The sequence below is a fragment of the Burkholderia sp. 9777_1386 genome (genome assembly GCF_015712265.1).
Lineage (GTDB): Bacteria > Pseudomonadota > Gammaproteobacteria > Burkholderiales > Burkholderiaceae > Burkholderia > Burkholderia cenocepacia.
This window is the reverse complement of sequence record NZ_JACCQB010000058.1, coordinates 1-40,519: the sequence shown is the minus strand read 5'-3', so window position 1 is coordinate 40,519 and position 40,519 is coordinate 1. Positions and strand designations below refer to the sequence as shown.

The 40,519-nt window shown below is 67.9% G+C and carries 32 protein-coding genes and 1 pseudogene; 14 read left to right on the top strand and 19 right to left on the bottom strand.

Annotated features, from left to right (window positions below; all coding sequences use genetic code 11):
* The first annotated feature begins 271 nt into the window (after positions 1 to 271).
* A complete protein-coding gene (locus H0X91_RS29505) occupies positions 272 to 586 on the top strand; it encodes a helicase (protein WP_069352310.1) in 315 nt (104 codons plus the stop codon).
* 180 nt (positions 587 to 766) lie between these two features.
* Here H0X91_RS29505 and H0X91_RS29500 read toward each other — a convergent pair whose 3' ends face one another.
* From H0X91_RS29500 to H0X91_RS29490, 3 genes are all read right to left on the bottom strand, one after another.
* Positions 767 to 1,780: a hypothetical protein gene (locus H0X91_RS29500; protein ID WP_196433580.1), complete on the bottom strand. Its 1,014-nt coding sequence runs from the start codon at positions 1,778 to 1,780 to the stop codon at positions 767 to 769.
* 106 nt (positions 1,781 to 1,886) lie between these two features.
* Complete coding sequence (locus H0X91_RS29495) at positions 1,887 to 3,122, bottom strand: S53 family peptidase (protein ID WP_077057002.1); 1,236 nt, start codon at positions 3,120 to 3,122, stop codon at positions 1,887 to 1,889.
* 33 nt (positions 3,123 to 3,155) lie between these two features.
* A complete protein-coding gene (locus tag H0X91_RS29490) occupies positions 3,156 to 5,294 on the bottom strand; it encodes a polysaccharide deacetylase family protein (RefSeq protein WP_006493282.1) in 2,139 nt (712 codons plus the stop codon).
* Between the two features lie 559 nt (positions 5,295 to 5,853).
* Between H0X91_RS29490 and H0X91_RS29485 the strand changes: the two genes are divergently transcribed.
* From H0X91_RS29485 to dctA, 3 genes are all read left to right on the top strand, one after another.
* A complete protein-coding gene (locus H0X91_RS29485) occupies positions 5,854 to 6,045 on the top strand; it encodes a hypothetical protein (RefSeq protein ID WP_006481878.1) in 192 nt (63 codons plus the stop codon).
* Between the two features lie 155 nt (positions 6,046 to 6,200).
* Positions 6,201 to 7,124, top strand: a complete 924-nt coding sequence (locus H0X91_RS29480; protein WP_059722994.1) for a LysR family transcriptional regulator — start codon at positions 6,201 to 6,203, stop codon at positions 7,122 to 7,124.
* A 34-nt stretch (positions 7,125 to 7,158) separates the two neighbouring features.
* A complete protein-coding gene (dctA, locus tag H0X91_RS29475) occupies positions 7,159 to 8,487 on the top strand; it encodes a C4-dicarboxylate transporter DctA (RefSeq protein WP_196433579.1) in 1,329 nt (442 codons plus the stop codon).
* A 24-nt stretch (positions 8,488 to 8,511) separates the two neighbouring features.
* Here the strand turns inward: dctA and H0X91_RS29470 are convergent, their stop codons facing one another.
* Positions 8,512 to 9,294 carry a substrate-binding domain-containing protein gene (locus H0X91_RS29470; protein ID WP_006481888.1) on the bottom strand — a complete coding sequence of 261 codons (783 nt, stop codon included), beginning with the start codon at positions 9,292 to 9,294 and terminating at the stop codon, positions 8,512 to 8,514.
* A gap of 58 nt (positions 9,295 to 9,352) precedes the next feature.
* On the bottom strand, positions 9,353 to 10,648 hold the full coding sequence (locus H0X91_RS29465; protein WP_006481900.1) for an MFS transporter: 1,296 nt from the start codon (positions 10,646 to 10,648) through the stop codon (positions 9,353 to 9,355).
* 326 nt (positions 10,649 to 10,974) lie between these two features.
* Between H0X91_RS29465 and H0X91_RS29460 the strand changes: the two genes are divergently transcribed.
* Positions 10,975 to 12,495, top strand: a complete 1,521-nt coding sequence (locus tag H0X91_RS29460; RefSeq protein ID WP_196433578.1) for a GGDEF domain-containing protein — start codon at positions 10,975 to 10,977, stop codon at positions 12,493 to 12,495.
* A gap of 105 nt (positions 12,496 to 12,600) precedes the next feature.
* Here H0X91_RS29460 and H0X91_RS29455 read toward each other — a convergent pair whose 3' ends face one another.
* From H0X91_RS29455 to H0X91_RS29405, 11 genes are all read right to left on the bottom strand, one after another.
* Entirely contained in the window at positions 12,601 to 13,788 is a 1,188-nt protein-coding gene (locus tag H0X91_RS29455; protein ID WP_006498169.1) for a M20 aminoacylase family protein, read from the bottom strand.
* 69 nt (positions 13,789 to 13,857) lie between these two features.
* Complete coding sequence (locus H0X91_RS29450) at positions 13,858 to 15,327, bottom strand: aldehyde dehydrogenase family protein (RefSeq protein ID WP_006498168.1); 1,470 nt, start codon at positions 15,325 to 15,327, stop codon at positions 13,858 to 13,860.
* A 93-nt stretch (positions 15,328 to 15,420) separates the two neighbouring features.
* On the bottom strand, positions 15,421 to 16,746 hold the full coding sequence (locus tag H0X91_RS29445; RefSeq protein WP_196433577.1) for an NAD(P)/FAD-dependent oxidoreductase: 1,326 nt from the start codon (positions 16,744 to 16,746) through the stop codon (positions 15,421 to 15,423).
* Positions 16,747 to 16,748: 2 nt separating this feature from the next.
* Positions 16,749 to 17,483 (bottom strand): cupin domain-containing protein, encoded by a 735-nt coding sequence (locus H0X91_RS29440; RefSeq protein WP_196433576.1) that lies wholly within the window; start codon positions 17,481 to 17,483, stop codon positions 16,749 to 16,751.
* 119 nt (positions 17,484 to 17,602) lie between these two features.
* Complete coding sequence (locus H0X91_RS29435) at positions 17,603 to 18,034, bottom strand: helix-turn-helix domain-containing protein (protein ID WP_034203514.1); 432 nt, start codon at positions 18,032 to 18,034, stop codon at positions 17,603 to 17,605.
* A 23-nt stretch (positions 18,035 to 18,057) separates the two neighbouring features.
* The gene (locus tag H0X91_RS29430) at positions 18,058 to 19,335 is read right to left on the bottom strand and encodes an NAD(P)/FAD-dependent oxidoreductase (RefSeq protein WP_058903989.1); all 1,278 of its coding nucleotides are present in this window, start codon (positions 19,333 to 19,335) and stop codon (positions 18,058 to 18,060) included.
* Positions 19,336 to 19,531: 196 nt separating this feature from the next.
* Positions 19,532 to 21,400, bottom strand: a complete 1,869-nt coding sequence (locus tag H0X91_RS29425) for an ABC transporter ATP-binding protein (protein WP_034203513.1) — start codon at positions 21,398 to 21,400, stop codon at positions 19,532 to 19,534.
* Positions 21,400 to 22,359, bottom strand: a complete 960-nt coding sequence (locus H0X91_RS29420; protein ID WP_012493727.1) for an ABC transporter permease — start codon at positions 22,357 to 22,359, stop codon at positions 21,400 to 21,402. The genes H0X91_RS29425 and H0X91_RS29420 overlap by 1 nt, the downstream gene beginning before the upstream one ends.
* Before the next feature lie 30 nt (positions 22,360 to 22,389).
* Complete coding sequence (locus H0X91_RS29415; protein ID WP_006482806.1) at positions 22,390 to 23,343, bottom strand: ABC transporter permease; 954 nt, start codon at positions 23,341 to 23,343, stop codon at positions 22,390 to 22,392.
* A 79-nt stretch (positions 23,344 to 23,422) separates the two neighbouring features.
* Entirely contained in the window at positions 23,423 to 25,006 is a 1,584-nt protein-coding gene (locus H0X91_RS29410) for an ABC transporter substrate-binding protein (RefSeq protein WP_006482802.1), read from the bottom strand.
* 447 nt (positions 25,007 to 25,453) lie between these two features.
* Positions 25,454 to 26,122 (bottom strand): haloacid dehalogenase type II, encoded by a 669-nt coding sequence (locus H0X91_RS29405; RefSeq protein WP_034203511.1) that lies wholly within the window; start codon positions 26,120 to 26,122, stop codon positions 25,454 to 25,456.
* Positions 26,123 to 26,526: 404 nt separating this feature from the next.
* Here H0X91_RS29405 and H0X91_RS29400 point away from each other — a divergent pair, with 404 nt between their 5' ends.
* From H0X91_RS29400 to H0X91_RS29370, 7 genes are all read left to right on the top strand, one after another.
* Entirely contained in the window at positions 26,527 to 27,387 is an 861-nt protein-coding gene (locus tag H0X91_RS29400; protein WP_058903941.1) for a GNAT family N-acetyltransferase, read from the top strand.
* A 12-nt stretch (positions 27,388 to 27,399) separates the two neighbouring features.
* Positions 27,400 to 28,326 (top strand): 2-hydroxyacid dehydrogenase, encoded by a 927-nt coding sequence (locus H0X91_RS29395; protein WP_006498158.1) that lies wholly within the window; start codon positions 27,400 to 27,402, stop codon positions 28,324 to 28,326.
* Positions 28,327 to 28,486: 160 nt separating this feature from the next.
* Positions 28,487 to 29,887: an aspartate aminotransferase family protein gene (locus H0X91_RS29390; protein WP_196433575.1), complete on the top strand. Its 1,401-nt coding sequence runs from the start codon at positions 28,487 to 28,489 to the stop codon at positions 29,885 to 29,887.
* A gap of 85 nt (positions 29,888 to 29,972) precedes the next feature.
* The gene (locus H0X91_RS29385) at positions 29,973 to 30,464 is read left to right on the top strand and encodes an Lrp/AsnC family transcriptional regulator (protein WP_034178445.1); all 492 of its coding nucleotides are present in this window, start codon (positions 29,973 to 29,975) and stop codon (positions 30,462 to 30,464) included.
* Between the two features lie 110 nt (positions 30,465 to 30,574).
* On the top strand, positions 30,575 to 32,047 hold the full coding sequence (locus tag H0X91_RS29380; protein WP_006493468.1) for an NAD-dependent succinate-semialdehyde dehydrogenase: 1,473 nt from the start codon (positions 30,575 to 30,577) through the stop codon (positions 32,045 to 32,047).
* A 131-nt stretch (positions 32,048 to 32,178) separates the two neighbouring features.
* Positions 32,179 to 32,775, top strand: coding sequence for a TetR/AcrR family transcriptional regulator (locus tag H0X91_RS29375; RefSeq protein ID WP_006483275.1), 597 nt, complete (start codon positions 32,179 to 32,181; stop codon positions 32,773 to 32,775).
* A 50-nt stretch (positions 32,776 to 32,825) separates the two neighbouring features.
* Entirely contained in the window at positions 32,826 to 34,307 is a 1,482-nt protein-coding gene (locus H0X91_RS29370) for an MFS transporter (RefSeq protein ID WP_196433574.1), read from the top strand.
* Positions 34,308 to 34,484: 177 nt separating this feature from the next.
* Here H0X91_RS29370 and H0X91_RS29365 read toward each other — a convergent pair.
* A pseudogene (locus H0X91_RS29365) lies at positions 34,485 to 35,958 on the bottom strand (HD domain-containing phosphohydrolase).
* A 292-nt stretch (positions 35,959 to 36,250) separates the two neighbouring features.
* Here H0X91_RS29365 and H0X91_RS29360 point away from each other — a divergent pair.
* Positions 36,251 to 36,826, top strand: coding sequence for a DUF308 domain-containing protein (locus H0X91_RS29360; protein ID WP_062911741.1), 576 nt, complete (start codon positions 36,251 to 36,253; stop codon positions 36,824 to 36,826).
* A 164-nt stretch (positions 36,827 to 36,990) separates the two neighbouring features.
* Here H0X91_RS29360 and H0X91_RS29355 read toward each other — a convergent pair whose 3' ends face one another.
* On the bottom strand, positions 36,991 to 37,641 hold the full coding sequence (locus tag H0X91_RS29355; protein WP_230878044.1) for a GntR family transcriptional regulator: 651 nt from the start codon (positions 37,639 to 37,641) through the stop codon (positions 36,991 to 36,993).
* A 54-nt stretch (positions 37,642 to 37,695) separates the two neighbouring features.
* Here H0X91_RS29355 and H0X91_RS29350 point away from each other — a divergent pair, with 54 nt between their 5' ends.
* Positions 37,696 to 38,862, top strand: coding sequence for a pyridoxal phosphate-dependent aminotransferase (locus tag H0X91_RS29350; RefSeq protein WP_006483280.1), 1,167 nt, complete (start codon positions 37,696 to 37,698; stop codon positions 38,860 to 38,862).
* A 177-nt stretch (positions 38,863 to 39,039) separates the two neighbouring features.
* Here H0X91_RS29350 and H0X91_RS29345 read toward each other — a convergent pair whose 3' ends face one another.
* The gene (locus tag H0X91_RS29345; RefSeq protein ID WP_006498148.1) at positions 39,040 to 40,386 is read right to left on the bottom strand and encodes an MFS transporter; all 1,347 of its coding nucleotides are present in this window, start codon (positions 40,384 to 40,386) and stop codon (positions 39,040 to 39,042) included.
* Positions 40,387 to 40,519 lie beyond the last annotated feature (133 nt).

Below are 40,519 nucleotides of genomic sequence, written 5' to 3'. Positions count from 1 at the left end.
CCTGCCCGTTCAAGCTCCGCTCTTCGACTCCGCGAAATCTGTAACCCGAAAGAGACGAACCCTGAACCCTTCAAAACACGACATTTCTATTTAGCCGCCGCTACGACATCTTGAAATGGCTACGACATGGGGTCGAAATCGACAACCTCCATCTTCAGTATCACGTCGTGTGCAACGTAATGCTCCCGGCGTGGCGGCGACCCGCCGAGGACGGTTTCCAGCGGATCCGCGCGCAGCGTTAGAATAGCGCCCCTTCTCACAGGAGACGAAAATGTCCTGGTTCGTTTACGAAGTGCCCGAATACCACGAAGACGCTGCGCGCATCGAGCCCTTGAGCGACCTGCGCAGCCGTGTGCTGAAAGTCAACGGCCCGGCCATGGCCGACGAGCTGGAAAGCGTTCGGGAGAACGCCGCGGCGGCAGCGGACACGCCCGAGCGCCCGTTGCGTACGCCGGAAAATCCGCATGTTTTCCCGATTCCTTACGCCGATTCCATGATTCTGGTCGGCTTCATCTTCGATCTGAAGCGCGAATTCCGGCAACTGATCGTGTCGCCCGTGGAAATGCCCTGGCTGAAAGACGCGTAAAAGGCGGCCGGAACGGAAGTTAGCGTTCGAGCGATCGTGATAAGCAGGATGACATAACACTGACGGCAAACGGCGGTTTGAAAAAAGCCCGCCACGCGTGATGGTCGCGACACACCCGCGCCGTCTTTGCGTCGGACGCGCATCGTCGATCGGCCCGAGGAAGTCGCGGACGTCACACCGTCAGAAATTGCGCGCCAGGCCGACCATGAACATGTCCTGGTCCTTGTTGTTACCGGTTGCGACGCGATTGAAGCGCAAGCTCGCCGCCCAATCGTTCGTGACCTGATAGGTCACCAGCGCGCTGAGCAACGCATTGAGCCTCGTTTTGCGCGAGACCTCGTCCCGGTCATGCGACAGATACGGACCGACACCGGCCGAAAGCGTCCATTTGCTCTTGATCGGCGCGACGTACCAGAATTGCGCGGCCACGCCCCTTCGGCCCGCGACGCCATTGTTGCCTTCGTACACGAAGCTCGCCGAATAGGCCCACGCATTGCCGAACGGTCGTTTGACTTCGATCATGTAGCCCTTTTCGATCGGTACTTGGGGGCGGTTCGTCTGCGACGTCCCGGCCCAAACGCTCACCTGCGTCTTGCCGTCCGACAGCGCCGGGCCAGGATCGCCGCCAAAATCCGAGCCGATGCCGAACAGCACCGCGTCGGAATTGAATCCGCTGAACATCTGGACGTGGTTGTACTGCAGCTTGAGGAAGAAGCGATTGGGCACGAGGTAATACCGCACCGCTGCCGACGCACGCACGCCCCAGCGCTTTTCATTGCGCGCCTGATTGTCGACATGCGTGGTGTCCATGCTGAAATACGGCCCGGCCGACAGTTCGAGCGCCACGCGACCGCCGACCGGCCAACGAAACGAGCCCAGCGCGGCGAAGCCGTCACGGTGGTGATCCAGCGGATGCCCCTCGTTCAGATACGCGAGGTAGACCGACAGGTAGTCGTTCAGGACGTCGCCGAAGCCGACTTCGTAGGCGCGCCAATGCATGTCGCCCCCCTCGGTCGCGCGTCCGTCGCCATACACCGCATAGGCGTTGATCGTTCTTTCCGATGGCTTGAAGTCGATCGGAAAGCTCGACGCACTGTCCTCGGCATGTGCGTTGCCCGGGCCAGCAAGCATGGCCAGACCGGCGATCGAACTCGTGAGGATGACGCGCGAATAGATGCGACGGTACGGTCCCATTTGCCCTCCCTCGCCTTGATAACCGCGACTTCCCGGACAAGCTGATGGCGATTATAGGAGGCCGCGAGGGATGGAGCCAGCCCGCGCTCTTCCGCTGCGGTACGCGTCACGGCGCGGCGATCAACGCCTGGACCAGATTGGCGGCCATCGGGCGCCCGAGGCCGGTTACGTAGTCGTATCCGGTTGTCGCAGTGCAAAGCGCGCCGCATGCGCCGTTCGAACCGCTGACGATGTCGCGGAAGTTCGCCGCGTAGGCGCTGGCGGCGAGCCCGTACAGCACGGTCTGGAGCGCGCTCACCGCGTTCAGCGTCGTCTTGCCGTGCGCGATGCGCAAGCTGTTCGCGATCGCGATCAACGCGGACCATTGCGGTGCGCCCGCGCTCGTGCCGCCGACCACGAACCACCCGCCCTGCCCCGCATAGCCGTACGAATCGTAGACAGCGAAGCCGGATGCCGGATCTGCGTCATAGGCGACGTCGGGCAGCCCGCGCAAGCCGAGGCTATCCGACGGAATCCGGAAGTTCGACTGATACGTCGGCTCCGTCTCGACGGCGCTCTGTCCGCCGCCACTGCCGGCCCATGCCGTTTCGCCGGCATAGGCGCCGCTCGCATCGGTCGCGATCGACGTGCCGCCGACGCTCAGCACGTACGGCGACGCGGCCGGGTAGTCGATCCCGTTGCCGCCGTCGCCGGACGCTGCGACGAACGACACGCCGTTCGCGCTGGCGAACTGCCCGTCGAATTGCGTTTCGGCCAGGAACTCCCCGCTCCCCCAACTGATCGACACGACCTTCGCACCGACCCCGCCCGGGGCCGGACTCGTCGCGAGCGCGATCGCGCTCATCAGGTCATCGAGCGAGCTCGATGCGGCTTCGACCAGCACGATCCGCGCATTCGGTGCGATCGCGTGCGCCCACTGCACGTCGAGCGAACTCTCGAGCGCCCACAGTGCGTCGGGCGGCGGCGGACGCTTGTCGGCGGTCGCGTACACCTTCGTGAAGCAGCGCGGCGACGCGCACGGCGGCAGGCCGAACGTGCGGCTGAACGTTCGCAGATCCGCCACGACGTTCGGGTTGTCGTACGCATCGACGATCGCGACGACCTGATCGTCGCCACCGTAGCCGCGCGCCGGCAATTGATCGAACCCGTAGAAACGGCGGATCTGCTGCGGTGACAGGCCGGCCGGATTCCGTTTCGCGGCGCCGTGCAGATGGAGCGGCGGCCGTGCAAACCCGCGCGGCGCGCGCGGTGAGGACTGTGCGAACGACACGCCGCACAAGAGCGCGACGCTCGCCGAAACGACCAGCATTCGCAGCGCACGCGCAAACGAAGCTCGCTTCATGATGTTCCCCGTTGGTCAAGGCGCCGGCGCGCGTCAATGCGCCTTCGCGCTCGTGAACGACAGCGACTTGCCCGTGCCCGCGATGACCAGCCAGTTGACCGGATCGGTGCTCACGATCGTTGCGCTTCCGCTTTTCACGCTTGGCATCTGGTACGTGCTCTTCGGCAGCAGCCAGGTCATGTCCTGCAGGCTGCTCGGGTGCGTCGCGCTGAACGTCCAGCCGGTGCCGGTGTCGGTCGCCGTCCAGTTCACGAGCAGACGGCGCCGGTCGAACTGCGTGAGCTGATCCATCGTGAACCACTTGAACTGGCCGGTCTTCGCGAGCGACGCGGCACGGCTCAGGATTGTCGTGACGACGTTCGGATACCACGACGCGCCGAGCGGATGCATGTAGATCAGTCGGCTCGTGCGGTTTGCGACGACGAAATCCATCAGCGACAGATACCAGTTCTGCACGTCCGCGGTCGGTACCGCGAACTCCTGGAACTCCTCGAACGTCGCGTACTTGCCGAACGGCATCACCGGAAACGCCCAGATGCCGGGATTCAGCAGCGAACCGTTGCGATACGCACGCGTTTGCGCATTGCCGGTATGGCCGGTGAAGTAGTAGCCGGAGTAACCGTTCGATTCGAGCCAGTTCACCGCCCACGTCGGCGTATTGCCTTCCGGCGCCGCCCATTCGATGTCCGGCTTGCCCGTCACCGACTGCACCGCATTGCGGTTCAGCACCAGGTACTGCGTGAACGTGCCCGCGTTCGTTTCGCTGGCGTTCGCCCCCCAGTAGTCGTGCGCCCAGCCGCCGTGGCTGCCGACGTTGTGACCGCGCTTGAGCAGGAACGCGACCAGTTGCTTCGCCTGCGTGTTGTTCGTCAGGTTGATGCCGAGACCATCGCCGATCGTCACGTCGTCAGGGCCGGCCGTCATCACGATCGAATACGGGCCGCTGTTCCAGATACCGTAATTCTTCAGATACTGCGCCGGCTGGATCTGGTCCTCCGCGCAGAAGTGCCAGTTCAGGACCATCCCGGCCTGGGCACGCGGCTGCAGCGACAGGCGCGGCATCGACAGGACGTTCGTCGTGAAGTAACGCAGGAAGCCGTGGATCGGCATGCTGTCGGTTTGTCCGTCGAGATACGCGAGCGGCAGGTTGACGAACATCACGCCGCCGTTTCCATACGCCTGATAGCCGGCGACGAGCCCGAAATTCGGCGACGTCAGCAGCGTCGTGCCGGTATACGTGCCTTGCGTGACGTAGCTCGGATAGGTGAGGAAACCGTAGACGTAGCCGGAGATTCCTTCGAGCACGTCGGTCGTCGCGGCGGGCGACGTGCTCGCGAACGACGTCGCGCCACTCATCGACGGCGATGTCGATGCCGACGACGGCCTCGTCGAGCTCGGCCAGTACGATCCGGAGCCGACCCTTGCGCCGGTCGACACGCGCCCGAGATTCAGCGGCACGCCGGTCATGCGTCCGTTCACCGTCTTGTACGTGAAGTACGCCTGATGGTTGTAACCGGCAAGCCCGCCGGGGTTCGACGTGCTCGGCTGCAGGTAGAGCGGCGGATTCGTCGTCGAGCCGGTCGACGTACTCGACAGGGTGGTGGCCGACGCGGTCGCGGCCGCCGTCGTGCCCGGCCATGTCATCGACTTTCCGGGCGGAATCTGCAGCGCGCGCAACGTGCTGCCCATCCCGGTCACGCTGCCGAGGCCGATCATGTTCCCGCCGAGCGTATCGTAGAGCACGTAGTTGACGCCGGCCATCGAGCTGAAGCGCGATTGCCCGGCCGGATAGAAGCCTGCCGCGTTCAGTACGCCGAAATCATAGACGAGCATCACGCGCCCGCCGTTCAACGCGTAGGTCTGGATGGCGCTCACGAGCGTATCGTCGGCGACCGTATGCACCTGGTCGGGCAGGATGAGGCCCTGGTACTGCTGCAGCGACGTGCCGCCCTGCTTGAATTGCGTGTCGCTGATCAGCGCGATCTGCAGCCCCTCTTCCGCCGCCGAATCGAGCCACGCGGACACCCGCGGGTCCGGCAGCGTGAAGTTGTCCGGCAGCAGCAACAGCAACTGGTTCGACAGTGCGCTCGCTCGCCCGGGTGCCAGCGTCATCAGGCAAACGGAGAAGACGATCAGTACGGCTCGTAGGGTCCGGATTGACTTGGCCAACATTTTTATCTCCCCGTAGAAGGTGGGACGACCGCCGATGCTCGACGCGTCACGGCCCGAGCGTCCCGCTCATCGTCGGCGGGCGGTCTGCGTCGGTCGGGTGGCGCCGTCGGCTGGCGGCGAAGCGCGAACGTGCCGTGTTGTCGGACACCCCGCGACGCATGCGCGTCGAATGGTCGGACGATCACGGGTGCTCGGCGGCTATCGTTCCCACTACGACCGGTGAAGCGAACAACGTGCCAGTCTCGCAACCGCGCCGTCGGGCCGGCCATGGGCAAGGTCGAGCATCCGGGACGCGAAAATCGAGCGCAAAACGTTGCAGCGTCGATACGGCGCCTGTCGCGCGTAATGGAGCGAAGCCGGCGGCCGCGGGCGAGATGGACGATGTGACGCTATTTGGCGCTGTGTCGGCCGGGGCTCGCGCTCGCTGCCGGCCGCGTCGGGCATCGGCAAGCGCGCCGGGCATCAACGGAAAATGATTCTGCCGTGCAACACCGGCGTGGCCCGCGCCTTGCTCGCCTGAACGGTGCGCAACATTCCAGGTTGCGATCAGGAGAGCGAGATGACACGTGAACAGCAACAGACAGGCAAGCAAACCGGCGACGCGAAGCCCGCGGAGAAGCCCGACGACGGGCAGCGAACCTTCGAAACCGATATTTCCGAAACCGGCGACGACGGCACCACGGTGCGCCAGGCGGAGGTTCACGAGGACGACCTGTCCGAGACGAAACCTCCGTCCGATCCGGCTCGCTGAGTGTCCGGAAGCGGCGCGGCCAGCGGGATTACCGCCGGCCGCGCGGCACACCGCGCCGCGCCATCGCTGCCGCGCGAACGACGCAATACGCCGGCTACCGGCGGAATCATGCAAAATGCTCCGCATCTGAAATCCGAGTGGCGGAGCGTGACCCCGTGGGCATCAATTTCGATTTGACGGACTTGCAGGCGTTTCGCGCGGTCGTGGAAACGGGCAGTTTCCGAAAGGCCGCCGATGCGATCAGCCTGTCCCAGCCCGCATTGAGCCGCCGGATCGACAAGCTCGAGGACGCGCTCGGCGTGCGGCTCTTCGAGCGCACCACGCGCCGCGTGACCCTCACCACCGTCGGCCGCGTGTTCGCCCAGAGCGCCGAACAACTGCTCGACGATCTCGACGCCGCGCTGCTCGGCATCCGCGACGTGTCATCGAGCCGCCTCGGCCATGTGACGATCGCCTGCGTGCCGTCGGTCGCCTACTACTTCCTGCCGCCCATCATCGCCCGCTATCATCAGCGTTTTCCGCGCATCCGCGTGAAACTGCTCGACGCCAGCGCGAACGAGGTGCTCGGCGCGGTGATCAGCGGCGAGGCGGATTTCGGCGTGAGCTTCATCGGCAGCCAGGAGGCGGAGATCGAGTTCAAGGTGTTGCTCCAGGAACGGTTCGTCGCCGCCTGCCGCCGCGACCATCCGCTCGCGCGCAAGAAGCGCGTGACCTGGAACGAACTCTACGCGCACGATTACGTATCGGTGGACAAGACGTCCGGTAACCGCCTGCTGCTCGACCAGGCGCTGGCGGCCGTCGCGCCGCGCACGCCGAGCGTCTGCGAAACGCGCCACGTCACGACCCTGCTCGGGCTGATCGAGGCGGGGCTCGGCGTCGCCGCGGTGCCGTCGATGGCGATGCCGGGGCACGACCACCCTGTCATCACGAGCGTGCCGCTCGTCGAACCCGTCGTCAAACGGCGCGTGGGCATCGTCAAGCGGCGCGGGCGCGCGCTGACACCCGCCGCCGAGGCGTTTCACCGGATGGTCGTCGACGCGAAGCGCGGCAGCATCGCCGACAGCGGTACATCGGCATGACGGCGCCGGAACGGAAACGAAGGACGACCGCATCGTGAGGCAGGCCCGGCTGCTCAAATCGCTGTACGTGCAGGTCCTGCTCGCGATGATGCTCGGCATGGGCATCGGCCACGTGTGGCCGGCGGCGGGCGCGATGCTCAAGCCGCTCAGCGACGCGTTCGTCGCGCTGGTGAAGATGACCATCGCGCCGATCGTCTTCTGCACGATCGTGTCGGGCATCACGTCGCTGTCGAACGGGCAGGCCATCGGCCGCACGATCGTGCGGGCGCTCGCGCTCTTCTATCTATTGACCGCCGCCGCGCTCGCGCTCGGGCTCGTCACCGCGTACGTGCTGCAACCGGGCACCGGCATGCACATCGATGTCCATCACCTCGATGCGAACCTCCTCGCCCCGTATGTGAAGCATGCGGCGCCGCCCGGGCTCGTGGCGTTCGCGCTCGGCGTGATCCCGGACACGATGCTCGGCGCGTTCGCGAACGGCGAAGTGTTGCCGGTGTTGCTGCTGTCGCTGTTGTTCGGCTTCTCGCTGAACGCGCACCCGCGGGCCGGCCGGCCCGTTCTCGCGCTGATCGACGGCTTCGCCGAGGTCGTCTTTCGCGTGCTCGCGATGATCATGCGGCTCGCGCCGCTCGGCGCATTCGGTGCGATGGCCTTCACGGTGGGCCGCTTCGGCATCGGCTCGGTCGGCTCGCTGGCGAAGCTGATGATGGCCTTCTACGTGGCCTGCGTGCTGTTCGTCGCGGGCGTGCTTGCACCGCTCGCGCGACTGCACGGCTTCGCGCTGTGGCGGCTGTTGCGCTACCTGCGCGAAGAGTTGCTCATCGTCCTCGCGACCTCGTCCACGGAGCCGGTCCTGCCGCGCCTGATCGTCAAGCTGGAAGCGCTCGGCTGCGACAAGGGCGTCGTCGGCCTCGTGCTGCCGGCCGGCTATTCGTTCAATCTGGACGGTACCGCGATCTACCTGACGCTCGCGGCGTTGTTCATCGCGCAGGCGTGCGACATTCCCCTTTCCGCGTCGCAGATCGCGACGATGCTCGCGATCATGCTCCTCACGTCGAAGGGGGCGGCCGGCGTGTCCGGCAGCGGGCTCGTCGCGCTGGTCGCGACGCTCGCCGTGATGCCCGACCTGCCGGTCGCCGGCGTGGCGCTGCTGGTCGGGATCGACCGCTTCATGTCGGAGGCGCGCGCGCTGACCAGCGTGATCAGCAATGCGTGCGCGGTGATTTTCGTGTCGTCGTGGGAAGGGGCGTGCGATCGTGCGCGGCTTGTGCGGACGCTCGCGATGGCCGGGCCGGCCTCGCCGAACGGAGTCGAGGAAGACGGTATCGCGGCCCATGCGGGCGGGGACGGGAAGGCACGCTGACCCAAGCCTTCCCGTCTCTCCGGCTCAATGAGCCGAAACCGAATCGAGCCCGGTCGATTTCACGTCGCCCTGCACGTCGGGCGATGCGAGATAGTCGAGCAACGCCTTCGCTTCCTGCGGATGCTGCGCGCCGACCGGGATGCCGGCGGCGAAGCGCGTGACGGATTGCAGCGATTCGGGAATCTTGCCGACGAAGGTCGCCCCCTTGACGGGCAGCAGCTCGCTGACCTGCTGGAAGCCGATTTCGTAGTCGCCGTTCGCGACCACCGACGCCACCGGAATCCGCGGGATCATCTTCGCCTTCGACTTCACCTGCTCGTCGATGCCGAGCTTCTTGAACAGTTCGCGCTCGATATACACGCCGCTCGCGCTGTCCGAATAGGCGATCGACTTCGCGTGCAGCAGCACCTGCTTGAGGCCTTCGGCCGTGCTGATGTCGGGCTTGGCCGCGCCGTCGCGCACGACCATGCCGATGCGCGAGTCGGCCAGATCGACGCGGGACCCCGGGATCACCTTGCCCTGCTTGATCAGATCGTCCAGCGCGTAGCCGACCATGATGACGGCGTCGGCGGGCTCGCCGCGCGCGAGCCGGTTCGGAATCGCTTCGGGCGACTTGCCCATCGACGGGCCGAGCGCGGTGTCGAGCGTATTGCCGGTCGTCGACGCGAACCGGGGGCCGAGCACCTTGTAGGCGGCGGTGAAGCCGCCCGAGCTCATCACGTGCAGCTCGGCGGCCTGGACGTTGGCCGCCACCGCCGCGGTGGCGACGAGCGCGGTCGCGCAGCATTTCAGGAGCAGATTTCTCATGGTTGGTCGTGGTCGTACGAATGCGTGGGTGGGATGAACGTTCCGGCCGGGCCCGACATCAATGCGCCGGCGTCAACGTTGCGGCGTGCCGGCGATAGAGCGCGAACGTTGCCAGCAGCGCGCACACCGCGGCGAAGCTCATCCAGTAGCCCGGTGCGGCCTTGTCGCCGGTCATGTGAATGAGCCCGGTCGAGATGGCCGGCGTGAAGCCCCCGAACACGGCCGTCGCGAGGCTGTAGGCGAGCGAAAAGCCCGCGACCCGCACCTGCACCGGCATCACCTCCGTGAGCGCGACGACCATCGCACCGTTATAGATGCCGTACATGAACGAGAGCCAGAGCAGCACGAGCAGCATGTGGGCGAACGACGGCGCGTGCGCAAGGAACGACAGCGCCGGGTAGGCGGTCGCGACGGTGAGCATCGTCATGCCGACCAGCAGCGGCCGGCGGCCGATCCGGTCGGACAGCGCGCCGCCGATCGGCAGCCACACGAAGTTCGACACGCCGACGCAAAGCGTCACGAGCAGGCTGTCGGCGGTGCTCAGGTGCAGCACCGTCTTGCCGAAGGTCGGCGCGTAGACGGTGATCAGATAGAAGCTCGTGGTGGTCATCGCGACCAGCATCATGCCGGCGACCACGACGCCCCAGTTCTGGACCAGCGTACCGAACACTTCCTTCATGCCCGGACGATGCTTGCGTGCCTTGAATTCCTGGGTTTCCTCCAGGTTGCGGCGCAGCATGAAGATGAACGGCACGATCATGCAGCCGACGAAGAACGGCACGCGCCATCCCCAGGCGGCGATCTGCGATGCGCTCAGCCACTGATTGAGCGCGAAACCGAGGGCCGCCGCGATGACGATCGCCACCTGCTGGCTCGCCGATTGCCAGCTCGTGAAGAAGCCCTTGCGGCCAGGCGTCGCCAGCTCGGCCAGATAGACCGAGACGCCGCCCAGTTCGGCGCCTGCGGAGAAGCCCTGCAGCAGCCGGCCGATCAGCACGAGCACGGGCGCCAGCAGCCCGATCGTCGCGTAGCCCGGCACGAACGCGATCAGGATGGTGCCGCTCGCCATGATGGACAGCGTGACGATCAGGCCCTTGCGGCGGCCGACCTCGTCGATGTACGCGCCGAGCACGATCGCACCCAGCGGCCGCATCAGGAAGCCGGCGCCGAACACGGCGAAGGTCATCATCAACGACGCGAACTCGCTTTGCGCGGGGAAGAAGACGTTGGCGATCTGCGTGGCGTAGAAGCCGAACAGGAAGAAGTCGAACTGCTCGAGAAAATTGCCGGCCGTGACGCGAAAGATCGCGGCGGCCTTCGAGCGTTCGGCCGGAAGGCTGGACGAGGGATGCATCGAGGGTGTCTCCTGAAAATCCTGGAATACGCGGGAGGGACTGGTCTGATTGTCGTTTTCCGGCATGTTGGCGCGGTATCGCTCAAACGATAAGTGCGATTTTTGGAACGATTGATGCAGTGTCGTTATCAATAGGCAAACGCTGCGCAGGTCCGGATGGCGATCGGGCATCTCGCTGCGAGGCCGCATACGTTTGCGTCGCCGTGCGATGCCGCCATCGTCGGCGGGCCACCACGCGTGGCCTCGATTTTTTGTTAACCGTGCCGTTAACGAGAATTTGACCCGCGCCGGCGCCATTGCAGCCGGCGTCCCAAACGAGCGCGAGCATGCCCGCATTCACTTCGATCGAGAAAATCGCCGACTGGGCCGGACGCAACCCGCTCGTCGTCGGTGCGTTGGGCACGCTGATGTCGCTCGCGGCGCTCGGGATCAGCGCGGTGACGCTGTGGGCCGCGCGCAGCGAGGTCGTCGAGCACGCGCACGAGACGTCGCGCAACGTCGCGGCCGTGCTGGCGAGCCAGATCTCGAGGACGGTCGAGACGTCGAACAACGCGCTGATCGCGCTGACCGTCGATCTCGGCAAGCCGTCCGTACAGCGCATGGATGCCGGATTGCGGCACGACCTGCTGTTCGAGCGCACCGCGGCGCAGTACGTGACCGGCATGGGCGTGACCGACCGGCACGGCCGGTTGATCGACGGCTGCTGCAGCGCGACCCATCGCTGGGACTTCAGCGATCGCGATTACTTCAAGGTCCATCGCGATGCGGACAATCTCGGTCTCTACGTCTCCCAGCCCTATCGCGCGCGCTCGCGCGGCGACAAGGAGTCCATCGCGCTGTCGCGGCGCATCGAGCGGCCGGATCACGGGTTCGACGGGATCGCGGTCGTCGCCATCGATCTCGCCTATTTCGAGCAGCTTCTGTCCCGCCTCGATGTCGGGCCGAACGGGGTCAGCGCGATCGTGCGCGCGGACGGCACGATCCTCGCGAGAAACCCGTCGTTGAACGACGGCCAGATGAGCCGCCTGCGTCGTTCGACATCCTTCAAGCGGATGGTGAACAGCGAATCGGGCTTCTATCCCGCGCGATCGAGCATCGACGGCACCATGCGGTTGTACACCTACCAGCGGATACCGGGCACCCCGCTGATCGCGGTCGTCGCGCCGGCCGAAAGCGACGTGCTGGCCGGCATCCGGCGCCTGTCGTGGACGGTCGGCGTGTCGGCATCCGTGATCGGCGCATCGTTCTGCGCGGTGGTCTGGCTGCTGGCCTTCGCATTGCGGGACAACTTCCGCAAGCAGACGCTGCTGACCGACCTCAGCCGCACCGATCCGCTGACCGGGCTGCACAATCGCCGCGCGCTCGATACCGCGCTGGCCGACGAATGGGAACGGCTGCAGCGCGGCAGCGGCGGCAGCCTCTCGGTGCTGTTCATCGACGCCGATCACTTCAAGCAGTACAACGACCGGCACGGGCACGCGCTGGGCGACACGGCGCTGCGCTTTCTCGCCGAATGCATCCGCGCGCATACGCGGCGGCGCGGCGACCTCGCCGCGCGCTACGGCGGCGAGGAGTTCGTCGCGGTGTTGCCGGATACCGATGAAAACGGGGCCGCGCGGGTCGCCGACGCGATTCGCCGCGAAGTCGAACGCAACCGGCTCGACGGGTTTGCGGAAACGGTTCCGCCCTTCACCGTCAGCATCGGCTGCGCGACCAGCCGGCGCGCACGGCATGCGTCGGTGCATGCGCTGACGCACGACGCGGACATGGCGCTCTACCGAGCGAAGCGCGAAGGAAGGAATCGTGTGTGTCGCGCGCAGGCGGAGCCGGTCGCGCAGCCGGCGTGAAGCGGGGAAAAGGCATCGGCGCGTAGCGTTCGCCCGGCGGTGCGCCGCGACCTGCCGACGCCCGACAGACCAGCCGTCAACCGGTCCGCCCCCCGCCCCGACGCATCACGACGAGCGCATGAAGTAATGCTGCGCCAGCTCGACCCAGTACCGGACCCCGGCCGGAATGATGTCGTCGTTGAAGTCGTATTTCGGATGATGCAGCGACGGTGCCGTCGCGCCGTCCTGCGCATTGCCGATCAGCACGTACGCGCCCGGCCGCTCCTCCAGCATGAAGCCGAAGTCTTCGGACGTCATGTTCGGCGGCACGTCGCGGGACAGGCGTTCGTCGCCGAACGTCGCGCGAATCACCGCTTCGCACAGCGCCGTCTCGGCCGGCGTATTGACCGTCGCCGGATAGTACTGAAAAAACTCGACGTCGACCTGCGCACCATACGCATGCGCCAACCCCTCGCACGCAAGCCGGACGTCGCGCTGCAACTGCTGCTGCAATGCCGACGACAACGTGCGAATCGTGCCGCGCAGCTCGGCGGTGTCGGGAATCACGTTGTCGGTCGTGCCCGCATGGAACATGCAGACGGAAATGACCGCCGGATCCACCGGGTCCTTGTGCCGCGCGGCGATGGTCTGGCACTGCAGCACCATCGAGCACGCGAGCGGCACGGGATCGATGCCCAGATGCGGCTGCGCCGCGTGCGCGCCCTTGCCCGTGACCGTGATCCTGAAGCGCGAGCCGGCGGCCATGATCGGGCCGGTACGCAATCCGAAATGCCCGGCCGGCAACCCGGGCCAGTTGTGCATGCCGAATACCGCTTCCGTCGGGTATCGCTCGAACAGCCCGTCGTCGATCATCCGGCGCGCGCCCGCGCCGCCCTCTTCGCCCGGCTGAAACACGAAATGGACGGTGCCGGGCAACTGCGGCATTGCCTTCAGCACGCGCGCGGCGCCGAGCAACATCACGGTATGGCCGTCATGGCCGCACGCGTGCATGATTCCGTGCGTGCAAGATGCATGCGCGAAGTCGTTGGCTTCGTGGATCGGCAATGCGTCCAGATCGGCGCGCAGCACGATGCCGCGGCCCGGGTCCGTGCCGGGCAGGCTCGCCACCACGCCCGTGCCGCCCAGCCCGCGCGACACCGCATAGCCGAGCGCCTCAAGCTCGCGGGCGACGACGTCGGCGGTCCGGTGTTCTTCGAATCGCAACTCGGGATGCGCATGCAGGTCGCGGCGCAGCTTTGCCCAGTGCGCGTGATGCGCGTGCAGCGACGGGACGGGAGTGACGGGGTTGTCCAATTTAGGCACCTTCGGAAAGTAGCGGGCTCGCAGCCGTCATGCCGGCGCGTGTCGCGCGCGGCGGCTGGGTCAGTCGTAACAGCCGACGATCGACTTGATCTCCATGTATTCCTCCATCCCTTCGATCCCGTACTCGCGGCCGTTGCCCGACTGCTTGTACCCGCCGAACGGCGCCTGCGGATCCCAGGCCGGGTAGTTCAGATGCACCTGCCCCGCCCGGATGCGGGCGGCCACCGCGCGGACGTGTTCCTTGTCGGTGCCTTGCACATGCGCGCCGAGCCCGTAGACCGTGTCGTTCGCGATGGCGACCGCTTCGTCGACGGTGTCGTACGGCAGGATCGCGAGCACCGGGCCGAAGATCTCCTGCTGCGCGATCGCCATGTCGGTGCGCACGTCGGAGAAAATCGTCGGCCGCGCATAAAAGCCGCGGTCGAGCCCCGCGGGTCGGCCGGGGCCGCCGGCGATCAGTTTCGCGCGTTCGTCGATGCCCACGTCGATCATCTGTGCAACGCGGCCGAACTGCGCGCGATTGGCCAGCGGCCCGTGCGTGGTTGCGTCGTCGAACGGATCGCCGACGACGAGTCCCTGCATCGCCGCGACGGCCAGCGCCTCCACCGCGCCGAGCACGGCGCGCGGCACGATCATGCGGGTCGGCGCGCTGCACGACTGCCCCATGTTGCGGAACGCGGCGGCCACGCCGGGCGGGATCGCACGCGACAGGTCCGCATCCGGCAACACGATATTCGGCGACTTGCCGCCCAGCTCCTGCGCGACGCGCTTGACGGTGGTGGCGGCCGCCTGCGCCACCAGCACGCCGGCCCGCGTCGATCCGGTGATCGACACCATGTCGACCTCCGGGTGCGACGCAAGCGCGGCCCCCACGGTTTCGCCGCTGCCGCTCACGAGATTGAAGACGCCGGCGGGCACGCCCGCATCGGCAATCACTTCCGCGAACAGCAGCGCGCTGAGCGGCGACAGCTCGCTCGGCTTGAGCACGACCGTGCAGCCGGCTGCGAGCGCCGGCCCGACCTTCGCGGTGATCTGGTAGATCGGCCAGTTCCACGGCGTGATCAGCGCGCACACGCCGATCGGCTCGCGGGCGACCGCGGTCGTCCCGCGCCGCTCGACGAACGGGTAGCGCGCGAGGTTGTCGCGTGCGACCCGGATATGTTCGGCCGCGAGCGGCACGTGCGCGCCGCGTGCATAGCCGAGCGGCGCACCCATCTCCAGCGCGAGTGCCGTGGCGAACAACTCGGCGCGTTCCAGCATCAACGCATGGATGCGGTCGAGCAGCGCGGCGCGTTCCTGGGGTGAAGTCGCGGACCAGCGTTCGAACGCGTGGCGCGCGGCCTGCACCGCGCGATCGGCGTCATGTGCGTTCCCGAGCGGGATCTCGCACAGCGTGTCTTCCGTGGACGGGCTGACGACCGCGAACCGGTCACGGCCGTCGGGCATGACCCAGTCGCCGTCGATGAAGAACCGATCCAGCCTTCCGGCTTGCATCAGGCGATGAACCGGTGAATTGACGGGGGAATGCATGGCAGGAATATCCTTGAGTCGATACCGTGCGTCGACGCACGGCGAAAGCCGTGATGGGCCGAAGCAGCGGCCGGAACGCGTCGCGGCCGCCCGCTAGAAATCCGCGACCTTGCCCCACGCGGATTCGGCGAACCGGCTGGGCCGATACGGCGCCGGATCGACGAGCGGTTGCGCACCGGTCGCGAGATCCGCGATCAGGTGCCCGGCGCCCGGGCCGATCCCGAAGCCGTGCCCCGAAAACCCGGCCGCGAGGATCAGCCCCGGCACGCCCGGCACTTCGCCGATGCCCGGCACGCCGTCCGGCGTGCTGTCGACGAAGCCGGCCCACGCGTGCGTGATCCTCGCTTCGCGCAGCTCGGGCAACAGTTCGGCCGCGCGGCGGTAGGTTTCGGCGACCGTCGGCATGTCGGGCTTCGGATCCAAGATGCGCACCGCCTCCATCGGCGTCCGCGCGTCGAGGCGCCAGCGCTTCAGCGTTTCGTGGCCGCCGCGCACGCCTTCGAGACCGCCCGGCAGCAGGTTGCGCCAGCGCTTCGCGAACATCGGCACGAATTGCGGCGCGAAGCGCAGGAACTGCGGCGTCAGGTCCACGCGCGCGCGGCCGCTGATCGCCAATGCATAGCGTCCGTCGCTGCGTCGCGTCACGGACACGCCGGATGTGTACATCGCTTCCGGCAGCGGTGTTTCGACGGGTGACACGCTCAGGATCGACTGACGGATCGACGCCTGCGGAAACCGGATGCCGAGCTGCCGGCAGAACGACGACGCCCATGCGCCGCCGGCCATCACGACCGTGCGCGTCTTGATGACGCCGGCCTCGGTGACGACGCCGGCGACCCGGCCGCCCTCCAGCTCGATGCCGCGCGCCGCGCAGTGCTGGTGGACGCTGCCGCCCAGCTTGATCAGCGCGGCGGCCACGGCCGGCGCGGCCTTTCCGGGGTCGGCCGTGCCGTCGGTCGGCGAGAACACGCCGCCCTTCCACTGTCGCCCGGTCGCCCGTCCGCGCTCGGCGGCCTGCTTGCTGTCGAGCATATACGTGGTCACGCCGGCGGTCTTCGCGAATTCGCCCCAACTGGCCCAGCGGGACAGCTCGGCGTCGTCATTGCTCAGATACAGCAACCCGCAGCGATGAAAGCCCGTGTCTTCGCCGGATTCGGCGGTGAATCGTTCCCACAGATCGATGCTCTTGCTGGCCATCGGCAACTCGCGCGCGTCGCGGTTCTGCTGCCGGCACCAGCCCCAGTTGCGGCTCGACTGTTCGGCGCCGATGCGGCCCTTCTCGACGAGCGCGACCGATACGCCGCGGCGGGCCAGATAGTAGGCGGTGAAGACGCCGATGATGCCGCCGCCGATCACGACGACGTCGGCCGCGGCCGGCGGCGTGGACAAGGTTTCGATATGACGCAACGGAGGGGACATGTTCAGTCTCGCTCGACGGGGGCGTTGACGGTCTGCATCACGTAGAACTTCGCGACGCGTTCGCTGCTTTCCCACCCGATCGACGCGCCGCGCGGCACGAACAGCGCATCGCCGGCGCCGAGCGCCAGCACGCTGCCGTCGGGCGCCGCGAACCGCACGCCGCCGTCCAGCAGGAACATGAACTCGTTGGCGCGATGCGGCCGGACGATCCGGTGATACGGCGTCGAATCCCACGTGCCCGCGCAGTACCCGGCTGCGTCGTCGGTGAACACGTTGTCGCTGCGGCATTGCGGCGCGGGGCCGAGCAGCACCTCGGCCGGCAGCGTCGCGGACGGCTTGAAGTCCGCTTCGGCGTACAGCGCGAAGAGACCTCGCTTCGTCGGTGTCTCGCACGCCGCCGCGCAGAACGTCAGCCGCACGGGCGCTTGCGCGGCGATGCGCAGCGCGGTGCCGCAGCCGATGACGGCACCCTGTCGCGGACCGAGCACCAGCGGCGCGGCGCCGGCCGCTTCGAGCGTCAGTTCGCCTTCGACGACGACGAGGGTTTCGACGTGCGGAAAGCTCGCCACGTCCAGCGCGCCCACGAAGGCGATGCGCCCGGCGGCCATCGCGTCGGGGCCTTCCCACGCAATCTCGCGATGCGCCGCGAACGGATCGCTCGCGCCGAACCCCTGCTGGCGGAAGGCGGTGGAAGACGGTGCGCCGTCGGCCCGGTGCAACACGAAAACTGCGGTCATTTCTGCTCCTGTGCAATGCGTGGCGACCTGGTTCGAAGCCGTCACGCGATATCGGAAATCGTCGTTCGCCGGCGCTCCTGCCGGAACGCCTCGGCGGCGCATGTCGTCCATGCGTGCGCCTATGCCGCGTGACACGACGCTTCGCGGCGTTCGCCGCGCACGCGCGTCGATGGCGCTCGCACCGGCGCGCCGGCCGTTCGGGCGACCACGTAGTCGCGCGGCGTGATCCCGAGCACGCGCCGGAAATGCCGGCACAGGTGGCTCTGATCGAAGAAGCCGACGTCGGTCGCGACGATCGACGGCGCGAGACCCGCGCGTAGCAGGTCCTGCGCCCGCCGCACCCGCACGAGACACAGATACCGGTGCGGCGACAGACCGGTTTCGCTGCGAAAGCGCGCGGTGAAACGCGACACGCTCAACCCGGCCACCGCCGCGAGCGTGTCGAGGTTCAGCGGCTGCGCGAACGCCGCGTCGATCGTGCGCAGCACGTCGCCGATCGCCGGCGACACGGGCCGCGCGACACGCGGCGAGCCCACGAATTGCACTGTCATGTCGAATTCTCCCGGCGCTCGCTTCAATGCAGGAAATCCTGCATCCGGTAATACGCGCCGACGAGCGGCAGGAACCACGCGTGCCCGAAATGGCCGGGTATCGCCGGCCAGTCGAGTGCGCGCCACGGGTTCGACGCGGCCGCGCCATACAGCACGTCGGCCATCACGCGGCCCATGTGCACCGACATCTGCACGCCGTGCCCGCTGTAGCCCATCGAGTAATAGAGCCCGTCGTGCTGGCCCGCGCGCGGCAGCCGGTCGGCGGTGATGTCGACCAGCCCGCCCCAGCAGTAGTCGAGCCGCACGCCGGCCAGCTCGGGGAAATAGCCGGCCATGCCGGCGCGCAGGATGTCGCCGCTCTTCGCGTCGGAGCGCGGGCTCGACATCGCGAAACGCGCGCGGCCGCCGAACAGCAGCCGGTTGTCGGGCGTCACGCGAAAATAGTTGCCGATCTGGCGCGACGTCACGTACGCACGGCGCTGCGGAAACAGCCGGTTCAACTGCGCGTCGGGCAGCGGCTCGGTCACGACGATGAAGCTGCCGACCGGCGCGATGCGTCGCCGGAACCATGCGAACGGCCCGTGCTGCGACGCGCCGGTCGCGACCAGCACGCGATCGGCGACGATCGTGCCGCGCGTGCAGGTGATCCGGTGGCGCTCGCCGTCCAGCCGGTCGAGCCGTGTGACGGCCGCTTGCTCGTACACGCGTGCGCCGGCCCGCACGGCCGCTTGCGCGAGCCCGACGCCGAACTTGCCCATGTGCATCTGCGCGCCGTTGCGCTGCAGGAGCCCGCCGTAAAAGCCGTCGGACGCGATTTCATCGCGGATCCGCGACGGCTCGATCAGCTCGATGTCCGGATCGACGTCGCGCCGCAACGCATTGAAGGTCTTTTCGAGCCCCGCGAAATGCTGCGGTTTCGCGGCGAGCTTCAGCTTGCCCGTTCGCCGGAAATCGCAGTCGATCGCCTGTTCGGTGACGATCGTCTCGACGCTCTTCACCGCGCTTTCGTACGCGAGATAAAACTGCTTTGCCGGCGCGGCGCCGATGCGCGCGGCCAGCGACGCGTAGTCCTGCGCGACGCCCGTATTGCACTGGCCGCCGTTGCGGCCGGACGCTTCGCCCGCGACCTGCGCGGCTTCGAGCACGACCACCGAGACGCCGCGCTGCGCGAGCGCGAGCGCCGCCGACAAGCCGGTGAAACCGCCACCGATGACGACCACGTCGGCCCGCCCTTCGACGGGCCCGACGCTGCCCGCGCGAAACGCGGGACGGGTATCCAGCCAGTACGATTCCAGTTTCATCGGATTCTTCTCGAGCATTCCCGCAACGACGATCGGCGACCGTTCAATGCGAATCATTTAATCACCGTCAAAAACCGCAGTTGCCGCGTATTCGCGCGCGGCACGCGTACAAATCGCCGTTTTGCGCGACCGCCGCAGCAGACTATGCGGCGGGCCGTTCACCGCGCCGCGCGACGCACGGTTCGCGCGCCACGGACTACAGCTGCACCGGCGTGACACCCGCGGGCGCCGGCTCCGCCTGAAAGCGCGCGAGATCCTCCTCGCTGCGATGGCACAGCACCTGCGCGCCGTTCCCGAGCGTGCGCAGCGACGGGGCCGTGCGGTTGCACACGCCGTCCACGCGCATCGCGCAGCGCGACAGGAACGGACACAGCTCGGCCTCGTGCTCGCGCTCGCCGATCGGCACCAGCGGCCGGTGGCAGCGCTCGGCCGCATCGTCGAGCCAGCCCGCGCGCAATTCCGGCGCGGACGACACCAGCAGATGCGAATACGGGTGATAAGGCGGCGCGCACAGCGCGTCGCGACTGCCCGTCTCCACGCGCCGGCCCGCATACAGCACGACGATGTCGTCGCTGATCGCGCGCACCTTCGCGATGTCGTGCGTGATGAACACGTACGACACGCCGAGCTTCGCCTGCAGGTCGCGCAGCAGTTCGATGATCGCGGCGCCGACCACGGTGTCGAGCGCCGACGTGACCTCGTCGCACAGGATCAGGTCGGGTTCGGCGGCGAGCGCCCGCGCGAGATTCACGCGCTGCTTCTGCCCGCCGGACAATTCGCCGGTACGCCGCGCGGCCACCGCCGGCGGCAGCCGCACGAGTTCGAGCAGTTCCGCGACGCGCTGCCGCGCACGCGCGCCCTTGATTCCGTGATAGAACGCGAGCGGCCGCGCGAGCGTGCGCTCGACGGTATGCACCGGATTGAGCGCGGTATCGGCGTTCTGGAACACGATCTGCACGCGGCGATGCTGCTCCTTCGTGCGCTTGCCGATATCGCGCGCGAGCGGCACGCCGTCGAGCAGGATCTCGCCGCCGGTCGCCGGCACGAGGCCCGCGATCACCTTCGCGAGCGTCGTCTTGCCGGAACCGGATTCGCCGATCACGCCGACGGTCTGCCCGCGCCCGATGCGCAGGTCGACTTCATGCAGGATCACCTTCGCGGGCCAGCCGTTCGCCGCGCGGCCGCCGTAACCGGCGATCGCGCCGCGCACGTCGAGCAGCGGCGCCGGCGCGGCCGGTCGTCGCACTTCCCCGCCACGTTCGGCATCGTTCGGCGTGACCGCCGCGATCAGGCTCTGCGTGTACGGATGCGTCGGCGCATGCAGGATCTGTTCGGTCGCACCCGCCTCGCGGATCACGCCGTCGCTCAGCACGACGATCCGGTCGGCCATCTGCGCGACCACGGCCAGGTCGTGCGACACGTACACCGCGCTCATCCCGTAGCGCCGGATCACGCGCTTGAACGCCTGCAGCACGTCGATCTGCGTGGTCACGTCGAGCGCGGTGGTCGGCTCGTCGAGGATCACCAGTTCCGGATCGGTGATCAGCGCCATCGCGGCCATCAGCCGCTGCAACTGCCCGCCCGAGACCTGGTGCGGATAGCGCTTGCCGATCGTCTCCGGCTCCGGCAGCGCGAGCGCGCGAAACAGCTCGATCGCCTTCGCCTGCGCGTCGCGCTTCGTCATCGTCTTGTGGATCAGTGCGCTCTCGATCACCTGGTCGAGAATCGTGCGCGACGGATTGAACGCGGCGGCGGCGCTCTGCGCGATATACGCGACCTTGCGGCCGCGCAGCGCGGTCAGCGCCGCGGCGGAAAGCGTGCACACGTCGGAGCCGTCGAGCTTCACCGAGCCGCCGGCGATCCGGCAGCCGGCGCGCGCATGGCCCATCAGCGACAGCGCGATCGTCGTCTTACCGGAGCCCGATTCGCCGATCAGCGCGAGCACCTCGCCGCGTCCGATGTCGAAGTCGACGCCGTGGACGATCGTCGTTTCCTCGCCGCCCGGCCGGCCGCCGACCACGCGCAGCCCGCGCACCTCGACGAGCGGGTTCGATTCGTGTCGCATCAGTGTCCTCCGGCGGCGCCGGCCGCGCCCTTGCGGCGGCCGCGATGCGGCAGACCGTCGATCAACAGGTTGACGCCCACCGTCAGGATCGCGATCGCGACCGCGGGCATGATCGCGACGGCCGAGCCGTCGCCGAGGCTCGCGATGTTCTCGCGCACGAGCGAGCCGAGGTCCGCATACGGCGGCTGCACGCCAAGGCCGAGAAAGCTGAGGCCGCTCAGCAGCAGCACGACGAACGTGAAGCGCAGCCCGGTATCCGCCAGCATCGGGTGGATCATGTTCGGCAGCATCTCGACGCACGCGATGTACAGCGCGCTCTCGCCGCGCGCCTTTGCCACCTGCACGAATTCGAGCGTGCTGATGTTGACGGCCAGCGCGCGCGCGATCCGGTACGAGCCCGGCATGTAGCTGACCGCGGCTGTGAGCACCAGCAGCGGCAGCGACGAGCCGAACGCGGCGACGAACATCAGCGCGAACATCTTCGACGGAATCGACGTGAGCGCGTCGAGCAGCCGGCTCATCGTCTCGTCGACCGCGCGGCCCGACACGGTCGCGAGCAGCCCGAGCGTCGTGCCGGTCAGCGCGGCGAGCAGCACCGCGGCCAGCGCGAGCAGCACGGTCAGCCGCGTGCCGTACAGGATGCGGCTCAGCATGTCGCGGCCGAGGAAGTCGGAACCGAACGGCAGCTTCGCACCGAACGGCGCGAATACATCCGGCGTGACGATCGCGCCGACGTCGTGCGGCGCGAGCAGCGGCGCGAACACCGCGATGAACAGCATCAGGCCGACCATCGACAGGCCGACGCGGCCGCCGGTCGTCAGCCTGATGCGTGCGCCGCGGCGCTTGCGGGGCTGGTCGGGGGACGGCGCGGCGGGCGGCGTCGCGCCTCCCCACGGCGCGCGCGGTTCGCCTGACGGCGGCAGCGCGCTGCTGCGATGAACGGGTTCGGTCGGGTGCATGGGCGGCATCTCGGAAGAAGAACGGGACACTCAGGTCCGCAGTCGCGGGTTCGACACGATCGAGCACAGATCGGCGAACAGCACGAGCATCAGGTACGCGACGCAGAAAATCAGCGTGCATGCCTGGACCAACGGGAAATCGCGGTTGCCGACGGCATCGACCATCAGGCTCGCGAGGCCCGGATAGTTGAAGATCGTCTCGACGACGATCACGCCGCCGAGCAGATACGACAGGCTCAGCGCGATCGCGTTGGCGATCGGGCCGATCGCGTTCGGCAGCGCGTGGCGCAGCACGACGCGCGCGGGGCTCGCGCCCTTGAGCATCGCCATCTCGACGTACGACGCGCTCAGCTGCTCGATCACCGCGGCGCGCGTCATCCGCGCCATCTGCGCGATCACGACCGCGCACAGCGTCAGCACCGGCATCGCATACGCCCGCAGGAAATCGTGCAGGCTGTCGATCGGGCCGCTGTACGACAGCGCGGACAACCAGCGCAGCTTCACCGCGAACACGAGCACGGCGACCGTCGCGATCAGGAACTCCGGCGTCGCGACGAGCGACAGCGTGCCGAGGCTGATCACGCGATCGACCACCGACTCGCGTTTGACCGCGGCGAGGATGCCGAGCAGCAGCGCGATCGGCACCGACACGGCGGTCGTGATCGCCGCGAGCGCGAGCGACTTCGGCAGGCGCCCGCCGATCAGCTCCGACACCGGCATGTCGCCGGACAGCGAACGGCCGAAATCGCCGTGCAGCAGCCCGCCGAGCCAGTGCACGTAACGCACGTGCGCCGGCATGTCGAGCCCGAACTGCTGACGCAGCGCGGCGACCGTCTCCGGCGTCGCCGACTGACCCAGCGCGGCCTGCGCGGCGTCGCCCGGCAGCAGGTTCGTGATCGTGAAGATGATCGCGGACACGATCAGCAGCGTCAGCGCGGTGACCGCGATACGTCGACCGATCAGCCCAAGCAGGATTCGATTCATGAAACGGCACTCCGGGAAAGATCCCGCGCGACCGGGGCGGTGGCCCGCTGCGGCCGCGCGGCGGCGTCACGTATCGACGTCAGGCGTTCCACCACACGTACTCGGCGAACATGAAGCCCATCATCCCGCCGGTCGGGATCGACCCGAGGCCCGCGAGCCGCTTGTCGTAGCCGTCGAGGAAGCTGATGAACGCCGGAATGCCGACCCGGCCCTGCTGCGCGACGAGCGTCTGCATCTCGCCGTACATCTGCTTGCGCTTCGCATCGTCGGTCTCCGAGCGCGCGGCGAGCAGCAGCTGATCGAACTTCGCGTTCTTCCAGCCCGACTCGTTCCACGCGGCGTCCGACTTGAAGAACTGCGTGAACAGCACGTCGGCGCTCGAGCGCGGGTTGATGTTGCCGAAACCGAGCGGATGCTTCATCCAGTGGTTCGACCAGTAGCCGTCGGGCGACACGCGGTTGACCTGCAGGTTCAGCCCGATCTTCTGGCCGGCCTGCTGCAGCAGCACGGCCATTTCGATCGACCCGTTCGCATCGGACGTCGCATAGATCGGCGGCAGCGCCGTGCCGAGCGCGCCGGCCTTCTGGAACAGGAATTTCGCCTTGTCCGGATCGTGCGGCCGCTGCGGCAGCGACGCGTTGAAGTAGCGATGCCCCGGCGGGATCGGCTGGTCGTTGCCGATCACCGCATAGCCGCGAAATACCGCCGAGCGGATCTGTTCGCGATCGAACAGGTACTTCATCCCCTCGACGAAATCGGGATTCGCGGTGATCGGGCTTTCGCTGCGCATGATCAGGTCGGTATAGAGCCCCGACTTGGTTTCCTTCAGCGCATAGCCGGGCGTCGACGCGACCCGTTGCGTCGAGCGCGGGTCGATCGCGTTGATCAGGTGCACGTCGCCCGACAGCAGCGCGTTCAGGCGCGCGGCGCTGTCGCTGATGCCGATCAGTTCGATCTCGTCGAGATACGGCATGCCCGGCTTGAAGTAGCTGTCGTTGCGCACGCCGACGGTCGACACGCCCGGCTTGAACGACTTGAGCTTGTACGGGCCGCAGCCGATGCCGGTCGCGAAATCGGTCGTGCCGTCCTTGACGATCACGAGTTGCGGCGTCGCGAGGATGACCGGCAGATCGGCGTTCGCGCTGGCGAGCGTGAGCGTGACCTCGTCCGGGCCGCTCGCCTTCGCGTCCGCGAACTGGTCGGCGAGCGGCTTGACCTTCGACGCGGTGGCCGCGTTCTTGTGGCGCATCAGCGAGAACACCACGTCGGCCGGGCCAACGGGTTTGCCGTCGTGGAACGTGACGCCCTTGCGCAGCTTGATGATCCAGGTCTTCGCATCGGTCGTGTGCAGCGACTCGGCGAGATTCATCTGCGGCGTGAGGCTCCCGTCGAGCTGCGTGAGGCCGCTGTAGAACATGAAGAAGCGGATGTAGTCCGCGCCCGTCGAGCCCTTGGCCGGGTCGAGCGTATCGGCGGTCGAGCTGGATTCGTTCGCGACCCGGATCTTGCCGCCGCGCTTCGGCGCGGGCGCGGCGAATGCCGACTGCGCGCTCGTCAGCAATCCGCCGCCGCCGACGGCCATCATGCCGCTCGCCGCCATGACCCGCATCATGTCGCGGCGCGTGAAGCCGCCCTTGCCGCCATTGTCGATATCGTCGCTCATCCGAACTGCTCCTGACTGTGTAAAGTGGGTCATAGGGTCCAGCGTGGTTGTTCGATCCCGCCGCGCCCGCTTGCTGGTGGCGGGCGCGACGCCGTGCACATGCAATTCATTTAAGCATCGCCAAAATGCCGGTTGTCCCGATTCGGGCCGCCCTCACGATACGAATCGACCGTTTTGGGTAGCCTGCGCAGCATGATTTGCTGCGTGCGCCGGGGACCGTCGGCGGGTGCCGGCCGCATGCCGGCGCGTAAGTGAAAGTTCAGAGGATTGTTCGCCGGCATCGACGCGTTGATCCCGAGGGCGCGACGCGAATGCGTGCAGGCTCGCGCGACGTGGCGACGTGGCGACGTGGCGACACCGGCCGCCTGCCGCATTGCGCGTGTTTCTCCCGGGATCGCGACGGGCGGCACCAGGCGTGCGCGGCACCGCACCGGGGAAACGCGTCGCTTACAGCCCGAGCTGCGTCGCGAGCTGGCCGATGTCCGACACTTCGTAATAGTTGTAGAACGGCGTGCCCGGCTCGTGGCCGCGATTCACGAAGGCCTTGTGCCTGATTCCCAGATCCTCGGCCGTCATCAGGTCGTAGCGCAGGCTCGACGACACGTGCAGCACGTCCTCGGGCTTGCAGCCGAGCTTGTCGAACATGTATTCGAAGCCCTGCATCCGCGGCTTGTACGATTGCGCCTGCTGCGCGGTGAACACCGCGTGGAACGGTGCGCCGAGCTTGTCGACGTTGCTCATGATCTGCTCGTCCATCGCGTTCGACAGGATCACGAGCTTGTACTTCGTCGCCAGCCGTGACAGCCCGGCCGGCACGTCCGGATGCGGGCCCCAGGTCGGCACCGCACGATAGAACAGCTCGGCCTCGGCTTCGTCGAACGTCACGCCGACCCGCGCGCAGGTGCGGCGGATCGCGTTGACGACGACATCGCGATACGGCTTCCACGCACCGAGCACCTCGTCGAGCCGATAAGCGGCGAACGCGCGCACGAATGCCTCCATCGCGGCCGGCGACAACCGGTCCGCATAGATTTCGCGCGCCGTCTCGGCCATCCGGAAATGGGTCAGCGTGCCGTAACAGTCGAAGGTGATGTACTTCGGTTCAAACTGGATCATGATGACGTCCTGTCGGTGTGAAGCCCCGGCGGGCCGGGGACGGGCTGGGTTGTACGAAATTGAATCAGGGCAAAAAGCCCCGCGCGCGTCGTTTGGCGCCGTCCGAAACGCAGAATCGTCGCGTGTTGCGCGGCGCGGGCAGCACGATATGCGGCGCCCGGCCGCCGCAGCCCGCCGCGAACGGCCGCGATACCGCGCTTTGGTCGTAGCGGCACGCTCGCGGCAGGAACGATCGAGTTCATGTGACGCGTCGGCACGACGGGCGGATGCGTTCATGCCGGCCGAGCGGATCGGCATCGATCCCGCGCGCCGGGCCGCCGCCGGAAAACAGGCGAATCGTCCTATCCGTGCCGCCGCCGCGCTGGCAGAGTGAACAGGTCATTTCCACCCATCCGGAGTCCGGCGTGTCCGACCTCAATCCTTCCCGCACGCTCATCTATCGCCCGCTCACCGAAGCCGACCTGCCCGCCGCCCATCGACTGTCCGAAGCAGTCAAGTGGCCGCACCGGCTCGACGACTGGCGCTTCGTATTCCAGCTCGGCAGCGGCTTCGTCGCCGAGGACGAAACCGGCATCGTCGGCACCGCGCTCGGCTGGCGCTTCGGCGAATCGCACGCGTCGCTCGGCATGGTCATCGTGTCGCCCGAGCGCCAGGGCTGCGGCATCGGCCGCGAACTGCTCACCCGCGTGGTCGACAGCTTCGGCACGCGGACCGTATTTCTGCATGCGACGCCGGCCGGCGAGCCGCTGTACGCGAAGTTCGGCTTCGACGTCATCGATACGATCGATCAGCACCAGGGCGCCGCGTTCCAGCCGCCGCTGATCTCGCTGCCGCCCGGCGAGCGCCTGCGCCCGCTCGGCACCAACGACGGCCCGCGGCTCGCCGCGCTCGCGTCGCGCGCGGCCGGCTACGAACGCGGTGCGGTGATCGATGCGCTGCTCGACGTCGCGAACGGGATCGCGCTCGACCGCGACGGCGAGCTGCTCGGTTTCGCGCTGTTCCGCCGGTTCGGCCGCGGCCACGTGATCGGCCCGGTGATCGCGCCGGATGCGCTGCGCGCGCAAGCGCTGATCAGCCATTGGCTCGCGCTGCACGAGGGCATGTTCGTGCGGCTCGACGTGCCGGGCGACAGCGGGCTGTCGGACTGGCTGCAGGGGCTCGGGTTGCCGCGCGTCGATACGGTCGTCGCGATGGCGCGCGGCACGACGCCGCCACGCGACCCGGCGCTGCGCGCGTTCGCGATCGTGAACCAGGCGCTCGGCTGAGCGGGGCGCACGATGAGTTTTCTCTACAAGGCCGACCCGGTGCGCGGCGCGCAGTGGGCGGCGCGCTTCGCGCAACGCGCGCCCGACCTGCCGTTCCGGATCTGGCCGGACCTCGGCGACGCCGACGCCGTCCGCTATCTCGCCGCATGGCAGCCGCCGGACGATCCGGTCGCGCTGTTGCCGAACCTCGAAGTCGTGTTCTCGGTCGGCGCCGGCATCGATCAGTTCGACCTGTCGCGCGTGCCGCCGCATATCCCCGTCGTGCGGATGATCGAGCCGGGTATCGTCGAAGGAATGGTCGAATACGTGACGCAGGCCGTGCTGACGATCCATCGCGACCTGTTCGACTACGCGGCGCAGCAGCGCGACCAGGTGTGGCGCGAGCGCCCCGTGCGCGCGGCCGCGTCGCGACGCATCGGCGTGCTCGGGCTCGGCACGCTCGGCCAGGCCGTGCTCGACACGCTGCGGCGCTTCGGCTTCCCGTGCGCGGGCTGGAGCCGCACGCCGCGCACGCTCGACGGCGTCGACTGTCATGCAGGCGATGCCGCGCTCGACGCGTTCCTCGCCCGTACCGACATCCTGATCTGCCTGCTGCCGCTCACCGACGGCACGCGCGGCCTGCTCGGCGCGCGCGTGTTCGACGCGCTGCCGGCCGGCGCATCGCTGGTGCAGGTCGGGCGCGGCCCGCAGCTCGATGCGCCTGCGCTGCTCGCGGCGCTCGCGAGCGGCCGGCTCGACAGCGCGATCCTGGACGTGACGGACCCCGAACCGTTGCCGGCCGGCCATCCGTTCTGGACGCATCCGCGCATTCGCATCACGCCGCACATCGCCAGCGCGACGCGACCCGACACCGCGGTCGACGCGGTGCTCGCGAATCTCGCGCGCCATCGCGCGGGACAACCGATGATCGGCGTCGTCGATCGCGCACGCGGCTACTGACGTGCGGGCCCGGCCTGCGGGGCGCGCAGCAGAAAATGCCGAAGCGCCCGGTGCAAACGCCGCGCGCATACGTTTCGGACCGCAAATTGAAGACGCATGCGGATGGCTTGCCCGTTAGCATGAACTCACCGCTGACACCTGACGAGAGTCCCGCCTTCCCATGAACCAAGCCGCGCTGATCGAAGCCGATCGTCAACACCTGATCCACCCCGTCGTCAATTACCGTGCGCACGAGGCACGCGGCGTCACCGTGCTGGAATCCGCGGACGGCGTGTTCCTGCGCGATGCCGCGGGCCATACGCTGCTCGACGCGTTCTCGGGCCTGTGGTGCGTCAACGTCGGCTACGGCCGCGACAGCATCGTGAAAGCCGCCGCCGACCAGCTGGCCAAGCTGCCCTACGCAACCGGCTATTTCCATTTCGGCTCGCAGCCGGCGATCGAGCTCGCCGAACGGCTCGCCGCGCTCGCGCCGCCGTCGCTGAACCGCGTGTACTTCACGCTCGGCGGCTCGGACGCGATCGACTCCGCCGTGCGCTTCATCACGCACTATTTCAACGCGACCGGCCGTCCGTCGAAAAAGCAGATGATCGCGCTGGAGCGCGGTTATCACGGCTCGTCGTCGATCGGCGCCGGCCTCACCGCGCTGCCGGCGTTTCACCGTCATTTCGACCTGCCGCGTGCGGACCAGCACCATATTCCGTCGCCCTACCCGTACCGCCATCCGCTCGGCGACGATCCGCAGGCGCTGATCGCCGCGTCGGTCGCCGCGCTCGAAGCGAAGGTCGCCGAACTGGGCGCGGACAATGTCGCCGCGTTCTTCTGCGAGCCGGTGCAGGGTTCCGGCGGCGTGATCGTGCCGCCGGCCGGCTGGCTGAAGGCGATGCGCGACGCGTGCCGGCGCCTCGGCATCCTGTTCGTCGCGGACGAGGTGATCACCGGCTTCGGCCGCACCGGCCCGCTGTTCGCGTGCGAGGCCGAACAGGTCGATCCGGACCTGATGACCGTCGCGAAGGGGCTGACCGCCGGCTATGCGCCGATGGGCGCGGTGCTGATGTCCGACGAAATCTACGAAGGGATCGCGGGCCACCGCGCCGATGCGCCCGCGGTCGGCCACGGCTATACGTATTGCGCGCATCCGGTGAGCGCGGCGATCGGCCTCGAAGTGCTGAAGCTCTATCACGAAGGCGGGCTGCTCGCGAACGGCCAGGCGCTGGCGCCGCGCTTCGCCGCGGGGCTCGACGCGCTGCGCGCGCATCCGCTCGTTGGCGACGCGCGCTCGGTCGGCCTGCTCGGCGCGCTCGAACTGGTCGCCGACAAGGCACGCAAGACGCGCTTCGACCCGGCGCTGAACGTGCCGGACCGGATCGCGGCCGCCGCCTACGCGAACGGCGTGGTGTTCCGCGCGTTCGGCGACGGCGTGCTCGGCTTTGCGCCGGCGCTGAGCTTCACTGCCGGCGAGTTCGACCTGATGTTCGAACGCGTGCGCAAGACGCTCGACGACGTGCTGGCGGATTCCGGCGTGCAGCGCGCGCTCGACGCCGCGCATGCGCAACCGGCCTGACGGGCCAAGGGAAAGCCGGGCTTGTAGCGGTCATCGTTCGTCTCTAAAGTAACCGGACATTCCATTTTTGCTCTTTCACGTGAACATGACGGACAGCAAGCTGGATCGCATCGACCTGCGCATCCTCTCCCAGTTGCAAAAGCGCGGCCGCATGACCAACGTCGAGCTGGCCGATGCGGTCGGGCTGTCGCCCAGTCCGTGCCTGATCCGCGTGAAGCGGCTCGAGAAGGCCGGCTACATCGGCGGCTACGGCGCGCACATCCAGCTCGAGAAACTCGGCGACGTGCAGGTCGTATTTACCGAGGTCACGCTGGCCGATCATCGGCGCGAGGATTTCGACCGCTTCGTCGCGGCGATCCGCACCGTCGACGAGATCGTCGAATGCCACCTCGCGAGCGGCGGCTACGACTATCTGCTGAAGTTCATCACGCGCAGCGTGAGCCATTACCAGACGATCGTCGAAGGGCTGCTCGAGCAGAACATCGGCATCGAGAAGTATTTCAGTTACGTGATCATCAAGTCGCCGTTCGTCAAACGGCACTACCCGCTCGAATCGCTGTTCGGCGAACGTCACTGACACGCGGCGTGCGTCCCCCCCGAACGCGGCAGCCTGCTGTCCGCGCGGGGTAGCCGCGCGCCCACACCGCTCAACCAGCGTCACCGAACCGCCTCATTCAAGGATCTGTCATGCCGCTTACGCTGTCCCGCACCGAACTCGTTCGCACCGCCAACCTGATCGACGGCAACTGGCGCGATGCGCTCGACGGCCGCCGCTTCGCCGTCACCGATCCCGCCACGCTCGAAACCGTTGCCCACGTACCCGACAGCGGCGCCGCCGACGCACGCGCGGCGACCGACGCGGCAGCCCGCGCGCTGCCCGCGTGGCGTGCGACGCCCGCGCGCGAACGCGCCGCGATCCTGCGTGCCTGGCATGCGGCGATCGTCGCGCACACCGACGATCTCGCGAAGCTGATGTCGCGCGAACAGGGCAAGCCGCTGGCCGAGGCGCGTGGCGAAGTTGCGTACGGTGCGTCGTACGTGCTGTGGTTCGCGGAGGAAGCGACGCGCACGTACGGCGACCTGATCCCGCAGCAGCAGCGCGGCAAGCGCTTGAGCGCGGTGAAGGAGCCGATCGGCATCGTCGCCGCGATCACGCCGTGGAATTTCCCGCTCGCGATGATCGCGCGCAAGATCGCGCCGGCCCTCGCGGCCGGCTGCACGGTGGTCGCGAAGCCGGCGGAGGACACGCCGCTGACCGCGCTCGCGCTCGCGTTGCTCGCGCAGGAAGCCGGCGTGCCGGCCGGCGTGCTGAACCTGATCGCCGCGTCGCGCGAGCGCGGCGTCGACGCGGCGGCCGACTGGCTCGCCGACGGCCGCGTGCGCAAGATCACGTTCACCGGCTCGACGCCGGTCGGCAAGCTGCTCGCGCGCGAATCGGCGGCGACGTTGAAGAAATTGTCGCTGGAGCTCGGCGGCAATGCGCCGTTCATCGTGTTCGACGACGCCGAGCTCGATGCCGCGGTCGACGGGCTGATGGCCGCCAAGTTCCGCAACGGCGGGCAGACCTGCGTGTCGCCGAATCGCGTGTACGTGCAGGCCGGTGTCTACGACGCGTTCGCCGCGAAGCTCGCCGCGCGCGTCGCCGCGCTGAAGGTCGCGCCGGCGACCGACCCGGCCGCGCAGATCGGCCCGATGATCAACGCGCGCGCGGTCGACAAGATCGCACGCCACGTCGGCGATGCGATCGAACGCGGCGCGCGCGTGCTCACGGGCGGCAAGCGCCTGACCGAGCTCGGTGCGAACTATTACGCGCCGACGGTGCTCGTCGACGCGACCGCCGACATGCAGCTCACCTGCGAGGAAACCTTCGGCCCGATCGCCGCGCTGTTTCGCTTCGCGTCCGAGGACGAAGCGGTCGCCGCCGCGAACGACACGCCGTTCGGGCTCGCCGCCTATTTCTACACGCAGGACGTGCGGCGCATCGCGCGCGTGTCGGCGCGGCTCGAAACGGGCATCGTCGGCATCAACGAAGGCGCGCTCGCGAGCGAGGCCGCGCCGTTCGGCGGCGTGAAGGAATCGGGCTACGGCCGCGAAGGCTCGCGCTACGGCCTCGACGATTACCTGTCCATCAAGTACCTGTGCCAGGGCGGGCTCGACTGAGCGGATGAACCCGCGCCGTCCGCAAGGACGGCCGTCGCCGTGTCCGGTCCGGCCACGCGCATTGACATCGGAACCGATCGGTCCATATAATGCATCCAACTTTGGCACCGCATCGATGGCGAAACCGATCAATGGCAAATCCGGCTGGCGTGGGCCGTCCCCGCGAATTCGAACTGGGCGACGCCGCGCGCGACGCGATGGACGTTTTCTGGGATCGCGGCTACGAAGGCGCGTCCCTGCCCGACCTGATCGCCGGCACGGGCTTGTCGCGCGGCAGTCTCTACAAGGCGTTCGGCGACAAGAAGGCGCTGCTGCTGGCGGCGCTCGACCTGTACATGGCCGACGGGCTCAAGGCGACCGCCGACATCCTGTCGCAACCCGGTGCCGTGAAGGATGCGATTCGCGATTCGCTGCTGCGCTATGCGCGCCTGTCCGTTGGCGACGCGGGCCGGCGCGGATGTCTCGCGGTCGCGATGACCACCGAACTGGCCGCGCGCGACGCGGATGTCGCGGAACGCACCGGGCGCATGTTCCGGCGGCTGCAGCAGCTCTATGCCGGTGCGATCGTCCGCGGCCAGGCGAGCGGCGAGATCGCCGAGCAGGACGAACAGGTGCTGGCGCGTTTGCTCGTCTGCCAGATCGAGGGCATGCGCGTGCTGGGCAAAACCGGTATGTCCGAGCCCGACGTGCTCGCGTTGGTCGATCGCACGATGCGCATTCTCGACTGATATTTTTTTACCCGATTTGGAACTGATTGGTTCCGTATGGAGAGCCGCCCATGTCACGGAATGACCCCGTTTCACCCGACCCGCGTCGCTGGGCGATGTTTTCGATCCTGCTCGTCGGCGCGTTCCTGCCGCCGCTGGATTTCTTCATCGTCAATGTCGCGCTGCCGTCGATCCGCGCGGAACTGGGCGCCTCGTCGTCGGCCGAGCAACTCGTCATTTCATCGTATGCGGGCCTGTACGCGGTGACGCTGATCACCGGCGGGCGATTGGGCGACCTGTTCGGCCGCGGCCGCGTGTTTTTCCTCGGGTTGATCGGCTTTGCGATCGCCTCGACGCTGTGCGGCCTCGCGAGTTCGCCGTGGACGCTCATCGTCGGCCGCGCGTTGCAGGGCGTGACGGCCGCGATCATGGCGCCGCAGGCGCTCGCGTCGATCCAGGCGATCTTTCCGGAACCGGAAAAGCCGCTCGCGCTCAGCTTGTACGGCGCGGTATTCGGCCTCGCGGCCGTGGTCGGGCAGGCGCTCGGCGGGATCCTGATCTCGTTGAATCTGTTGAACCTGGGCTGGCGCACGATCTTCCTCGTCAACCTGCCGCTGGCGATGCTGGTCGTCCTGTTCGGGATTCCGCTGTTGAAGGAAACGCGGGCGCAGCATGCGCGCAAGCTCGACCTCGGCGGCACCGCGCTGTCGATGCTGACGCTGGGCGCGCTGATCGTGCCGCTGATCGAGGGGCGCGAAGCAGGCTGGCCGGTATGGGCATGGGGGTCGCTGCTCGCGGTGCCCGCCCTCGCCGCGTTCTTCTGGCGCTACGAGCGCCGGCTCGGCCGCCGCGGCGGCGCACCGCTGCTCGATCCGGCCGCGCTGCGCGCACCGGGGCTGGGCCGCGCGTTGCTGATCGCGCTGCTGCTGTACTCGATCGGCGCGTTCTTCCTGCTGTTCTCGGTGTATCTGCAGAATGCGCTGCACGTCGACGCGCTGAGCGCGGGCCTCGTGTTCTTGCCGTTCGGCGTCGGGTTCCTGCTCGGCCCGTTGTCGACGCCGTTCTGCACACGTGTCATCGGCGCTTACGTCAATCCGTTCGGCATGGGGCTGGAGATCGTCGGGCTCGTCGGCCTCGCGGGGTTGATCGATGCCACGCCGGTCGGGATGCCGCTCGCTGCCGTGCCGCTCGCCGCCGCGCTCTTCGTCATCGGGTTCGGACAAGGGCTCGCGCTGCCGACGCTGATGCGCATGGTGACGGGGCGCGTCGCACCGGCGCTGTCCGGCATGATCGCGGGCATCGCCAGCTCGACGCTGCAGGTCAGCACGTCGCTCAGCGTGGCGATCATCGGCGGCATTTTCTATACGACGCTCGGCACGCGCCAGGACCCGGCGGCCATCGCGCACGCGTTCATCGTCGCACTCCTGTCGATCTCGCTGTTCCTCGCCGTCGGCGCCGCGCTGGGCATCTCGCTCGCCCGCGCACCCGCCGCGCACCCGTCGATGCGGGCCGCCGTCCGTCCGGGCTTCGGCCCTGAACGCAAACGGCCGTAATCGCCCGTCGTCGCCTGTAAACAGCGCAGCGCTGGACGCCGCGTTCGCTGCCGCGAAGACGGCAGATGTCATGGCCGATATCGATGCGTTCACCGATATCGAACCCGATCGGCACATCACGCACGTGTTCTCGCGCGTCCGCGCGCACACGCAAGCGAATCGGCGTCGTGGATGGCGTCAGAGCAGCCCCAGCGCCGACGCCTTGAGGGTCGCCGCGGCGCGTGTCGAACATTCGAGCTTGCGGAACGCCTTCTCGACATGGGTGCGCACCGTGCTCGGACTCATCGCGAGCGCCTGCGCGACCTGCTTGTTGCTCGCGCCGCGGGAGATCGCCCGCAGGACTTCGATTTCCCGCGCGGACAGGCGCGGTCCAGCGCCCGACGCGCGCGGCGCGATGCGCCGGGGCACAGGCGCTCCGCCCGTCACGAGCGCGGCCACCACGTCGCCGCATAGCCGGCCGCAGGCCGCTTCTTCCTGCAACTGGTCGGCGGCGGCCGCATCGCTCAGCGCCGCGCGCCACGGACGCGCCGAGCGCAACGCGACCCATGCCAGCGACGCCGCGAGCACGCGCGCTTCCAGCGTCAGCGCCGCATCGCGCGCCGCGAAAATAACCCGAGCCGTCCTGCCGTTCATAGGCATACGACGCAAGCACCGCGGCTTCGCCGAGCGCGCCGGTCTGCCTGCCGGCGCGCTCGGTCCAGTAAGGCACGAGTCGCACCTTTTCCCAGGCGCTCGCGGGCAGCCGCGTCGGCAAGTTCCACACGTCGTTCGGTACCGCGGCCCGGCCGATGCCGTGAATCAGGCCGGCGCGGTACACGCGTTCGCGCGCGGCCTCGTCCGGCGAGAGACGGCCGTAACACGCGGCCGCCGTCGCGGCGACCGAACGCGAGAAGCCCGTCATCCACGGCAGTTTCAGATCGATGACGTCCGCGATCAATTCGGCGGACGTCGCGCCCTGCATGTCCGGCGTGGCCAATGCGGCGTCCAGCTCGGCGGGCGCCATGTGCTCGAGCGCCGCCAGCCAGCGCGGTGCGTCACGCTCGGCCGTCTCGACGAGCACGGCCGGATAGCGCGCCCCCGCGCGTTGGCCGATCAATTGGAGCGCCCGTTCGATGCCGTAGGTGCGGCTGAACACGTCGAGGTCGCCCGCAAGCGCGACGATCGATACGGCGGCCGGCACCTGTTCCCGCGCGAGCCGCGCAGGCAGCCCGTTGCCGTCCCAGCTTTCGAAAATGTGCCGCAGCGCGGTTTCCGTCGCGTTGGACAGACCGAGTATTCGCGCGACCTCGCCCGACACTTCGCAATGAATCTGCGCGAGCGGGATCATCGCGACGCCCGCGCCGCCGATCGCTTCGGCCATGCCGGGCCGGCTCTCGAGCATCGCGGCGCGGATCGCGACGTCGTCGCCGAATACCTGCGCGAAACCCGCCGCATTCGCGGTGCAGCCCGACCAGCGCAACAGCGCCACCTCGCGGGCCGTATCGCACACCGCTGCATCGAATCGCGCCGCGTGCGCGAGCTGCGCCGCCAACCAACTCGTGCGTGGCGAATGGTCGGTCGGCTGGCCCATGCTGAGATCGCCGATGAAGGCCAGCGCGCGTACGGCTTCGACGATGCGCAGCGGGGCGTGACGGGCTTCGGCGTCGGACATCGGGCGGGCGGAGACATTCGCGGGAGCGGGAAAACGATCATACGCGACGGCGTCGCGGCGTGCACGAGCATGCGCGTCGGCGCCGCGCCGCGGGCCGCTCCGATGCGATGTTCGCCTGGACCAGAGCCTGCCGCCGGTGGAATGGGCCATCGGACATCTGACCGATGGCGGCCGGCCCCGGCGATTGCGATACTCGGCGCACTGGAGATCCGGTCGGCGCCGCATCCGAATCCGCATGGCGGACGCCCTGCATGCCGGCCGGAACGACGATTCAATATACGAAGGAATGCAAATGATTGACCGCTACCCCGAATTCCGTCCCCCTGCCGACGAACACTGGCTGAAACGGTACTACTTTTCCCGCGCGGTGTTCTCGCTGATCTGGGTCGCGCTGGCGTTTTCCGTCGGCCGGCACAGCGCAGCCGGCGCGGCGGTGCTGCTGGTCGTTTATCCGGCCTGGGATGCGCTCGCCAATTTCGTCGACCTGTCCCGCAGCGGCGGGATGGCGGCAAACCGCACGCAGGCGGCCAACGTCGCGATCAGCGTCGTCACGACACTGGCCGTATTTCCGGCGTTGAATGCGGGCCTGTCCGCGGTACTTGCGGTGTTCGGCGTCTGGGCGATGCTCTCCGGCGCGCTGCAGCTCGGCACCGCCGTGCGGCGCTGGAAGCATGCCGGCGCACAGTGGGTGATGATCCTGAGCGGAGCGCAATCGGCGTTGGCCGGGCTGTTCTTCATTGTCCAAAACCATGCGCCGATGCCACCCGCGATCGTCAAGATCGCGGGCTACGCGGGAGTCGGTGCGCTTTATTTCCTGATATCCGCCATTTGGCTGCAGGTGCGGGGGATGCGGCGCAGCGTGTCGTGAGTCGTCGGTCAGAGTGAAGATGTCGCGCCGAGGGTCGCGGTCGCCGTGCTTGCAGTCAACGAATGCCTTCCGACGCGTTTGGCTGAGGTCGCCCGGAGAAGACGCCAGCCATTCCCGGAACCGGCTTTTCGGACCGGTCGTCGACGCCGGTTTGACCCGTGTCCTTACCGCCTCCGCAACGCCTGCGCCAGCGCATCCCCCGCCGCCAGAATGTGCGCGGACAAAGCCGCGCACGCTGCATCCACATCACCTTCGCGTATCGCGCAAACGATGTTTCGATGCTCGTCGTTCGAGCGATCCTGCCAGTCAAGTTGCTGCCACGTCGCGTACAGATGCCGTGAGCTGGCCCGATGCATGTCGCCGATTGCGTCGATGAGCCGCGGCATCCCGCACCGCGCGGTCAATGCGCGATGAAACCTCAGGTTCAGCGTGCCGAGCACGGCTATGCCGTGCGCTGCCGACTCCTGATCGAGGATCGCATCGAGTTCCTCCAGCGCACGTGCGTCGAGCGCGGGCATTGCCTCGCGCAGCGCCAGCGCCTCGAAAGCAGCGCGCATCTTGGCCATTTCGAGCACGTCCGCCGGCTCGAGCGGCGCCGCCCGCACGCCGCGTCGCGGCTCCACCACGGCCAGCCCCTGCGCTTCCAGCCGTCGGAACGCCTCGCGTACCGGCACATGGCTCGCGCCGAACTCCGCCGCGATGTGGTCCTGACGCAGCCACTCTCCCGGCGCGATGACGCCGGAGATGATGCGGTCCGCCAATGCGACGGCGATCCGATCGGCCAGCGAGCGATCGTCCTTGACTTCAAAGTTCATCCCGACCACCATGCATATATTATCTATTAAATTGTAACAAAACCGGAGGCTCCGATGCGCCACCACCGTCCTGTGCGCCTGCAGCACATCGCCGGCATCGGCGTCGATCGCATGGGTTCGATCGCCGATCATGCCGACGTCGACCTTTTGCGACTCGAAAATCTCGATACCGACATCCCGCCCACCTCGGAGGCGCTCGCCGTCACCCGAGAGGCCATCCAGCGAGACTCGGCCAACTCCTATTTGCCATTCGTCGGTCAGGATCGGCTACGCGCGAGCGCTGCCGCCCACGTGTCGGCGCTGTCGGGGCAGCGCTTCACGGCCGACCAGGTGGTGGTGTCGGCGGGCGGACTCTCCGGCATTCTGAACACGCTGCTCGCCACCGTCGAGACCGGCGACGAAGTCATCGTCACCGATCCGACCTACGCAGGTCTGCTGAACCGCGTCCGCCTTGCGGGCGGCGTACCCCGGCAAGTACCGTTCGTCTTCACGCCGGGCGGCGAATGGAAGCTGGACCAGGCCGCGCTGCGGGCAGCGATCGGTCCGCAGACGCGGGCCATGCTGCTGATGTCTCCGTCGATGCCTTCGGGCGGCTTCTTCGATGCGTCCGACTGGCAGCTGATCGCGAGCCTGTGCGTGCAGAACGATCTGCTGCTGATCCTCGACAGCGCGATGGAACGGCTGCTCTTCGATGGACGCACGGTCATCCATCCCGCCGGCCTGCCCGGCATGGCGGAGCGTACGGTCACGGTCGGCGCGGCGTCGAAAGAGCTGCGCATGATCGGCTGGCGGGTCGGCTGGATCGTCGCGCCGCAATGGCTGATTCCGGATCTCGTGGCCGTGTCGCTCGCCAATGTCGTGGTGCCGGTCGGCATTGCGCAGGAGGCCGCGGCGGTCGCGCTCGACCATTCCGCATCCGATCTGCCTGGCTACGTGAGCGAACTCGAGAGGCGGCGGGATACGGTCGCCGCCCAACTGTCGGGGCTCCCGTTCGGCATGCCGGCGGGCGGCTGGTCGATGCTGCTGCGCGTGTCCGATTTCGGCCTGACCGGGTCGCAGATGTCGGAGCGATTGCTGCGCCACGGCGTATGCGCGACGGCCATGGCCGGATGGGGCGTTGCCCACGGCGACGCGTATATCCGTTTCGTGTTCGCGAACGAACCGGTCGAGCGGTTGCGCACGCTCGGGGACAAGGTGCGCTTCGCACTGGACGGCGCCTGACGGCTGCTCACGAGAAAGCGGAATCGCGCGCAGCGCGTCGCCGGTTGGAGGTGTCCGGAAGTCCGTCCGTGATGGTCGAGCACACTCACGCGAGATCACTCCACGTGACGCGATCCATCCGGCGCCGGGGCGGCGCGATGCCCCGGCCCCGGTCGGACCTGACGCCGGGCGAACGCCCTACCGCCCCGCCGGCGGCCGCAGGATGTCGCGCGGAATCGACGCGATCAGCACGCAACTGATCAGCAGGCAGGCGCCCAGCGCATAGGTCCCGTTGTTGATGTCGCCGGTCATCTGCTTCGCGACGCCGGTGATCATCGAGCCCGTGAAGCCGGACAGGTTCCCCACCGAGTTGATCAGCGCGATGCCGGCCGCCGCGGCCGTGCCGGACAGGATCTGCCCCGGAAAGGTCCAGTAGATCGGCATCAGCGCGAGGATGCCGCACGTGGCGATGGTCAGGAATACGATCGACAGCGCCACGTTGTGGGCAAACGCCGCGCTCAGGATCAGAAAGACGCCGCCGATCAGCGCGGGAATCGCCGCATGCAGGCGGCGTTCGCCGGTCTTGCGCGAGTGCGACGCGTTCCACACCATCGCGAAGATCGCCGTCAGGTACGGAATGGCCGTCAGTACACCGATGTGCAGCGGGCTGTGCACCCCCGACGCGCGAATGATCGACGGCAGCCAGAAGGCCAGCCCGTAGAAGCCGGTATTGAAGGTCAGCAGGATGAAGGTGAGCAGCCAGACGCGCGGGCTGCGCAGCGCGGCGCCGATGCTGTGCGACTTGTGCGCGGCTTCGGATTCGAGGTTGCGCGACAGCACCGCCTTTTCGTCGGCGGACAACCATTTCGCCGACTGCGGGCCGTCGCCGAGGCAGGCCAGCACGATGAACGCCACCACGATCGACGGCAGCCCTTCGAGCAGCAGCATCCATTGCCAGCCGCTCATGCCCGACAGGCCGTGCGTCTGCTCCATCAGCCAGCCCGACACCACGCTGCCCAGCGTCAGGCTCAGCGGGATCGCCACCAGGAAGCCCGACATCGCCACGCTCTGGCGGCGCGCCGGGAACCAGTAGTTCATGTACAGGATGACGCCGGGGAAAAAGCCGGCTTCGCACAGCCCCAGCAGGAAGCGCAGCGTGTAGAACATGGTGGTGGTCTGCACGTGGAAGAACTGCGCGAGCGGCACGATGAACGCCATCGACGACGACACGATGCCCCACGTGATCATGATCCGCGCGATCCAGAAGCGCGCGCCGTAGCGGTGCAGCAACAGGTTGCTGGGCATCTCGAACAGGAAATAGCCCCAGAAGAAAATGCTCGCGCCGAGCGCATAGACGCTGTCGCTCAGGCTCAGGTCGTCGAGCATCTGCAGCTTCGCGAAGCCGACGTTGACGCGATCCAGATAGGCCACGACGTAGCACAGCAACAGCAACGGCAGGATGCGCCGCATGACCTTGCGGTAAAGGGCGTCTTCGGACGAATCGGCCGCGGCCGGTGCGGCAGCGGCCTGCGTGATGGATGGCATCGGTCTGTCTCCTTATATCTTCGATTTGCTTCAAACTTCAGTGGTGGCGCGCCGTTTGGCGCGCTGCTTTGCCGGTTGGCGGCTACGGCACAGCTTGTGTCTCCTGCGAGCCGTTAAGCTCGAATCACAGCTC

Coding starts and splice junctions, on each gene's coding strand:
- H0X91_RS29505 (WP_069352310.1), top strand. CDS start 272: ATGTCCTGGTTCGTTTACGAAGTGCCCGAATACCACGAAGACGCTGCG.
- H0X91_RS29500 (WP_196433580.1), bottom strand. CDS start 1,780: ATGGGACCGTACCGTCGCATCTATTCGCGCGTCATCCTCACGAGTTCG.
- H0X91_RS29495 (WP_077057002.1), bottom strand. CDS start 3,122: ATGAAGCGAGCTTCGTTTGCGCGTGCGCTGCGAATGCTGGTCGTTTCG.
- H0X91_RS29490 (WP_006493282.1), bottom strand. CDS start 5,294: ATGTTGGCCAAGTCAATCCGGACCCTACGAGCCGTACTGATCGTCTTC.
- H0X91_RS29485 (WP_006481878.1), top strand. CDS start 5,854: ATGACACGTGAACAGCAACAGACAGGCAAGCAAACCGGCGACGCGAAG.
- H0X91_RS29470 (WP_006481888.1), bottom strand. CDS start 9,294: ATGAGAAATCTGCTCCTGAAATGCTGCGCGACCGCGCTCGTCGCCACC.
- H0X91_RS29465 (WP_006481900.1), bottom strand. CDS start 10,648: ATGCATCCCTCGTCCAGCCTTCCGGCCGAACGCTCGAAGGCCGCCGCG.
- H0X91_RS29460 (WP_196433578.1), top strand. CDS start 10,975: ATGCCCGCATTCACTTCGATCGAGAAAATCGCCGACTGGGCCGGACGC.
- H0X91_RS29450 (WP_006498168.1), bottom strand. CDS start 15,327: ATGCATTCCCCCGTCAATTCACCGGTTCATCGCCTGATGCAAGCCGGA.
- H0X91_RS29445 (WP_196433577.1), bottom strand. CDS start 16,746: ATGTCCCCTCCGTTGCGTCATATCGAAACCTTGTCCACGCCGCCGGCC.
- H0X91_RS29440 (WP_196433576.1), bottom strand. CDS start 17,483: ATGACCGCAGTTTTCGTGTTGCACCGGGCCGACGGCGCACCGTCTTCC.
- H0X91_RS29435 (WP_034203514.1), bottom strand. CDS start 18,034: ATGACAGTGCAATTCGTGGGCTCGCCGCGTGTCGCGCGGCCCGTGTCG.
- H0X91_RS29430 (WP_058903989.1), bottom strand. CDS start 19,335: ATGAAACTGGAATCGTACTGGCTGGATACCCGTCCCGCGTTTCGCGCG.
- H0X91_RS29425 (WP_034203513.1), bottom strand. CDS start 21,400: ATGCGACACGAATCGAACCCGCTCGTCGAGGTGCGCGGGCTGCGCGTG.
- H0X91_RS29420 (WP_012493727.1), bottom strand. CDS start 22,359: ATGCACCCGACCGAACCCGTTCATCGCAGCAGCGCGCTGCCGCCGTCA.
- H0X91_RS29415 (WP_006482806.1), bottom strand. CDS start 23,343: ATGAATCGAATCCTGCTTGGGCTGATCGGTCGACGTATCGCGGTCACC.
- H0X91_RS29410 (WP_006482802.1), bottom strand. CDS start 25,006: ATGAGCGACGATATCGACAATGGCGGCAAGGGCGGCTTCACGCGCCGC.
- H0X91_RS29405 (WP_034203511.1), bottom strand. CDS start 26,122: ATGATCCAGTTTGAACCGAAGTACATCACCTTCGACTGTTACGGCACG.
- H0X91_RS29395 (WP_006498158.1), top strand. CDS start 27,400: ATGAGTTTTCTCTACAAGGCCGACCCGGTGCGCGGCGCGCAGTGGGCG.
- H0X91_RS29390 (WP_196433575.1), top strand. CDS start 28,487: ATGAACCAAGCCGCGCTGATCGAAGCCGATCGTCAACACCTGATCCAC.
- H0X91_RS29385 (WP_034178445.1), top strand. CDS start 29,973: ATGACGGACAGCAAGCTGGATCGCATCGACCTGCGCATCCTCTCCCAG.
- H0X91_RS29380 (WP_006493468.1), top strand. CDS start 30,575: ATGCCGCTTACGCTGTCCCGCACCGAACTCGTTCGCACCGCCAACCTG.
- H0X91_RS29375 (WP_006483275.1), top strand. CDS start 32,179: ATGGCAAATCCGGCTGGCGTGGGCCGTCCCCGCGAATTCGAACTGGGC.
- H0X91_RS29370 (WP_196433574.1), top strand. CDS start 32,826: ATGTCACGGAATGACCCCGTTTCACCCGACCCGCGTCGCTGGGCGATG.
- H0X91_RS29360 (WP_062911741.1), top strand. CDS start 36,251: ATGATTGACCGCTACCCCGAATTCCGTCCCCCTGCCGACGAACACTGG.
- H0X91_RS29355 (WP_230878044.1), bottom strand. CDS start 37,641: ATGAACTTTGAAGTCAAGGACGATCGCTCGCTGGCCGATCGGATCGCC.
- H0X91_RS29350 (WP_006483280.1), top strand. CDS start 37,696: ATGCGCCACCACCGTCCTGTGCGCCTGCAGCACATCGCCGGCATCGGC.
- H0X91_RS29345 (WP_006498148.1), bottom strand. CDS start 40,386: ATGCCATCCATCACGCAGGCCGCTGCCGCACCGGCCGCGGCCGATTCG.